Genomic DNA, 57,671 nt, shown 5'->3' on the forward strand with positions numbered 1-57,671 from the left:
CTTACTGGCACGCGAGATCGTGCTGGATCAAGCGGTGATCACCTCCCATAACCTGAGTGTACTGTTCTGATGAGCCGTGTATTTGCCTGCTCCGCCACGGAGCTGCCGGATGGTGAAGCCCTCCGGCTGGAAACCTCGCCCGTCATCGCCCTGTTCAACGTTGGCGGCGAGTTTTATGCCATTAACGATCGCTGTAGCCACGGTAACGCCTCGATGTCCGAAGGTTATCTGGAAGACGATGCCACGGTGGAATGCCCGCTGCACGCGGCCAGCTTCTGCCTGAAAACCGGTAAAGCGCTGTGCTTACCTGCCACCGATCCGCTGACCACCTACGCGGTTTACGTGGAAGGTAGCGATGTATTTGTTGATATTCCAGAGGACGCCCGATGAGCGATTTACACGACAACGTGGTTTTCATTACCGGCGGCGGCTCCGGCCTCGGTCTGGCGCTGGTCGAGCGCTTTATTGAAGAAGGCGCGAAGGTCGCCACGCTCGAACTGTCACCAGCCAAAGTCGCCAGCCTGCGCCAGCGTTTTGGCGAACATGTACTGGCGGTGGAAGGCAACGTCACCTGCTACGCCGACTATCAGCGCGCGGTCGATCAAATCCTCACCGCGTTTGGCAAACTGGACTGTTTTATTGGCAATGCGGGCATCTGGGATCATAACGCAACGCTGGTGAACACCTCTGCTGAGGCGCTGGAGAGCGGCTTTCACGAACTGTTTAACGTTAACGTGCTGGGCTATCTGCTGGGTGCGAAAGCCTGCGCCCCGGCGCTTATCGCCAGCGAAGGCAGCATCATCTTTACCCTGTCCAACGCCGCGTGGTATCCGGGCGGCGGCGGGCCGCTGTATACCGCCTCGAAACATGCCGCCACCGGGCTGATTCGCCAGTTAGCCTACGAGCTGGCGCCGAAGGTGCGGGTGAACGGTGTCGGTCCGTGCGGTATGGCGACCGATCTGCGCGGCCCACAGGCGCTGGGGCAAAGCGATACCTCGATTATGCAATCGCTGACGCCGGAGAAAATCGCCGCCATTCTGCCGCTCCAGTTCTTCCCCGACCCAGCCGACTTTACCGGGCCATACGTGATGCTGGCATCGCGTCGTAACAACCGCACCTTAAGCGGCGTGATGATCAACGCCGACGCCGGGCTGGGGATCCGTGGGATCCGCCACGTCGCCGCTGGTCTGGATCTGTAAGGAGTCGTTATGAGTGAACACATTATTGCCATCATTGGCGGCGGTCAGGCGGGGGCTATGGCCGCTGCCGCGCTGCGCCAGCAAGGGTTTAACGGGCCGTTACACCTCTTTTCTGACGAGGCGCATCTGCCCTACGAGCGCCCGCCGCTGTCGAAAGCCATGCTGCTGGACGAAAATCCGCAGCTTCAGCCGGTGCTGCCCGCCAGTTGGTGGCAGGAACATAACGTGCAGCTGCATCTGGGCGTGACGCTTCGCGAGATTGATCGCGCCTCGCGTACGCTAACGCTCACCGATGGGCAAACCTACCGCTGGTCGCAGCTGCTGCTGGCTACCGGTGCAGCGGCCAGGCCTTTGCCGCTGCTGGATAAGCTGGGCGAGCGTTGCTTTACGCTGCGCCACGCTGGCGATGCCGAACGCCTGCGCGACGTACTACAGCCGGGTAAGGCAATCGCGATCGTCGGTGCGGGCACGATTGGCCTGGAGCTGGCGGCGAGCGCCACCCAGCGCGGCTGCCAGGTGGCTGTGGTCGAGATGGCGTCGTCGGTAATGGGCCGCAACGCCCCTGCTCCGGTGCGCGATTACCTGCTTGCCCGCCACCAGCAGGCGGGCGTGCGGGTGTTACTCAACAGCAGCATTGAACACGCCGAAGCGGGAGAGTTTCTCTCGCTGACGCTGCAAAACGGCGAGACGCTGCTGGCCGATGCGGTGATTTACGGTATCGGTATCGTGGCGAATGATGCGCTGGCCCGCGATGCCGGTCTGGAGGCAGCTAACGGCATTATCGTTGATACCGCCTGCTCCACCGCCGATCCGGCGATTTTCGCCGCCGGTGACGTGGCGCTAACGCGCCAGCCCGACGGTTCGCTGCGCCGCATCGAGAGCTGGGAAAATGCAAACCTTCAGGCGCAGACGGCAGCGGCAGCGATGCTCAACCTGCCTCCGCCCGCCGCCGGGCCGAGCTGGTTCTGGACCGATCAGTACAGCGATAACCTGCAGTTTATCGGCGACATGCACGGCGACAGCTGGCTGTGTCGTGGCGATCCGAATGCGCATCAAGCCATCTGGTTCCAGCTGCGCGAAGGCGTACTGGTCGGTGCCGTCGCGCTGAATAACGGGCGCGACGTACGCGTACTGCGCAAGCTTATCCAATCGGGACGATCGGTCAGTGAAACCGCGCTGTGTGATGAAAGCGTTGCATTGAAGTCGCTTTAACACGTTCAGACCTCCTTTCCCTACGGAAAGGAGGTCTATCGACGTTGTTGACTCAACCAACAGCCAAATGACTGATTTCTCGTTCCTGTGTGGCAAGTCACAAAATTATGTATTACGTTTAAAACATACATACTTACACTAAGGAACGGCCATGAACTCGCTTCGCTATCTCGACTTTGGCGCCTCACGCGATTTGCTGCTGCTAATCGCCCGTATCGCCATTGTGCTGCTGTTTATTCTCTCCGGTTACCCCAAAATGCTTCACTACGACGGCACGGTGCAGTACATGGCGTCAATCGGTACGCCGATGCCCGCGCTGGCGGCGATTATCGCGATTGTGATGGAAGTTCCGGCCGTTATTCTGATCATTCTTGGCTTCTTCACTCGTCCTTTGGCGATTATCTTTCTGTTCTATACGCTAGGGACGGCGGTGATAGGCCACCATTACTGGGATATGACCGGCGATGCGGTGATGGCGAATATGATTAACTTCTATAAGAACATCAGTATCGCGGGGGCGTTCCTGCTGCTGGCCATTGTCGGGCCGGGGAAAATTTCGCTGGATCGGCGCTAGCTTTTTTCCTGGTGGCGGCTTCGCCTTATCAGGCCTGCGCAGCATGTCGGCTCGATAAGCGTAGCGCCATCGGGCATAAAAAAAGGCCGCATTCGCGGCCTTTTTTACATCTGACGAGCAGCGCTTATGCGTAAACCGGGAAGCGAGCGCAGATATCCAGCACTTTTGCTTTCACGCGTTCGATGGTGGCTTCATCATTGATGTTATCCAGCACGTCACACATCCAGCCAGCCAGCTCCTTCGCTTCCGCTTCTTTGAAGCCGCGGCGAGTGATAGCCGGAGAACCGATGCGGATACCGGAAGTCACAAACGGGCTCTTCGGATCGTTCGGCACGCTGTTTTTGTTCACGGTGATGTTAGCGCGACCCAGGGCAGCGTCAGCTTCTTTACCGGTCAGGTTTTTATCCACCAGGTCCAGCAGGAACAGGTGGTTTTCAGTCCCGCCAGACACCACTTTGTAACCGCGGTTCAGGAACACTTCCACCATCGCTTTGGCGTTTTTCGCAACCTGCTGCTGGTAGACTTTGAACTCCGGCTCCATCGCTTCTTTCAGCGCTACCGCTTTACCGGCAATCACGTGCATCAGCGGGCCGCCCTGCGCGCTTGGGAACACGGCAGAGTTCAGTTTTTTGTACAGCTCTTCATCCCCACCTTTCGCCAGGATCAGGCCGCCGCGCGGACCCGCCAGGGTTTTGTGGGTCGTGGTGGTCACAACGTGAGCATGCGGAACCGGGTTCGGGTAAACGCCTGCGGCAATCAGACCCGCAACGTGCGCCATGTCAACGAACAGGTAAGCGCCGATGCTGTCGGCGATTTCACGCATTTTTGCCCAATCGACTACGCCGGAGTAAGCAGAGAAGCCGCCGATGATCATCTTCGGTTTGTGGGTCTGCGCCAGCTTGGCCATTTCTTCGTAGTCAATTTTGCCGGACTCGTCGATACCATAAGGCACGATGTTGTACAGTTTGCCGGAGAAGTTAACCGGAGAGCCGTGAGTCAGGTGGCCGCCCTGCGCCAGGTTCATACCCAGCACGGTATCGCCCGGCTGCAGCAGCGCGGTGTAGACAGCAAAGTTAGCCTGAGAACCCGAGTGCGGCTGAACGTTAGCATAGTCGGCGCCGAACAGTTCTTTCGCGCGGTCGATAGCCAGCTGTTCAACGATATCGACGTATTCACAGCCGCCGTAGTAGCGCTTACCCGGATAACCTTCAGCATATTTGTTGGTCAGCTGAGAGCCCTGCGCCTGCATAACGCGTGGGCTGGTGTAGTTTTCGGAGGCGATCAGTTCAATGTGCTCTTCCTGACGTACTTTTTCTTGCTCCATAGCCTGCCACAGTTCGGCATCATAATCGGCAATGTTCATTTCACGCTTTAACATCCGCATCTCCTGACTCAGCTAACAATAAAATTTTGGCCTGAAAAAGGCAGTCCTGTTGGACAACGGCCCACAGTATAACTGATTAGTTCTGTGATAACAGGTCTTGACAAACGAAATTACGCAAACGTTTACCTTCAGGCTGCACAAGGGCTTGAGGAATAAAGCACTTGATAAGGTAAACGGATTTCTTTTCAGGATTGTGATGCGAATAATTCATGTTGTAACCGCGATGATGCATTGTCACAAAGAACCATTTACAAAGAAGGGTTATTTTTATAAGATGCATTTAACATGCAACAATAGATAACACGTAAGGAAAACCTGCCATGCTAGATGCTCAAACCATCGCGACCGTGAAAGCCACCATTCCGCTGCTGGTTGAAACCGGCCCGAAGCTCACCGCCCACTTTTATGACCGGATGTTTACCCATAATCCGGAGCTGAAAGAGATTTTCAATATGAGCAACCAGCGCAACGGCGATCAGCGTGAAGCGCTGTTCAACGCGATTGCCGCCTATGCCAGTAATATTGAAAATCTGCCGGCTCTGCTGCCAGCGGTGGAGAAAATTGCGCAGAAGCACACCAGCTTCCAGATTAAGCCAGAGCAGTACAACATTGTCGGTGCTCATCTGTTAGCGACGCTGGATGAGATGTTCAGCCCGGGTCAGGAAGTGCTGGACGCATGGGGTAAAGCCTACGGCGTGCTGGCCGGCGTGTTTATCCAGCGTGAAGCGGAGATCTATCAGGACAACGCCAACAAAACCGGCGGCTGGGAAGGCACTCGTGCTTTCCGCATCGTCAAAAAAATCCCGCAAAGCGCGCTGATCGCCAGCTTCGAAATGGAACCGGTAGACGGTGAGCCCGTCGCGGATTATCAGCCGGGGCAGTATCTGGCGGTCTGGCTGAAGCCGGAAGATTTTGCATTCCAGGAAATTCGTCAGTATTCACTGACGCGCAGCCCGAACGGTAAGGGTTACCGCATTGCGGTAAAACGCGAAAACGGCGGCCAGGTTTCAAACTGGCTGCATAACGCGGCAAAAGAAGGCGATGTTATCCATCTGGCTGCACCTGCTGGCGATTTCTTCCTGAATGTTTCCGCGCAGACGCCGGTTACCTTGATTTCCGGCGGCGTCGGCCAGACGCCGATGCTGGCGATGCTGGATAGTCTGGCCAAACGCCACCATCCGGCGCAGGTAAACTGGTTCCACGCGGCGGAAAACGGTGAAGTTCACGCCTTTGCGGATGAAGTGAAGGCCCACGGCGCAGCGCTGCCGCACTTCCGCTCGCATGTGTGGTATCGCACGCCAACCGACGCCGATCGCGAGGCAGGTGCCTTTGATAGCGAAGGCCTGATGACGCTGGCCCCGCTGGCAGAAAGTCTGCAGGACCCGCAGATGCAGTTCTATCTCTGTGGCCCGGTAGCCTTTATGCAACACGCCGCGAAACAGCTGGTGGCACAGGGCATCAACGCCGAACGCATTCATTACGAATGCTTCGGTCCGCACAAAGTTCTGTAATTATTTCTTTCCAGGCGGGCATGATTGCCCGCCTGCCTCTCCCTGCCAACGCTCGCTGAGGTCAAAAAAACGGGTAGTTAATTGTGTTATGATTAGGCCTCTATCCTATTTTTTATCCTTTGGCGATTCATTTATATGCAACAACCGGTCGTACGCGTTGGGGAATGGCTGATCGCACCCTCTATTAATCAAATCAGCCGCCCCGGACAACAGCTCACCCTGGAACCTCGATTAATCGATTTGCTGATGTACTTTGCCCAGCATCCGGGTGAAGTGCTGAGCCGTGATGAACTGATCGATAATATCTGGATGCGCAACATGGTGACCAGCCACGTGGTCACCCAGAGCATTTCTGAACTACGCAAGTCGCTTCGCAGCGGCGATGATGGTCACGCTGAATACATTATAACCGTCCCGAAACGCGGCTATCAGCTGACGGCAGAAGTGACCTGGCTCGATGAAACCGACACGGGTGCCGATATCCCGCCGCCGGCAACATCCCCTACCGCAACAGCAACCGTACCCACAGCGCAGCCCCTTCCCGCCCCAGAAAATACGCCCGCTGCTGTGACGCCGCCAGGAGCCCAGCGTCGCTGGTTTTCCAGCTTCTGGACCCAGTGCGCCTTTTTACTGTCGCTGGGCGTGCTGATTGCCATGGTGCTGCTGACCGTCGTTCGTCCGCATCCACAGATTACGCGCTCGCACCTGCTGCTCAACCCGCGCGATATTGATGTGCGCTTCGAGCCAGGGGTGTCATGCAATAACTGGGCATCACAGCAGGCCTACGCTATTGGGCTGGGAACGCTGATCACCACATCGCTGAACACTTACTCCACCTTTATGGTGCACGACAAAACCAACTATAACGTTAACGAGCCCAGCAGTTCGGGGAAAACGCTGACCATTAGCTTTGTGAACCAGCGCCATTACCGCGCGCAGCAGTGCTTTATGTCGGTGCTGCTGGTCGATAACGCCGACGGCTCGACCATGCTTGATAAGCGCTATTTCGTCACCGACAGCAACCTGGTCTCCATTCAACGCGATCTGTTCGATAGCCTTTCCACCGCGCTAACCCAGCCGTGGCCAGAGCAAGTACAGGAGCAACTGGCGCATCTGGATCTCACACGGCCGCTGTCGCTGGCGCAGTTTTATCAGGCGCTGCTGCTGATTTCTGACGGCGATGCGCCATCATTAACCAAAGCCAGCTCATTGCTGGATAGCATTATTAAGCAGTCACCAGATTTTGCCTACGGCTACGCGCAGAAGGCAATGGTTGATGTATTACGCCATTCTCAGCAGCCTTTTGATAGCCAACAGCTGCTGGCGCTCAGTAAAGAATTAGACAAAGTCGAAAAAATGCCGGAAATGCAAAATAGCGGCATCCTGTTCCGTATTCAGGCAATTAATGCACTGGGGACAGGGAACATCGATAGCGCCTATGAAGCGATTAATAAAAGTATCGATCTGGAAATGTCATGGCTGAACTACGTGATATTAGGAAAGGTATACGAAATGAAAGGCGAGAATCGTCTTGCAGCCGATGCTTATATTACCGCGTTTAATTTACGCCCCGGCGACAATACGCTGTACTGGATTGAAAATGGCGTATTCCAAACATCGATAGAAAAAATTGTTCCGTATCTGCAAACTTTCCTACCTAAAGAATCATAGCGAACGACATTGGGTTATTTTCACGGTTAAAGAAAGCAATCAAAAATGTAATACTGATGTTGTCACAAGGTATTTATTGTTACCGGATGGCAACATCTCCCTCCAAAAATAAAATCGCATACCTACTTGTAATTACTCATAATTTATCTTTTCGTGATATAAAGTTTTTATCCTGACATGTTAATGTCAAAAGCTAAAAACCTTATCTTTTTCAAGTTTGTGTTTATTTCACCTTTACTTTAGGACTTCCCTTATTCCGCTCAGTAACATGGTCGCCAGTTGGTCGGATCGCTCGCCATAGCTCACCTCGCGATCCGATCTTAAAAATACTGTTCAGGAGAAAAGAACATGAGTTCTGCCAAAAAGATCGGGCTATTCGCCTGTACCGGCGTCGTCGCCGGGAATATGATGGGGAGCGGTATTGCGTTATTACCAGCGAACCTCGCCAGCATTGGCGGTATTGCTATTTGGGGTTGGGTAATTTCTATTATCGGGGCAATGTCCCTGGCTTATGTTTATGCGCGACTGGCAACAAAAAATCCTCAACAGGGTGGGCCAATTGCCTACGCGGGTGAATTATCACCGGCATTTGGTTTCCAGACTGGTGTCCTTTATTATCACGCCAACTGGATTGGTAACCTGGCTATCGGGATTACCGCCGTCTCTTATTTATCCACGTTCTTCCCGGTATTAAACGATCCTATTCCGGCAGGCATTGCCTGTATCGCTATCGTGTGGGTCTTTACCTTTGTCAACATGCTGGGGGGAGCCTGGGTTAGCCGTTTGACCACTATTGGCCTTTTCCTGGTGCTGATCCCGGTAGTTCTGACCGCCGTGGTGGGCTGGCACTGGTTTGATATGGCCACCTACCATGCAAACTGGAACACCTCTACCAGCACCGATCCACACGCGGTGATTAAAAGTATTCTGCTGTGCCTGTGGGCGTTTGTCGGCGTGGAATCTGCCGCCGTCAGCACCGGTATGGTGAAAAACCCGAAACGTACCGTGCCGCTGGCCACTATGCTGGGAACCGCAATCGCCGGTGTTATCTATATTGCGGCAACGCAGGTTATCTCTGGTATGTACCCGGCTTCCGTCATGGCAGCGTCCGGTGCGCCGTTCGCCATCAGCGCCTCCACCATTCTGGGCGGCTGGGCCGCGCCGCTGGTTTCTGCCTTCACCGCCTTTGCGTGCCTGACTTCGCTGGGCTCCTGGATGATGCTGGTTGGTCAGGCCGGGGTGCGCGCGGCCAACGATGGCAACTTCCCGAAAGTGTACGGTGAAGTTGATAGCAACGGTATTCCGAAAAAAGGTCTGCTGCTGGCCGCCGTTAAAATGACCGCGCTGATGGTTATCATCACCATCATGAACTCCAGCGGGGGTAAAGCCTCCGACCTGTTCGGTGAGCTGACCGGTATCGCCGTTCTGTTGACCATGCTGCCGTACTTCTACTCTTGCGTTGACCTGATTCGCTTCGAAGGCTTCAACATCCGTAACTCAGCAAGCCTGGTGTGCTCTGTGCTCGGCTGCGCATTCTGCTTCATCGCGCTGATGGGCGCCAACTCCTTCGAGCTGTCCGGCACCTTTATCGTCAGCCTGGTCATCCTGATGTTCTACGGCCGCAAAATGCACCAGCGTCAGCACAATGACAACGAAAACAATCCGGCTGAAGCGCACTAACCGCTAGCCCCTCCTATTTCTACAGGCCCTTCCTCCCCTGCCGCTAACGCGGTGGGAAGGGCCTCCTTTACCTGGAAACATGACTATGACTATGAATGTTATTGCTATCATGAACCACATGGGCGTCTATTTTAAAGAAGAGCCTATTCGTGAACTTCATCGCGCCCTGGAAGGCCTGAACTTCCAGATTGTCTACCCGAATGACCGTGAAGACCTGCTGAAGCTGATTGAAAATAACGCCCGCCTGTGCGGCGTGATCTTCGACTGGGATAAATACAATCTCGAACTGTGCGAAGAAATCAGCGCGATGAACGAGTACATGCCGGTATACGCTTTTGCTAATAGCTACTCCACTCTCGACGTGAGTCTGAACGATCTGCGCATGCAGGTTCGCTTCTTCGAGTATGCGCTGGGCGCCGCCGACGATATCGCCGCGAAAATCCGCCAGAACACCGATGAGTACATCGATACCATCATGCCGCCGCTGACCAAAGCGCTGTTCAAATACGTTCGCGAAGGCAAATACACCTTCTGTACGCCAGGTCATATGGGCGGTACCGCTTTCCAGAAAAGCCCGGTCGGCAGCATTTTCTACGACTTCTTTGGCCCGAACACCATGAAGTCCGATATCTCCATTTCCGTTTCCGAGCTGGGTTCACTGCTGGACCACTCCGGCCCACACAAAGAAGCGGAAGAGTATATTGCCCGCGTCTTTAATGCCGAACGCAGCTATATGGTCACCAACGGCACCTCCACGGCCAACAAAATCGTTGGTATGTACTCCGCGCCGGCGGGCAGCACCGTACTGATTGACCGTAACTGCCATAAATCGCTGACCCATCTGATGATGATGAGCGATATTACGCCGATCTACTTCCGTCCAACCCGTAACGCCTACGGCATTCTGGGCGGTATTCCGCAGAGCGAGTTCCAGCGCGCCACGATTGAAAAACGCGTAAAAGCCACGCCGAATGCCAGCTGGCCGGTGCATGCCGTTATCACCAACTCCACTTACGACGGTCTGCTCTACAACACCGATTTCATCAAGAAAACGCTGGACGTGAAGTCCATCCACTTCGACTCCGCCTGGGTGCCTTACACCAACTTCTCGCCGATTTATGAAGGGAAATGCGGGATGAGCGGCGGCCGTGTGGAAGGTAAAGTGATCTACGAAACGCAGTCTACGCACAAGCTGCTGGCGGCGTTCTCCCAGGCTTCCATGATTCATGTGAAAGGTGACGTGAACGAAGAAACCTTCAACGAAGCCTACATGATGCACACCACCACCTCTCCGCACTACGGTATCGTGGCCTCCACCGAAACCGCCGCGGCGATGATGAAAGGCAACGCCGGTAAACGCCTGATTAACGGTTCTATCGAACGTGCGATTAAGTTCCGTAAAGAGATTAAGCGTCTGAAAGGCGAGTCTGAAGGCTGGTTCTTCGATGTCTGGCAGCCAGAACATATCGATGGCCCTGAATGCTGGCCGCTGCGCTCTGACAGCGCATGGCACGGCTTCAAAAATATCGATAACGAGCACATGTACCTCGACCCGATAAAAGTCACCATTTTGACACCGGGGATGAAGAAAGACGGCACCATGGACGAGTTCGGTATCCCGGCAAGCCTGGTCGCGAAATACCTCGACGAACGCGGCATCATCGTTGAGAAAACCGGTCCGTACAACCTTCTGTTCCTGTTCAGCATCGGTATCGATAAAACCAAAGCGCTGAGTCTGCTGCGTGCGCTGACCGAGTTTAAACGCGCGTTCGACCTGAACCTGCGCGTGAAAAACATCCTGCCAGCGCTGTACCGCGAAGCGCCGGAGTTTTATGAAAACATGCGTATCCAGGAGCTGGCGCAGAACATTCATAAACTGGTTGAGCATCACAACCTGCCGGACCTGATGTTCCGCGCGTTTGAAGTGCTGCCGGAAATGGAAATGACCCCATACGCCGCCTTCCAGAAAGAGCTGCACGGTGAAACCGAAGAGATCTATCTGGAAGAGATGGTGGGCCGCGTTAACGCCAACATGATCCTGCCGTATCCTCCGGGCGTACCGCTGGTGATGCCGGGTGAGAAAATCACCGAGCAGAGCCGTCCGGTGCTCGAGTTCCTGCAGATGCTGTGTGAAATCGGCGCACATTATCCGGGCTTCGAAACCGACATCCACGGCGCCTATCGCCAGGCTGACGGTCGCTATACCGTAAAAGTGCTGAAAGAAAACAACACGAAATAATAAAAGCAGTAAGGGAAGCGGCTTGCCGCTTCCCTTTTTTCACGCCGCAAGGAGTTCACATGAAAACACCCTCACAACCGCGCGCGATCTACTACATCGTGGCGATTCAAATCTGGGAATACTTCAGCTTTTACGGCATGCGTGCCCTCCTCATCCTTTATCTCACCCACCAGCTCGGCTTTAACGACAGCCACGCCATCAATCTTTTCAGCGCTTACGCCTCTTTGGTCTATGTAACCCCTATTCTGGGTGGCTGGCTCGCCGACCGCCTGCTCGGTAACCGAACGGCAGTGATTGCCGGTGCGATACTGATGACGCTCGGCCACGTGGTGCTCGGCATCGAGTCTGACGCAATCTGGAGTCTGTATCTGGCGCTGGCGATTATTATCTGCGGCTACGGCCTGTTTAAGTCCAATATCAGCTGTCTGCTCGGCGAGCTGTATGCGCCCGACGACCAGCGTCGCGACGGTGGTTTCTCGCTGCTGTACGCGGCGGGTAATATCGGCTCCATCGCCGCGCCCATCGCCTGCGGTCTGGCGGCGCAGTGGTACGGCTGGCACGTCGGTTTTGCACTGGCGGGCGTGGGCATGTTTGTTGGCCTGCTGGTCTTTTTAAGCGGTCACCGCCACTTCCGTCATACCCAAGGAGTAAACCGCCCGGCGCTGCGTGAGGTAAAGTTTGCCCTGCCAGCCTGGGGCTGGCTGCTGTTAATGCTGTGCCTTGCGCCTGTGTGCTTCACGCTGCTGCTGGAGAATGACGCGGCGGGTTATTTACTGGGCATCGTCTGCGCCGCCGCGGCGGTAATTGTCGCCCGCATCATGCTGCGCTTCCCGCAGCAGCGCCGCGCGCTGTGGCAAATCGTTTTGCTGATGCTAACCGGTACGCTGTTCTGGGTGCTGGCCCAGCAGGGTGGCAGCTCTATCAGCCTGTTTATCGATCGCTTCGTCAACCGCCGCTGGTTGAATATTGAGGTGCCTACCGCCCTCTTCCAGTCGGTTAACGCCATTGCGGTGATGTCCGCCGGTGTGGCATTGGCCTGGCTGGCTCGTCCGGAAGGCGGCATCAGTTCGACGCTGCGGGTATGGTTGAAGTTTGCCTTTGGTCTGGCATTGATGGCCGCAGGCTTTATGCTGCTAGCCCTGAACGCGCGTGGCGCACAGCTACACGGCCAGGCGTCGATGGGGATGATGATTGCCGGTCTGGCGATGATGGGCTTTGCTGAACTGTTTATCGACCCGGTGGCGATGGCGCAAATTACCCGCCTCAATCTGCCCGGCGTCACCGGCGTGTTGACCGGCATCTACATGTTAGCTACCGGCTCGGTAGCCAACTGGCTGGCAGGCGTAGTGGCGCAGAAAACGACCGAGTCGCAGATTAGCGAAACGGCTATCGACGCCTACGGGCATTTTTTCTCGCAAATGGGGGAATGGACGCTGGGCTGCGTGGCGCTAATCGTGGTGGCGGTTGCGTTGAAACGTCTGATGCGTTCGTCCAGCATACCTTTAGCACAGACCGACGAGTGATTAAGACAGTAGGCCGGATAAGGCATTGATGCCGCCATCCGGCAAGCTGCGCAGGTTACGCCGGATGGCGCTGCGGTATGAACCGGAAACATGGGTAACACTTTAGACCGGATACATGGGTAACAGTTATAACTGGCATAGAAGAGGAGACTCGCTATGCCCTGGACTGAGACCCGACCTATGCAACGCCTTGATTTTATCCGTGCCTGCCATGCAGGTACGGACTCCTTTTCAGCCCTTTGCCGCCTTTCTGGCATCAGCCGGAAAACCGGCTACAAATGGCTTGAACGCTTTGATCCTTCTGACTTGTCATCCCTCCAGGACCGCTCGCGAGCGCCACATTCCCATTCGCGAACGGTTCCGGACGTCATTGTTGGTCATCTGACCGCATTACGGCAAAAACATCCTGACTGGGGACCCAAAAAGCTCCGGATGTGGCTCCTCAATCATCATGCTGACTTTACCGTGCCGGCTGCCAGCACCATCGGCGATATCCTCAAGCGTGAAGGCCTGGTCCCGGATAAAAAGAGAAAACGCAGAACACCCGGTAACCGCCAGCCACTGACCACCATCAGTGAGAACAATCAGGTCTGGAGCGCTGATTTCAAAGGTAAGTTCAGGCTGCTGAGCAGAGAGTACTGCCATCCTTTCACACTGACCGATAACCACAGCCGGTATCTTCTGAGCTGCCAGGCGACGGACCGGGAGAGCGAGCCCTTCGTCAGGCAGTGCCTGACGAAGGCATTCCTGGAGTACGGTCTGCCGGAAGTGCTCAGGACTGACAATGGTCAGCCCTTTGCCGGAACAGGTGTCGCCGGGTTGAGCCGTCTTGCGGTCTGGCTGATAAAGCTGGGTATCCGGCCAGAGCGTATACGGCTAGGACATCCGGAGGAAAATGGCCGACATGAGCGAATGCACCGTTCACTGAAAAGTGCGCTGAAACATGGCAACACGTTCATGACGATGGAAGAGCAGCAGCAATGGTTCAGTGACTACAGGGAGGAGTTCAATCATGAAAGACCGCATGAAGCGCTGAATGGCGCAACCCCGGGCATGCTATGGCAGCCCTCAGAACGGTGCTGGGACGGCCGGGTTCCGGAATATGATTATCCGGCGGATGCCCGGCTACATAAAGTGATGTCGAAGGGAACGCTCTACATGGGTAAAAAGGGCAAAGTGTTCCTGAGTGAAGCGCTGACAGGGGAATACATCATGCTGGAAGAAAGAGATGATGGCCTTGAGGCCATCATCTTTAATAGAATAACGCTTGCGTACTACGACCGAAAATCACAGAGTGTGCTCCGGATAGACTAGAAAAGTGTTACCTATGTTCCCGGTCTGATCTGTCACCTATGTATCCGGTCATACACTGCGCTTATCCGGCCTACATCCCAGGATGAGCTTTGCGGATTAGATTGCCGCGTCATCCTCTTCACCGGTACGGATACGAATAACGCGCGCTACGTCAAAGACGAAGATTTTACCGTCGCCGATTTTGCCGGTTTGCGCGGTACGAATAATGGTATCGACGCAGGTATCAACAATATCGTCAGTCACCACGATTTCAATTTTCACCTTCGGCAGAAAGTCCACCATGTACTCCGCGCCGCGGTACAGTTCGGTGTGGCCCTTCTGGCGACCAAAGCCTTTCACTTCCGTTACCGTCATACCGGTGATGCCAACTTCCGCCAGCGCTTCACGTACGTCATCCAGTTTGAAGGGTTTAATAATCGCATCAATCTTTTTCATGGTGTTCCTGTCGTTTTTATCGCGTAACCGGTTGCTCACCGTATCATAAATCACTCGTATGTACGGTGCTACTCTTTAAAGTCGTTGGCATCCAGTTCATGACGCGACAGCAGCTTGTAAAATTCGGTACGGTTGCGGCCCGCCATTCTCGCGGCGTGAGTGACGTTGCCCTTGGTGATTTGCAGCAGCTTACGCAGGTAGTTGAGTTCAAACTGATTGCGCGCCTCAACGAAGGTCGGCAACGCCGTGTTTTCACCTTCCAGCGCCTGCTCCACCAGCGCATCGCTGATGACCGGCGAAGAGGTGAGCGCCACGCACTGCTCAATCACATTGACCAGCTGGCGCACGTTGCCCGGCCAATTGGCCGCCATCAACCGCTTCATGGCATCGGTGGAAAAGGCGCGGACAAACGGCTTATGCCGATCGGCCGCCTGGCGCAGCAGGTAGTTGGCCAGCAGCGGAATGTCCTCGGTACGCTCGGCAAGCGTCGGGAGCTTGAGATTGACCACGTTCAGGCGGTAGAACAGATCTTCGCGAAACTCGCCGCGCGCCATCGCCTTCGGCAGATCCCGGTGGGTCGCGGAGATAATCCGCACGTTAATGTCCAGATCGCGGTTGCTGCCTAACGGGCGGACTTTGCGCTCCTGCAGCACGCGCAGCAGCTTCACCTGCAGCGGTGCGGGCATGTCGCCAATTTCATCCAGAAACAGCGTGCCGCCTTCGGCCGCCTGGAACAGCCCTTCGCGGTTGCTGACCGCGCCGGTAAACGCCCCGCGCGCATGGCCGAACAGTTCAGACTCCAGCAGTTGCTCCGGTAGCGCGCCGCAGTTAATTGCCACGAACGGCTTGGCTCGGCGCGGGCTGGCGTTGTGAATCGCCTGCGCCAGAATCTCTTTCCCGGTACCGCTCTGGCCGTTAATCAGCACGCTCACGTCCGACTGCGCCACCATCTGTGCCTGCTCGAGCAGACGCAGCATCAGCGGGCTGCGGGTCACAATCGCTTCTCGCCATTGCTCATCGTTCGCCGGCGACGTGCGCTCCAGCGCTTCGTCGATGGCCTTATAGAGCGCGTCTTTATCTACCGGCTTGGTTAAGAAGCTGAACACCCCCTGCTGGGTGGCAGAGACCGCGTCCGGAATCGAACCGTGGGCGGTAAGGATGATCACCGGCATCCCCGGCTGCACTTTCTGAATTTCGCTGAACAGCTGCATGCCGTCCATTTCGTCCATGCGCAGATCGCTGATCACCAGGTCGATGCGCTCTTTTGCCTGCACGCGCAGCCCCTGCTGGCCGCTTTCTGCGGTATCCACCCGATAACCTTCGCTGGTCAGACGCATGCCCAGCAGCTTCAACAGGCCGGGATCGTCGTCGACCAACAGCAGGTGCGCGGGTTTACGGTTACTCATTTTTATCCTCATCAGATGCCGCTGGGTGCGAGATATCCGCCCCCGGCTTGCGGCTGGAGAGCTGACGCTCAATATCCGTCAGATTTTGCAGTTTACGGGTAGTGAGCTCCAGTTCGGCCTGAAGCTGCTGCTGCTGCTGACGCAGCGCATCGAGCTGGCCGTCGCTGGTTTCCTGCAGTTTGCTGTAGCGCAAACGCTCTTCAGAGAGCGACAGCTGTAGCGCCTGCCCATCTCGCCATACCTGGTAAAGCGGACGAATACGCGAAGGAATTTGCGAGCTTAACGCATCGATGTCGCCCACCAGCTGGCGGCGTTCTGCCGGGGTGATTTTCGCGTTCGCCAACAGGATGCCGCGCTTGAGCGCTCCCTGCCAGCGATCGGCAGCCTGCGCGCTGGCCTCGGCGCGCGCGCGCGTCGCCGACAGACGATCGGCGCAATCCATGCCGCGCAGCCAGTAAAGCGGGTTATTTTCAGCGGTGTCGCCGTTTAGCGACCAGATATCATCGCAGTCGGTCGACTGGTAATCCGCCACCTGCTGGCGCGGCTCGCTGCCCTCGCCGCTGCCGCCGTTATGATGCGGCAGCAGCGTGGCGTTGCAGCCCGACAGCATCAGGCAGGCAACGCCAATCAGGCCGCTACGCCACCGGCGGAGCCGTCGACCGGTACGTGCTAATAGTTGGGGCATAGTCACTCGATATCGATTTATGTGGTTGTTTTTTCGAGCCCTGGTGCCGGAAGCTCAATGCGAAAACAGACGTTACCCTCACGGGAGTCGAGAAGATGCAGCTCGCCGTGCATTTTCCGCACCGAGTCGCGCGCCAGGCTTAATCCCAGGCCGCTTCCTTTCACCGCACCTTTGCGCTGATGGCTGCCCTGGAAGAAGGGCTCAAAAATCATTAATTTTTCTGCGTCCGGGATTGGCGTGCCCGTATTGATGACATCAATAGAGACACGCGAACCTTCCCGGCGGCTACGGAGATAAATGTTACCGGATTCAGTGCCATAGTGCACCGCATTCGAGTACAGATTATCCAGCGCATTCATTAATAGCGTGGGCTCTGCCAGGCAGCCTGCCGCCTGTAAATCGACCTGCGTGTGCATCATTTTAGCGCGTGCCGGCAGGCTGTGCGCGGAAACCACCATCTCCACCAGCGGCGCCAGCGCGACATACTCCATGCGAACGGCCGTCTCACTCAGCTTGCGGTTGTAGTCCAGCAGCTGTTCAATCAGCGTTTGCAGGTTGCGGCTGCTGCTATCCAGGATAGCGACCACCTCTTTTTGTTCGGCGCTGAGCGGCCCTACCACCTGGTCCGCCAGTAGCTCGGTGCCTTCACGCATGCTGGCCAGCGGTGTTTTCAGTTCGTGGGAAAGATGACGCAGAAACTGATGGCGCTGTGACTCCAGCCACGACAGGCGCTCGCTAAGCCAGATAATACGCTGGCCAACAGAACGCAGCTCACGTGGCCCACGGAACATCACCTCGCCGTCCAGCGACTGTCCCTCGCCCAGACGGTTGATCATACTCTCAATGCCCTTCACCGGGCCGATAATCATTCGGGTGAACAGCAGCACCATCGCCAGGCTCACCAGAAACAGCACCAGCGCCTGCCAGCCGAAGAACTGGCCGCGTTCAGCGATCGCCTGCTGTAGCTGCTGCCCACGGGAGAAAACCACGGTGCGGGTGGCCTGCACCAGCTCACCGTTGGCGCTGGAGAACGCTTCAAGTTTCGCCACCGCCGGCTTTTCCGGGCCGCTGTTGGTGCATTGTAGGGTTGTCAGATCGTGAAGATTTTGCCGTAGCCGCTGGTAGAGCGTGTCGTCGGGCAGCACGCCCGCGTGCGCCTCCAGCATGTCGCTATAGCGTTTACGCTGATTCTGATACACCTTCGCCAGCGTCGGATCGTCGAGCACGCAGTACTGGCGATAGCTGCGCTCCATATCCAGCGCCACGTTGGCCATCGCTTCGCTGCGGCGGGCATCAATCAGCGTCGTGCGGTTGGTTTGTTCGGCCTGCGCGCTGAGCATATTCAGGCTTTGCCAGGCCTGCCATGCCAGCACCAGCAGCGGCAGCAGAATCAGCAGGAAAGCGAGCGTCACCAGTTGGCGAAGCGAGCGTGGAGAAAGTGAGGGGCGTTTCAAAAGAGGTATCTCAGTGAATCAACTTACTGGAATGCTAACTGAGGATATCGACGAGGGAAAGGCCAGAAATAACAAAGCCGGGCATAAGCCCGGCTTTGTTATGGAATAAGGCGGTGCCTAACTCAACGTTTCGCCCGATGGTTGATAAAGCAGCGCTATTATCATTTGCTGGACGGCAGGCACCTTGTTGTGCGTCATTCTAAGTTTATGTAGCACGTCCCGAAGGGGCTGACATAAGAAGGTGAATGAGCCACTGGTTATTATTATGCACGATGCGTGCCACATTTCAAAACAATATATTAACATACTGATAAATATGAAAAATACACCAATCACCCTGGAAAGTTCACTGGGCGGGTTTTGGTAATACTGTCGCCAATTAACAACACTTAAAATCAACCACAAAAAAGTACATATAAATCATTGAATTAAATGTCTCCTTTTGGCGACACCATAACATCACCAATGTCGGGGTTTGCCGACACTCTTGATCGGGCGGAACGACGCACATTGCCGGATGGCGGCGTAAATGTCTTTATCCGGCCTGCAGATAAAAAAGCCCCTCACAAGGAGGGGCTTGATTCGTTAAACGTGAGTCTTAGCCGAGCTGCTTACGCGCATTGCGGAAAATACGCATCCACGGGCTGTCCTCGCCCCAGTTTTCCGGGTGCCAGGAGTTAGCCACGGTGCGGAACACGCGCTCCGGGTGCGGCATCATTATGGTCACGCGGCCGCTCTCGTTGGTGACCGACGTAATACCGTTCGGGGAACCGTTCGGGTTCGCCGGGTAGGCTTCGGTCACCTTGCCGAAGTTGTCGACGAAGCGCAGCGCGACCAGACCTTTACTCTCAAGCTGAGCAAGGTGTGCACCATCGCGAACCTCCACGTGGCCTTCACCGTGAGAAACGGCGATCGGCATCCGTGAGCCTTCCATCCCGGCGAGCAGCAGCGACGGGCTGCTGGCCACTTCGACCAGGCTGAAGCGCGCTTCAAAACGGTCAGAATGGTTACGTACAAAGCGCGGCCACAGGTCGCTGCCCGGGATCAGTTCACGCAGGTTAGACATCATCTGACAGCCGTTACACACGCCCAACGCCAGCGTCTGAGGGCGATGGAAGAAAGTGGCGAACTCATCGCGCACGCGGTTGTTGAACAGAATGGATTTCGCCCAGCCCTCGCCCGCACCGAGCACGTCACCGTAGGAGAAACCGCCGCAGGCCACCAGCGCCTGGAAGTCAGCCAGACCGGTACGGCCGGCCAGCAGGTCGCTCATATGGACGTCAATGGCATCAAAGCCCGCACGGTGGAAGGCGGCCGCCATCTCCACGTGCGAGTTGACGCCCTGTTCACGCAGCACGGCCACTTTCGGGCGCGCACCGGTCGCAATGTAAGGCGCCGCCACGTCAGTTGCGATATCAAAGGTGAGCTTCACGTTGAGGCCCGGGTCGTTATCGTTCGCTTTCGCGTCGTGTTCCTGATCGGCACACTCTGGGTTATCGCGCAGACGCTGCATCTGCCAGGTGGTTTCAGCCCACCACATACGCAGCGTAGTGCGGCTTTCGCTGAATACTGGCTGACCGTTGGCAGTCAGGGTGAAGCGGTCACCTTCAACGGCTTTACCGAGGAAGTGTACACAGTCTGCCAGGCCGTTGGCCGCCAGAATCGCTTCTACCGCTTCACGGTCAGCGGCACGAACCTGAATCACCGCGCCCAGCTCTTCGTTGAACAGCGCCGCCAGACGATCGTCGCCAAGCGTTGCCACGTCAGCTTCCACGCCGCAATGACCGGCAAAGGCCATCTCCGCCAGCGTCACCAGCAGGCCGCCGTCGGAACGGTCGTGATAGGCCAGCAGCTTACGCTGCGCAACCAGCGCCTGAATCGCCTCGTAGAAGCCTTTCAGCTGCGCAACGTCGCGCACGTCGGCCGGTTTATCGCCCAGTTGACGGTAGACCTGCGCCAGCGCGGTCGCACCCAGCGCGTTATGGCCCTTACCAAGGTCAATCAGCAGCAGGGCGTTATCTTCGGTGACCAGCTGCGGCGTGATGGTGTGACGCACGTCTTCCACGCGGGCAAAGGCGGAAATGACCAGCGACAGCGGCGAGGTCATTTCGCGCTGCTCGTTGCCTTCCTGCCAGCGGGTTTTCATCGACATGGAGTCTTTGCCCACCGGAATAGTCAGACCCAACTGCGGACACATCTCTTCGCCGATCGCTTTCACCGCTTCGTACAGCCCCGCGTCTTCGCCAGGGTGACCTGCCGCCGACATCCAGTTTGCCGAGAGTTTAATGTGTTTGATGTTGCCAATCTGGGTCGCGGCGATGTTAGTCAGCGCTTCGCCTACCGCCAGACGGGCGGAAGCCGCGAAGTCCAGCAGCGCAACGGGCGCACGCTCACCGATAGACATCGCTTCGCCGTAGTAGCTGTCGAGGCTGGCGGTGGTCACCGCGCAGTTGGCTACCGGGATCTGCCACGGGCCGACCATCTGGTCGCGCGCGACCATGCCGGTGACGGTACGGTCGCCAATGGTCACAAGGAAGGTTTTCTCTGCCACGGTTGGCAGGTGCAGCACGCGGTTCACCGCATCGGCAATCGTAATGTGTTCACGGGCAAGCGCTTCGCCTTTCGCTTTCAGCGTCTGCACATCGCGAGTCATCTTCGGCGTTTTGCCGAGCAGAACGTCGAGCGGCATGTCGATTGGCTGATTGTCGAAGTGGCTGTCGCTGAGCGTCAGGTGCTTCTCTTCGGTGGCTTCACCGATGACCGCGTACGGCGCGCGTTCACGCTTACACAGCTCATCGAACAGCGGAAGCTGGTCAGCGGCTACCGCCAGCACGTAGCGTTCCTGGGATTCATTACACCAGATTTCCAGCGGGCTCATGCCCGGCTCATCGCTCAGGATGTCGCGCAGCTGGAATTTCCCGCCGCGTCCACCGTCGCTCACCAGTTCCGGCATGGCGTTAGACAGACCGCCTGCGCCCACGTCGTGAATAAACAGAATCGGGTTGGCATCGCCCAGCTGCCAGCAGCGGTCGATCACTTCCTGACAGCGGCGTTCCATTTCCGGGTTGTCGCGCTGTACGGACGCGAAATCGAGGTCGGCGTCAGACTGGCCGGAAGCCATTGAAGAGGCCGCACCGCCGCCAAGGCCGATATTCATCGCCGGGCCACCGAGCACGATCAGCTTCGCACCTACCACGATCTCGCCTTTCTGGACGTGATCGGCGCGGATGTTGCCGATCCCGCCCGCCAGCATGATCGGCTTGTGATAACCACGCAGCTCTTCGCCGTTGTGGCTGTTCACTTTTTCTTCGTAGGTACGGAAGTAACCGGTCAGCGCCGGACGACCGAATTCGTTGTTGAACGCTGCGCCGCCCAGCGGGCCGTCGGTCATGATATCCAGCGCGGTCACGATACGGTCCGGTTTGCCGAAATCTTCCTCCCACGGCTGTTCAAAGCCAGGGATACGCAGGTTAGAAACGGAGAACCCCACCAGCCCCGCTTTTGGCTTCGCGCCGCGGCCGGTAGCGCCTTCATCGCGAATTTCCCCGCCGGAGCCGGTTGCCGCGCCCGGCCATGGAGAGATAGCCGTCGGGTGGTTATGGGTTTCTACCTTCATCAGGATGTGCGCGGGCTCCTGATGGAAATCGTAGCGTCCGGTTTTGTGGTCGGCAAAGTAGCGGCCGACTTCAGAGCCTTCCATCACCGCGGCGTTGTCTTTATAGGCAGACAGCACGTGATCCGGCGTGGTTTCAAAGGTGTTTTTGATCATCTTAAACAGCGACTTCGGCTGCTGTTTACCGTCGATAATCCAATCGGCGTTAAAAATCTTGTGACGACAGTGCTCGGAGTTCGCCTGGGCGAACATGTACAGCTCGATGTCGTTCGGGTTGCGACCCAGCTTGGTGAACGCATCCTGCAGGTAGTCAATTTCGTCGTCCGCCAGCGCCAGGCCAAGACGAATGTTGGCATCAATCAGCGCCTGACGGCCCTGCCCCAGCAGATCCACGCTGGCAACCGGTGCAGGCTGGTGATGAGCAAACAGTTTTTCGGCATCCTGCAGCGAGTCAAATACGCTCTCCATCATGCGATCGTGCAGTTCTGCCGCCACCGCGCCGAGTTGCTCAGCGGTCAGACTCGCGGCATCAACATAGTAGGCGACGCCGCGTTCCAGCCGCAGCACCTGATTCAGGCCGCAGTTATGTGCGATGTCGGTAGCTTTGGAAGACCAGGGAGAGATAGTGCCAGGGCGGGGAGTGACGAGCAGCAGTTTACCGGTAGGGGTATGGCTGTTCAGGCTTGGGCCATACTGCAACAATCGCTCAAGTCGGGCCCGCTCATCTTCGGTCAGCGGCGCGTCCAGGTCGGCAAAATGGACATACTCGGCGTATATATTGCTTACCGGGAGGTTGGCTGCCTGAAACCGCGTCAGCAGTTTGTTAATACGAAATGCAGACAGTGCAGGCGAACCACGCAGAATTTCCATCATAAGTCTCTCGTCTTCTCAGCTTTCAGTGTGCGCAATGGGGGAGAACGGCGGCTATTATAGAGAATCCTGCGGCCTGACGAAACCGTTTGCGTGGAAATAAAATCATCGTCCATCTTTAACATTCGGTGTGACGCGACTCGCGAATCAGTTGCCAACTGGCGCAATCTTAAGCAAAATGCCGCTCATTCTATAGCAACCCGCATCGTTATCAGGGAAACAAACTGGTATCAAAGCGAATTAACTATTTGAAAAAACTAAAGATTAATTATCTGCTGATCGGCGTTGTAACGCTGTTGTTGGCAGCGGCCCTTTGGCCCTCAATCCCCTGGTTTGGCAAACCAGAGAATCGCATCGCCGCCATTCAGGAGCGGGGGGAACTGCACGTCAGTACCATACTGTCGCCGCTGACCTACACCACGGTCAACGGCAAAGACTACGGCCTCGATTATGAGCTGGCCCAGCAGTTCGCCGACTACCTTGGCGTTAAGCTGAAAATCACCGTTCGCCAGAACATTAGCCAGCTCTTTGACGATCTGGACCACGGCGACGCCGATATGCTGGCCGCGGGGCTGGTTTACAACAGCGAGCGCGTGCAGAACTACCAGGCCGGCCCCACCTACTATTCCGTGTCGCAGCAGTTGGTTTATCGCGTCGGCAGCCCGCGTCCCCGCAGCCTGGGTACCCTCACCGCCGGGCAGCTTACCGTCGCGCCGGGCCAGGTCGTCATCAACGATCTGCAAAGCTTAAAAGAGAAGACGTTTCCTGAGCTCAGCTGGAACGTAGACGAAAAGCGCGGCTCGGTAGATTTGATGCAGGCGGTCATCGATGGCAAGCTCAGCTACACCATCGCCGATTCTGTCGCTATCGGTCTGTTCCAGCGCGTCCATCCAGAGCTGGCGGTTGCCCTCGACGTCACTGACGAACAGCCCGTCACCTGGTTTAGTCTGAAAGACAACGACAACACGCTCTCCGCGGCCATGCTCGACTTCTTCAATAATATGAATGAAGACGGGGCGCTGGCTCGCCTTGAAGAGAAGTATCTCGGCCACGGTGATGATTTCGACTATGTGGATACCCGCTCATTCCTGCGCGCGGTGGATAACGTGCTGCCAGACCTGCGGCCGCTGTTTGAGAAGCATGCCAGCGAAATCGACTGGAAGCTGCTGGCGGCCATTTCCTACCAGGAGTCGCACTGGGACCCGCAGGCCACCTCCCCCACCGGGGTGCGTGGGTTGATGATGCTGACGAAAAATACCGCGCAAAGTTTAGGCCTGAGCGACCGTACCGACGCGGAACAGAGTATCAGCGGCGGCATGCGTTATTTACAGGATATGATGACCAAAGTGCCGGACAGCGTGCCGCAGGAAGAAAAAATCTGGTTTGCGCTGGCGGCCTACAACATGGGCTATGCCCACATGCTCGATGCCCGTGCGCTAACGGCGAAACAGAAGGGGAATCCGGATAGCTGGGCTGATGTCAAACAACGCCTGCCGTTGCTGAGCCAGAAACCCTGGTACAGCAAGCTGACCTACGGCTACGCGCGCGGCCACGAGGCCTACGCCTACGTCGAGAATATCCGTAAATATCAGATAAGCCTGGTAGGCTATTTGCAGGAAAAAGAGAAGAAGGCCACAGAACAGATGGCGATTGCCGAGGCCTATCCGGCGGTCTCGCCGGATGAGCTAAACCGTAATCACTACGGCCTGTTTTCCTTTATGCCGACGCCGAACCACAGCGACGCGCTGTCATTCTTAATGTCGAAGCATAAATAAGTTATTCCGCCGGCAGATTTGCCGCTTTCGCCGCCTGCTTCAGTGCCTTCTGCTGCTGGCGGCGGTGGCGGAAGAAATCGCTTAGCATCGCCGAGCATTCATCGGCCAGCACCCCTTCCGTCATCTCAACGCGGTGATTCATTCCCGGGTGATGCAGCACGTCAATCAGCGACCCAGCCGCGCCGGTTTTAGCGTCGCGGGCACCGAACACCAGACTGCCGATTCGGCCGTGGACCATTGCGCCTGCACACATCACGCAGGGCTCCAGCGTGACGTACAGCGTCGTGTCAATCAAACGGTAGTTCTGCAATACCAGCCCCCCCTGCCGCAGCGCCATAATCTCCGCGTGCGCGGTAGGATCGTGACGGCCGATCGGGCGGTTCCAGCCTTCACCAATCACCTGATTGTTATGCACCAGCACCGCGCCAACCGGCACCTCGCCTTCTTCCCAGGCGCGTTTAGCCAGCACCAGCGCATGGCGCATCCAGTATTCATGGTTCTGTTCAATGTCAGACAACGTCGGGACTCCAGGTGATAAAACGCGGCGCATTATACACAATATCCATCAAAGCGCAGCGCCGCTATTCCAGCTGCTCCAGCTCGCCGTGCGGGGTTACGCGCCAGCGATGCTCACAGAAAAAGAGTAGCGGGTTATCCTGTTTACTGTCGCTGTATCCGCTGTATAAGCGCAGCGGTGCGCCCAGACGCAGCTCTAACTGCGCCACCTTCTCATGCCCCAGGCAGCGTACCGACAGCACGCGTCCACCACAAGCGCGCCGCATCTGACTGCCGATAAGATTCACCCGAGCCAGCCAGGGAGCGTCAGCGTAGACCCGCTCCACCAGCGTTTGTGGCGACCCGGTAATCAGCCAGACGTCAGCATCCTGATGCTGGAGATAGCTATCCAAACGCGCCTGTACCCTCGGGAACGGCGTGACCGTGGCACGAAACCAGATAATAAAGCTCGCTTCCAGCGCGTTGAGCGTCGCTTCGCGCCGCCCGAAGGTGCAGCCCCACAGCAGAACGCTCATCGGCCAGCGGGCCGCGCGGCCTTTGATCAGCATTGCGATGCCGATAAACGGCAGCAGCGGCAGCACCAGCAGCGCATTAAGCGGCAGACGGCGCAGCAGATAGTGGATGAACGCGCCAAACAGATCCTGCTGATGCAGCGTGCCGTCGAGATCGAAAAACACCACGCGGCGAGAATTGCGTGTCAAAGAAGCCTCCTGTATTCCTCACTGAGCAAGCCCACAGACTAGCAGATTGCCCGCCCGCTTTCGCCAAACGGCGGCTCAACGACGCTGGTGCACGAAAAGAGTTGCGTTTTTACCGACACATGGAATATTTAATTCGGTATATTCCGTTATAATAGAATACATAATTCTTTCCGACGAGCAGATTGCTGCTCTGGCGCAGCAGAGTTATCGCGTCCATGAGGTTGTTATGAATTGTTTAATCAGTATCCGTCAGCGTTACCCCCAGTTGGCGCAAAGCGACCGTAAGCTGGCGGATTTTATTCTGGTGCAGCCGGATCTGGCGCGTCACTTAAGCTCACAGCAGCTGGCAAGCCAGGCGGGTGTCAGCCAGTCCAGCGTCGTGAAGTTCGCCCAGAAGCTGGGTTTTAAAGGCTTCCCCGCGCTGAAGCTGGCGCTGAGCGAAGCGCTGGCCAGCAACGCGAATCCCCACTCGGTCGCGGTACATAACCAGATTTGCGGCGACGATCCGCTGCGCCTGGTGGGTGAGAAGCTGATTAAGGACAACGTGGCGGCGATGCACGCCTCTTTGGACGTCAACAGCGAAGACAAGCTGCTGGAGACCGTTAACCTGCTGCGTAACGCGCGACGTATCGTCCTGACCGGCATTGGCGCATCGGGGCTGGTGGCGCGTAACTTTAGCTGGAAGTTGATGAAAATTGGCTTTAACGCCGTGGCGGAGCTGGACATGCACGCCCTACTGGCCACCGTCCAGGCGATGACCCAGGACGATCTGCTGCTCGCAGTGTCCTACTCCGGCGCCCGACGCGAAATCAATCTCGCCGCCGATGAAACGCTGCGGGTGGGTGGCAAGGTGCTGGCCATTACCGGCTTTTCACCAAATACCTTACAACAGCGCGCAACCCACTGCCTGTATACCATTGCCGAAGAGCAGGCAACGCGCAGCGCTGCCATCTCTTCCACCAGCGCGCAGATGATGCTAACCGACCTGCTGTTTATGGGGCTGGTTCAGCAGGATCTGGAAAATGCACCGGAGCGTATTCGCCACAGCGAAGCGCTAGTGAAAAAGCTGGTTTGATCGGCGGTGCGATTACCACAGAAAAGGTATGGCCTGAGTGGAAAATGAGCGTATAATGCGCGCCCTGTTTATTTTGTTTCTGAGAAATTCCTGATGGCGCTGTTAATCACCAAAAAATGTATCAACTGCGATATGTGCGAACCGGAATGCCCAAATCAGGCCATTTCGATGGGTGATAGCATCTATGAGATCAACAGCGATCGCTGCACCGAGTGCGTCGGCCATTACGATACGCCAACCTGTCAGAAAGTGTGCCCGATCCCGAATACAATCCTGAAGGATCCGGCACATCCTGAGACGGAAGAACAGCTGTGGGACAAGTTCGTCGTGCTGCACCACGCGGATAAAATTTAGCTTTCGACGATCACCGTCGCGCAGGCGTAGTGGCGCTCATCGGCGAGCGTCACATGCATATGCGCCACGCCCATTCGCTCTGCCAGCAGCTTTGCCTCACCCCATAACCTCAGCTTCGGTTTTCCCATCTCATCGTTGTAAACTTCAAACTGGTTAAACGCCAAGCCGTTACGAATACCGGTACCCAGCGCTTTTGAGGCCGCTTCTTTGACCGCAAAGCGCTTAGCCAGAAAACGCACCGGCTGCTGGTGCGTCTCCCAGATGGCCCATTCGTTATCGCTGAGCACCCGGCGTGCAAGGCGATCGCCGCTACGGGCAATGACCCCTTCAATACGGGCGATTTCGACGATATCGGTTCCGAGCCCCAGAATCGCCATTACGCGCGCGCTTCCAGCATCAGGCGTTTCATCTCGGCAACCGCTTCTTTCAGGCCGGTCATGACCGCGCGGCCAATGATCGCGTGACCAATGTTCAGCTCGTGCATCTCCGGTAGCGCCGCGACGGCTTTGACGTTGTGATAGGTCAGGCCATGGCCGGCGTTCACTTTCAGCCCCAGGCTGGCGGCATAGGTCGCCGCTTTCGCGATGCGCTCAAGCTCTTTTGCCTGTTCCGCATCGGTGGTGGCATCGGCATAGCAGCCGGTGTGAATTTCGATATACGGCGCGCCAACGTCGGCAGCGGCTTTAATCTGTGCGTTATCGGCATCGATAAACAGCGACACCAGAATACCGGCGTCGGCCAGGCGTTTGCAGGCATCGCGCATTTTGTCGAGCTGACCGGCAACGTCCAGACCGCCTTCGGTGGTCACTTCCTGACGCTTTTCCGGCACCAGGCAGCAGAAATGCGGTTTGGTTTCACAGGCGATGGTCAGCATCTCTTCGGTAACCGCCATCTCCAGGTTCATGCGAGTGTCCAGCGTCTGGCGCAGAATGCGCACGTCGCGGTCGGTGATGTGGCGGCGATCTTCACGTAAATGCACGGTGATGCCATCCGCACCGGCCTGCTCGGCGATAAATGCCGCCTGAACCGGATCGGGATAGGCGGTGCCGCGCGCGTTACGCAGGGTGGCAATGTGGTCAATATTGACGCCTAACAGTAATTCAGCCATGACAATCCTCGTGTTTTTATTTTTGCGATCTTTCCCCTCACGCAGCCCTCTCTCTACAGAAGCAAAGCGCATGAGGCAATATAAGTTAACGCTTAGGCATAAACTGCCGGAATAATTCTCGGCTCTTCAACGGCTTCCCCCCAAGATACGGCTTTAGTGCCATACGGGTAAAGCGTTTCGCGGCGCGCAGCGAGTCCACGTCGGGAAATTCACGACTGGCCAGCGCTTTTAGCTGATGCCCGGTAAAGGTATTGTGATCGATCACGACGCTGGCAATAAAGCCTTTCTCTTCACGGTAGCGATAGGTCATGGTGTCTTCGACCTCATCCCCGCTGCCAGCGCAGTGGAGGAAGTCAACGCCGTAGCCCAAATGCCCCAGCAGCGCCAGCTCGAAGCGGCGCAGCGCCGGTTCAGGCGAACCCGTGGCGCCAGCCAGCGCCTGGATGCAGTGCAGGTAGTCAAAAAACAGCTCGGAAAAGCGGGTTTCGTGCTCAAGCACGCGCGACACCAGTTCATTGATGTACAGACCGCTGTATAGCGTGATGCCGCTAAGGGGAAGCGCCAGCGAAACGGCTTCGGCGCTGCGCAGCGTTTTCACTTCGCCACGACCGCCAAAACGGACTAACAGGGGGGTAAAGGGCTGAAGCGCACCTTTAAGGTTGGAGCGTTTGGAACGTGCGCCTTTCGCCACAAGGCGCACGCGGCCCGACTCTTCCGTGAAGACGTCCAGCATCAGGCTGGTTTCGCTCCAGGGGCGACTATGCAGAACAAAAGCGCGCTGCCAGCCCTCCATCGGGGTTATTCTCAGAGATCGTCGACGTAACCGAGACTGCGCAGCGCGCGCTCGTCATCCGCCCAGCCTGATTTCACTTTCACCCACAGCTCCAGGTGAACAGGCGCTTCGAACATCTCCTGCATGTCTTTACGGGCTTCAATACCGATGGTTTTGATTTTGGCGCCTTTATTGCCAATCACCATCTTTTTCTGCCCTTCGCGCTCAACCAGGATCAGGCCGTTGATGTCATAACCCCCCCGCTCGTTAGAGACGAAGCGTTCGATTTCAACGGTCACCGAGTACGGCAGCTCTGCGCCAAGGAAACGCATCAGTTTTTCACGGATGATTTCAGAGGCCATAAAGCGCTGGGAACGGTCGGTGATGTAATCTTCCGGGAAGTGATGGGTCGCTTCCGGCAGATGCTTGCGCACGATTCCGGCCACTGTGTCCACGTTCAGGCCGCTCTCCGCAGAGATAGGCACGATATCCAGGAAGTTCATCTGGCTGCCGAGGAACTGCAGGTGCGGTAACAGATCCGCTTTTTCCTGTACGTTATCGACCTTATTCACCGCCAGAATCACCGGCGCTTTGCCTTCGCGCAGCTTGTTCAGCACCATTTCGTCATCCGGCGTCCAACGGGTGCCTTCCACGACGAAAATCACCAGCTCAACGTCACCGATGGAGCTGCTGGCAGCTTTGTTCATCAGACGGTTGATCGCGCGTTTCTCTTCCATGTGCAGACCCGGGGTATCAACGTAGATAGCCTGGTACGCGCCTTCGGTATGAATACCGACAATACGGTGACGCGTCGTCTGCGCTTTACGGGAGGTGATAGAGATCTTCTGCCCGAGCAGCTTGTTCAGCAGTGTGGATTTGCCCACGTTCGGACGTCCGACGATGGCAATAAATCCGCAGTAAGTTTTTTCTTCGCTCATTCCAGCTCCAGCTTTTTCAGCGCCTGTTCGGCGGCAGCCTGTTCCGCCTTGCGACGACTGGAACCTGTGCCGACCACCGGTTCACTCAGGCCGCTAACCTGGCAGTGGATAGTAAATTCCTGATCGTGTGCTTCCCCACGCACCTGAACCACCAGATAGGACGGCAGCGGCAGATGGCGGCCTTGCAGATACTCCTGCAAGCGTGTTTTTGGATCTTTTTGCTTATCGCCCGGACTGATTTCGTCCAGACGCGTCTGGTACCAGGAGAGGATTAGCTTCTCGACAGTTTGAATATCGCTGTCGAGGAACACCCCGCCGATTAACGCTTCAACCGTATCCGCCAGAATGGATTCCCGACGGAAGCCACCGCTTTTCAGCTCGCCCGGCCCCAAGCGCAGGCATTCGCCCAGCTCGAACTCACGGGCAATTTCAGCCAGCGTGTTACCGCGAACCAGCGTCGCGCGCATACGGCTCATATCGCCTTCATCCACGCGCGGGAAGCGGTGGTAGAGCGCGTTCGCGATCACGTAACTCAAAATGGAATCGCCCAGGAACTCTAAGCGTTCGTTATGTTTGCTGCTGGCACTGCGGTGCGTTAACGCCTGTTGCAACAGCTCCTGATGAAGAAAAGTGTAGCCCAGCTTCCGTTGAAGCCGATTAATTACGATGGGGTTCATGCGATACCAAAATAAATAAATGCGTCAAAAATGCAGCACACGAAACAGACCTGAGGAAAACCAACGCGGTTTCGTGTGCCGTGTCTCCCATAAGAGACATCCGAAACTTCGGGGGGATATTCTATACGCAACGACAAGGGATGTCGTTAGTTTGAATAGATTAAAACTAAATAATTCACGCAGCGCACACCAGGCCGCTGCGTGAAGACGAACAGAGGATTAGTGAATGCCACCGATGCGGCTCAAACGCACGCCGGTCGGCCACTGGCCCTCTTGTTTTTCGAAGCTCATCCAGATAGCGGTCGCTTTACCCACCAGGTTCGCTTCCGGCACAAAGCCCCAATAACGGCTGTCCGCGCTGTTATCGCGGTTATCACCCATCATGAAGTATTGCCCCGGCGGGACGATCCAGGTTGCCAGCGGCAGACCGGACTGGTGGTAGTACATCCCAACCTGGTCCTGAGCGATAGGCACGGTCAGGATCCGGTGGTTAACGTCACCCAGCGTTTCCTGACGTTGATCCAGACGCACGCCATCGGCTTTACGCTCACCCTGCGGCATTTCGAAGAAGCCGCTGGTGGCTTCTCCGCCGTTGCTGCGGGAGAAGGTCTGTACAAAATCACTCGGCTCAACGTTGGAATAGGTCACCGGCAGCGCATTACCGCACGCCTGGCCGGAGCTGCAGCCTGGCTGAATGGTGACCTGCTTGGCGATCGGATCGTAGGTGACCTTATCTCCCGGCAGGCCCACGGTGCGCTTGATGTAGTCAAGGCGAGGATCTTCCGGGTATTTAAACACGACGATGTCGCCGCGCTTCGGATGGCCCGTTTCAATAATCGTCTTCTGGTAGATCGGATCTTTAATTCCATAGGCGAATTTTTCCACCAGAATAAAGTCGCCGATCAGCAGCGTTGGCATCATCGAACCGGAAGGGATCTGGAACGGCTCATAAATGAATGAACGGACGATCAGCACGATAGCCAGTACCGGGAAGACCGACGCGCCGGTTTCCAGCCAGCCCGGTTTCGGGCCGACTTTTTTCAGCGTCTTTTTATCCAGCGCTTCGCCGGTGGCAACCTGCGCCGCCGCCTGACGTTCCCGCCGTTTAGGGGCGAAGATAAATTTATCTACGCACCACAGGACGCCCGTCACCAGTGTGGCAATCACCAGAATCAGGGCAAACATGTTCGCCATGCCAACTCCTTAGAGATTATTTGTTGTCTTTACCAACATGCAGAATGGCAAGGAACGCTTCCTGCGGCAGCTCGACGTTACCGATCTGCTTCATGCGCTTTTTACCCTCTTTCTGTTTTTGCAGCAGCTTTTTCTTACGGCTGATATCGCCACCGTAGCATTTCGCCAGAACGTTTTTACGCAGCTGCTTCACCGTTGAACGCGCGATGATGTGCGTGCCAATGGCCGCCTGGATCGCGATATCAAACTGCTGGCGAGGGATCAGATCTTTCATCTTCTCGACCAGTTCACGCCCGCGGCTCTGGGAGTTGTCGCGGTGGGTAATCAGCGCCAGCGCATCGACACGTTCGTTGTTGATGAGGACATCAACGCGCACCATGTCAGAGGCCTGGAAGCGTTTGAAGTTATAGTCCAGCGACGCATAGCCGCGAGAAGTCGACTTCAGACGGTCGAAGAAGTCGAGTACCACTTCCGCCATCGGGATTTCATAGGTCAGCGCCACCTGGTTACCGTGGTAAACCATGTTGGTCTGTACGCCGCGCTTCTCGATACACAGGGTAATCACGTTACCGAGGTACGCCTGCGGCAGCAGCATGTGACACTCAGCGATTGGCTCACGCAGTTCGTAGATGTTGTTCAGCGGCGGCAGTTTGGACGGGCTATCAACGTAGATAGTTTCTTTCGCCGTGGTTTCAACTTCGTAGACGACGGTCGGCGCGGTGGTGATCAGATCCAGGTCGTATTCACGTTCCAGACGTTCCTGAATGATCTCCATGTGCAGCAGACCGAGGAAGCCACAGCGGAAGCCGAAGCCCAGCGCGGTTGAGCTTTCCGGTTCATAGAACAAGGAGGCATCGTTGAGGCTCAGCTTACCGAGCGCATCGCGGAAGTTTTCGTAGTCGTCAGAGCTGACCGGGAACAGACCGGCGTAAACCTGCGGCTTCACTTTTTTAAAGCCTGGCAGCGGTTTGTCTGCCGGGTTACGCGCCTGGGTCAGGGTATCGCCAACCGGTGCGCCAAGGATGTCTTTAATCGCACACACCAGCCAACCTACCTCGCCGCATTTCAGCTCGGTACGGTCAACCTGTTTTGGCGTGAAGATGCCCAGACGGTCGGCGTTATAGACCTGACCGGTGCTCATCACTTTGATTTTGTCGCCTTTACGCATGGTGCCGTTTTTAATACGCACCAGCGAAACCACGCCCAGGTAGTTATCGAACCAGGAGTCGATAATCAGCGCCTGCAGCGGGCCTTCCGCATCGCCTTCCGGCGGCGGAATGTCGCGTACCAGGCGTTCCAGCACGTCGGTCACGCCGACGCCGGTTTTCGCCGAGCAGCGAACGGCATCGGTCGCGTCGATGCCAACGATGTCTTCAATCTCTTCCGCTACGCGCTCAGGATCGGCGGCCGGCAGGTCGATTTTGTTCAGAACCGGCACGACTTCCAGATCCATTTCCATAGCGGTATAGCAGTTCGCCAGGGTCTGCGCTTCTACGCCCTGCCCGGCGTCAACCACCAGCAGTGCGCCTTCACAGGCCGCGAGGGAACGGGAAACCTCATAGGAGAAGTCGACGTGGCCCGGGGTGTCGATAAAGTTCAGCTGATAGGTTTCCCCGTCGGCTGATTTAAAGTCCAGCGTCACGCTTTGCGCTTTGATGGTAATGCCACGTTCGCGTTCCAGATCCATTGAGTCCAGAACCTGGGCTTCCATTTCGCGGTCAGAAAGGCCGCCACAAATCTGAATAATGCGGTCAGACAGCGTCGATTTACCGTGGTCGATATGTGCAATGATGGAGAAGTTACGTATATTCTTCATATATTAAAATATTTATGCCTTACGAATACTTTGAGGCCGCGGTACGGAGCCTGACATTATTGTCGTTCGAAAACGCCGCATTCTACACTACAACCGCGTAACCAGGAAATGCTCTTCCCGCAAGCATAGCGCTTCCTGCGAGCAGCGTTCCAAAAAAATAAAGCCAGTGTAATCACTGGCTCATTTCGGATGGCGATACCGTGCGGACCAGGTCGGGCGGGAGCCCCACGCTGATAATCACCGGCTGCCAGGTTTCCCGGGCGGCCAGCCGCGGCGAGAAGCCTTTGGCAACCAAAAAACCGCCCACACCGCCAAGCACCGCGCCGCACAGCGCGGCGATATCGCTACCGAACAGCACCTGAAACAGCGCCGCGACCACAAACAGCCCAAGCAGCGGTGACATATATACCAGCATGGCGGAACCGAGCAGGCTGCTTTCGCTGATACCCAGTTCAACCTTTTGCCCGGCCACCAGCGGCTGCGCGCTGGGTACAGAGATGGTGTGGCTGGTTTGCGGCCCGAGCTTGTTCAGCACCCGGCTGCCGCAACCCGCACGCGAGGCGCAGGTGTTGCAGGAAGCTTTGACATCACAGCTCACCTGCGCCACGCCGTTGTCCCACGCGATGACGGTGGCCCATTCTTTAATCATTGCGGCGCACCCTTGAATTGAATGCCGTCCGCCACGCGCTTCGCCGTTTGCGGCGGCAGTTCGCCAACGATGGTAATTTCGGCCTGGTTGCGAACCGTTGTGCTGACCGTGCGACGCCCGGTACGCAGCATTTGATCGCTGCTATTGGCCGCCGCGCGGTTGATATTAATGGAGAAGCTAAACAGGCCATCTGAGTAGAGACGAGACTCTACCGGGCTATCGACGCTCGGCAACGTGCGGCGGCTGCTGGAAACCTCTTTAAAGCCCTGTGGTACCCAGCTCGCGGACCAGTTCAGCGCGACGTTGTTGCTGGTTGGCACCGACAGCTGCGGCGGCAGGCTCGCTTTCGCCAGCCCCTGCATAATACCGCTAACCTGTTCGCCGGTGATAACCGCAATCACCCGGAACTGCTCCAGCGTTTCGCCATCGCGATCCAGCAGATCGACCCGCATTGGCAGCTTACTTTCGCTGTCGATCCAGACGATGTAGCTGTAACGCGTCCCGTCACGCGCCACGACGCGAATGACGTCACACATGCGATCGGCAATGCGCGTGCGCCCGACGGAGATAAAGTCGTAGTACGGCGCCAGACGTTTGAAGTCGGTATACACCAGAGAAGGCAAGGAATCGACAATATAGTCGCCGTTCAGCGTGAAGGGATCGAGGCCCGGCTCAAAGTAGCTGATTTCGTTGCCGCGCTGGACCACTGCCCGACGCGGGCCGTCCATTTGCAACAGCTCAGCCAGCGGCTGACCGTTCAGACGCACGTGCCGATAGCGTAACGATTCAACGCCGGATTTATTAATGCTGACGAACGACAGCTCGTAGTTGAGTGACTGACTGGCCAGATTCATTTCCTGCAACAACGCCCCGGACGATACATCAGCCGAGGCGTTTGCGGAGAAGAACAGGCTACCAGCCACAAGTGACATGGCACACCAAAGTTGCTTCATTACTGCGATTGCGTTCCTAGAGTTTGATAGCCTGGCACCTGAACAGCCGCTTGCTGAGTTTGTGCCTGCTCAAACTGAAGCTGTTCTGAATGCAAGCGACGCTGCAATTCATAATCCTGCAGCATAGCATTAATACGACGGCGCTGTTCCTGAACCTGCTGCTGACCGTTACCTGCGGATGCCTCCGAAGGAACGCCCAGGCTGACCGGGCTGGCTTTGCCCATCATCGGCAGCGTATTAAACACCGGTGACTCAGGCTGAGAGGAGTCCGGTTGCCCATTATAGTGCTGAACGCCGACAATAACAGCCAGCGAAACGCACGCGGCCACGCCCATTTGGGTGAGCGAACTGGCCCAGGGACGAACTTTGTTCCAGAACGGCATTTTTTGCCATTGATGAGGTGCTGGCTGGGCTTCAGGGATGAGCGGCGCGGTCGGTTGCCGAACGGGCTCATTTTCGATGGCGGCCATCACGCGAGAAGAGATATCAAAGTGAAGCACTTCACTCGTATCGCCACGCAGCGAGTCACGAATGAGGTGATAGCTCTCCCAGGTTTCCTGCAGCTCTGCCGAGCGTGTTAACTCAGTCAACAGCTCGTTATCCAGCGTTTCACCATCCATTAAGGCGGAAAGTTGTTCTTTCTGCATGCCTAATACCTTTTCCAGTATCCCGCTTCCGTCAACGCCTGATAAGCGGTTGAACTTTGTTATCGATAGCTTCTCGCGCTCGGAAGATACGTGAACGAACCGTACCGACCGGGCAATCCATAATAGCCGCTATCTCTTCATAGCTTAGGCCATCGAGCTCCCGCAAGGTAATTGCCATGCGTAAATCTTCCGGAAGCGCTTCAATGGTGCGAAAAACTATCTGTCTCAGTTCTTCTGACAACATTAAGTTCTCAGGGTTCGAAATTTCTTTCAAAGCGCCGCCGCTTTCAAAGTTTTCGGCCTCGTTCGCGTCTACATCGCTGGACGGCGGACGACGCCCCTGAGCAACCAGGTAATTTTTAGCTGTGTTCACCGCAATGCGGTACAGCCACGTATAGAAAGCACTATCTCCCCGGAACGAATCCAGCGCACGATAGGCCTTAATAAAAGACTCTTGTACGACATCCGGCACGTCGCCGGATGGCACATAGCGGGAAACCAGGCTCGCAACCTTATGCTGGTAGCGGACGACCAGGAGGTTAAAAGCCTTTTGATCTCCTTTCTGGACCCGTTCAACAAGAACCTGATCCGTTAACTGCTCACTCATCCGAGGTAATGTCTCCCCAAACCCTATTCCCATGCGTAATCAGAATGCCACTCCAACACTGCATTATGAGCAAGCATAAGCTTAGAGCGTTCGATTTTCGTAAAGTTCCGTTACGCTTTGTTTTTTGTTTCGCAGCAGACCGTTCATTGTCTGTCATTATAAGTCTGCCGATGTTAACAGATGTGTAAGTTGCGAAATAAAAACGCAAATCGACTGAAGAGTAACGTAACCCGGGCTTTTTTTCATCATAAATAGCGGTGATAGTCCCTGCGTTTATTCAGATTTTTTATCCCCTTGAGCCGCGCGCCCCCTCACAAGATGTTTAGTCATTACAACATAAGATCAAAAAAAACCCTGCCCATGTCGCTTTTATGGTGCTAATCTGCCCACACCGTGTTTAGTAAATTAAACAATCATGATGAACTCACTCCCAGAACACTCCTGTGATGTATTGATTATCGGTAGCGGGGCTGCCGGTCTTTCACTGGCGCTGCGTCTTGCTGAGCACAGCCAGGTGATCGTCCTGAGCAAAGGCCCGATAAGCGAAGGCTCAACCTTTTACGCACAAGGGGGCATTGCCGCCGTTTTCGATGAAACCGACAGCGTGGACTCGCACGTTGAGGATACGCTGATTGCCGGCGCGGGCATCTGCGATCGCCAGGCTGTCTCGTTTGTGGCCAGTAACGCCAGACACTGCGTGCAGTGGCTTATCGACCAGGGCGTGCTGTTTGACACCCAGGTTCAGGCGAACGGCGAAGAGAGCTACCATCTGACCCGCGAAGGCGGTCATAGCCATCGCCGGATTCTGCACGCCGCCGACGCTACCGGGCGCGAAGTCGAAAATACGCTGGTCGGTAAGGCAATGAATCATCCGAACATTCGCGTGCTGGAACGCTGCAACGCCGTCGACCTGATTGTTTCAGATAAAATCGGCCTGCCGGGAACCCGTCGCGTTGTTGGCGCGTGGATCTGGGACCGCAATAAAGAGAAAGTAGAAACCTGCTCGGCAAAATCGGTGGTACTGGCAACGGGCGGCGCGTCAAAGGTGTATCAGTACACCACCAATCCGGATATCTCATCCGGCGACGGTATCGCCATGGCCTGGCGCGCAGGCTGCCGCGTGGCCAACCTCGAGTTTAACCAGTTCCACCCCACCGCGCTGTATCACCCGCAGGCGCGCAATTTTTTGCTCACCGAAGCCCTGCGAGGCGAAGGTGCGCACCTTAAGCGCCCGGATGGCAGCCGCTTTATGCCGGACTTCGACGAACGCGCTGAGCTTGCGCCGCGCGATATCGTCGCCCGCGCTATCGACCATGAGATGAAGCGTCTGGGCGTTGATTGTATGTATCTGGACATCAGTCATAAACCGGAAGCCTTTGTGCGCCAGCACTTCCCGATGATTTATGAGAAGCTGCTGGGGCTGGGCATCGATTTGACTCAGGAAGCGGTGCCGATTGTCCCGGCCGCGCACTACACCTGCGGCGGGGTGATGGTCGATGACTATGGTCGTACCGATGTCGACGGCCTGTACGCCATCGGAGAGGTAAGCTACACCGGCCTGCACGGTGCCAACCGTATGGCCTCTAACTCACTGCTGGAGTGTCTGGTATACGGCTGGTCTGCGGCAGAAGATATTCTCAAACGCATGCCGTATGCCCGTCAGATTGACACGCTGCCTGCCTGGGATGAAAGCCGCGTGGAAAACTCCGATGAACTGGTTGTGATTCAGCACAACTGGCACGAGCTACGGCTGTTTATGTGGGACTACGTCGGCATCGTTCGCACCACCAAGCGGCTGGAGCGTGCTCTGCGCCGCATCACCATGCTTCAGCAGGAGCTGGACGAGTATTATTCACGTTTCCGCGTCTCCAATAATTTGCTGGAGCTGCGCAACCTGGTGCAGGTCGCAGAACTGATCGTGCGCTGCGCGATGATGCGTAAAGAGAGCCGTGGGCTGCATTATACGCTCGACTACCCGGAGCTGCTTGCGGACTCCGGGCCGTCAATTCTCTCACCGCTGGTTCACATAAATAAATAGAACGCCTGGGTCAGTGCGGCGTAGCCTTCTGAGTACTGCTGCTCTGGCCCACGGATCGTTAGCCTGTCGCTATAGCACTCCCCGCCTTGCGGCGAGAACGCCAGCAGAACGCGATGCGGTAAACGGACTTCGGTTTCCGCGACGTCGGTGCGCAGGCGCAAATGCCAGCCCATCGACAGGGCCTGCTGTGTAAAGGTCTGGCCGATATTTTCCGGCAGCACAACGCAGAAGAAGCCGTCTTCGGTGATGGCATCCGTCGCACAGGCCAGCAGAGCCTGATGATCGAGCGTGGTAGTATAACGCGCCTGCTCGCGCTGCGGCGTAGCGCATTCAACGCCCTGCTCGTAGTAAGGCGGATTACTGACGATCAGGTCATAGCGCGTCGTCAACCCGGCCACCCACTGCTGAATATCGGCCGTATGCACCGAAATACGGTCGGCCCACGGTGATTCAGCCACGTTTTCCCGCGCCTGTGCAGCAGCATCCTCGTCCAGCTCTACGGCATCCACAGTGACATTCTCATCGGTGCGCTGCGCTAGCATTAACGCCAGCAGCCCGCTACCCGCGCCGATATCCAGAACCCGGCTGACGCGGGCGATCGGCGCCCAGGCACCGAGTAAAATGCCGTCAGTACCGACCTTCATGGCGCAGCGGTCGTGGGCGACAAAAAACTTTTTAAAGGTAAATCCGTTGCGACGCAGCGCGGATTTAGAATCAGACGTCATAAGTAACCTTGCGGGCCAAACCAGATAACTATTCGGCTATGAACAATACCCGAGAACAGATAGCCGCACAAACAGATGAAGATTAGAGCCGTAACGTCTATAATCAGCGCCTCACACAGAGGTAATCATGACTGTAACGACTTTTTCCGAACTTGAACTTGACGAAAGCCTGCTGGATGCCCTCCAGAGCAAAGGCTTTACACGCCCGACTGCCATTCAGGCTGCCGCCATTCCGCCTGCGCTCGATGGACGTGATGTTCTCGGTTCTGCGCCAACCGGCACCGGTAAAACAGCGGCGTATTTGCTGCCTGCGTTGCAGCACCTGCTCGACTTTCCGCGTAAAAAATCCGGACCGCCGCGTATTCTGATCCTCACGCCGACGCGTGAACTGGCAATGCAGGTCGCCGATCATGCCCGCGAACTGGCCAAAAATACCCATCTGGACATCGCCACCATCACCGGCGGCGTGGCCTATATGAACCATGCCGAAGTGTTCAGCGAAAACCAGGACATCGTGGTCGCCACCACCGGTCGTCTGCTGCAGTACATCAAAGAAGAAAACTTCGACTGCCGGGCCGTTGAGACGCTGATCCTCGATGAAGCAGACCGCATGCTGGACATGGGTTTTGCCCAGGATATCGAACACATCGCTGGCGAAACTCGCTGGCGCAAACAGACGCTGCTCTTCTCCGCCACGCTGGAAGGCGAAGCGATCAAGGACTTTGCCGAGCGTCTGCTGGAAGATCCGGTTGAAGTATCCGCCACGCCGTCAACCCGCGAACGTAAGAAGATTCACCAGTGGTACTATCGTGCCGATAACTTCGAGCATAAAGTTGAGCTGTTGAAGCACCTGCTGAAGCAGGAAGACGCCACCCGCACCATCGTGTTTGTGCGTAAGCGTGAGCGCGTGCATGAACTGGCTGAAATTCTGCGTCAGGCTGGAATTAACAACTGTTATCTCGAAGGCGAAATGCCGCAGATTAAGCGTAACGAAGGCATCAAACGTCTGACCGACGGCCGCGTAAACGTTCTGGTTGCCACCGACGTTGCCGCACGCGGGATTGATATCCCCGACGTCAGCCATGTGATTAACTTCGATATGCCGCGCGGCGCCGATACCTATCTGCACCGTATCGGTCGTACCGGCCGCGCGGGTCGGAAAGGCACGGCGATTTCACTGGTGGAAACGCACGATCACCTGCTGATGCTGAAAATTGGCCGCTACATCGAAGAGCCGCTGAAGTCTCGCGTTATCGATGGGCTGCGCCCGACCACTCGAGCGCCAAGCGAGAAGATGACCGGCAAGCCGTCGAAGAAAGTGCTGGCGAAGCGCGCCGAGCAGAAAAAAGCGAAAGACAAAGATAAACCGCGCGTGAAAGTGCGTCACCGCGATGCCAAAAACGTCGGTAAGCGCCGCAAGCCTAGCGGCAGCGGGACCGGTGAGCAAAGCACCGAAGAGTAAAACTAACGCCGGGACCTATTCCCGGCGTTTTTATATCGACGGGTAAGGGATAGCGGCCATGAAGAAAAAAGAGTTCGTGACTCAGGACCTCCTCAGCAAAATTTACCAGCAGCCGGGTGATGGGCCGCGTAAGCTACCGCCGGAGCGTCAGTTGGCCGAAGAGTACGGCGTATCGCGATTCACCATCCGCCAGGCGCTGGAAAAACTCGCCAGCATTGGTGTAGTGCGCATTGTGCAGGGCTCTGGCATCTGGATTAACGAGCAGACGCGCGGCAATCCACTGGTCTATAACTCGATCACCGAAAAACGCTTCGACCAGATGCGTTACCGGATGATCAGCCTGCACAAGAAGCGCCCCGAGCGAGAAGACCGGCAGATTTTCGGCCTGACCGACGACGATTTTATCTGGCAGTTCTGCCGCCTGCGCTTTGTCGATAACGTCGCCACGCAAATTGAAGTCTCGCGGATGCCCGCGACGATGTTCAGCGACCTGAACCAGGAGGTCATTGAACGCTCGCTACAGCAGTATGTACTGGAGAAGGGTTACCCGATTTCCCACCTGCTGACCAGCTACCGGGCGATTAGCGTCAGCCGTGAGCAGGCCGCCCTTCTTGGCTGTAAAAAAGGCAGCCCGGCCATGCACATCAATAACCGGGGGATCCTCGACGGCGGGCAGGTGTATGAGATCAGCGACATCGTCGATATCAACTACTCCTGCACCTACGTTATCCCCCATAACCGCGACAACCTCGCTTTTCGCCAGCAGCCGCAGGCTTAGTTACGGTGTATGCATCGTTCCGTCCGGCAGACGGCTTTGCGTCCACTCGTGCGGGCGATAGACCACTGGATGCGCCAGCGCCTGCGCTTCATCAAAACCGACGCCAATACCCGGTTCCATTGGTGGATAGATAAAGCCGTTGTTCACCACCGGCCCGCCAGGGAAGACCGCATCCGTGGCGATGGCGCGCGGAATAAATTCCTGAATCGCGGCGTTGTGCAGATGAATATTCAGATGCGTATTCACCGCCACGCCGATAGGCGTCATGTCGCCAGGGCCATGCCATGCCAGACGTACGCCAAAGGCCTGACACAGTACCGCCAGCTTCAATGCCGGGGTGATGCCGCCAATCTGCGAAATATGGCAGCGAATAAAATCAATCTGCCGGTTAACGATAAGGTCATGCCATTCCGCCGGATTATTAAATAGCTCCCCCATCGCCAGCGGCACGCAGGTTTGCTGGCGAATCTGCGCCAGCCACGCGCTCTGCTGCGGCGGTAAAATGTCCTCGATAAACCACGGCTGATAAGGTTCCAGCAGCTTCGCCAGTTGGAGCGCCTGCTGCGGGAAGAGGCGCTCGTGGACATCGTGCAGAATATGAAAGCGGTGGCCATAGCGCGCACGCAGCAGGCGGAACATCTCTACCGTGTTGCGGATGTACTCATCCTGATCGAACCAGGCGCCCGGCGTTGGATTTTCTGGCGTCTGCATTTCACGCGGCGTACCGCCGTAAAAGCCGAGCTGGCAGCGGATGTAGCGATAACCCTGCTCCAGCAGCTTATCCACCGAGATAAACAGTTCATCCGGCGTTTCGCCGCTGGCGTGCGTGTAGGCCGAGATGGCATCGCGTGATTTTCCACCCAGCAATTGGTACAGCGGCATGCCGGCCAGCTTGGCCTTGATGTCCCATAACGCCATATCCACGCCGGAGATGGCGTTGTTCATTACCGGACCGTTGCGCCAGTAGGCGTTGACGTTCATCATCTGCCAGAGATCTTCGATATTATTCGCATCGCGCCCCACCAGCAGCGGCTGTAGATATTCATCGACCATGGTTTTCACCGCCAGCGGGCGCTGCTGGAAGGTGGCGCAGCCGTAGCCGACGGTGCCGCTGTCGGTCGTCACCCGTACCGTCACCAGATTGTGACGGTCAGGGCGTGTGATAAAACAGTCAATCGCAGTAATCAGCGTGGGTTTCACTGAAGGCTCCCTGGGAAAATAATAATAAGACTGGCATTATCTTCACTCTATTTTTGCGGTTCGGTAAACCTTTTTATTAAATATATTTTTTGGTTTAAAAAGGGGGTTATTTCCAATAAAAAAACGAACCAATTTAATCACAAGTAGCGATATAAGAGCCTTATAAAGGCAAATTGTGATTGAAATCATATTTTATTGGTTTGTTTTTATTGATGCGCTTACTTACCATTCAGCGAGACAAACAAAACAACAAACTTACCGCAGGAGCCATTATGGGGACGCAAGAGGCTATCAGCAGGATTATTCGACTGGTAGGTGGGCAGGAGAATATCAATAAAGTCTGGCACTGTATGACCCGGCTGCGCTTTGATTTAATTGATGATAATAAAGTGGCGCAGGATGAAATTAAGCAGTTGCCCGGCGTACTCGGCGCTCAGTTGCAAAGCGATCAGTTTCAGATCATTATCGGCCCGAAGGTGAACAGCTGGTATGAAGCGCTGCAGGAAGCCCTCGGCGCTAACAACCAGGCAGCCACCAGCGGGAAAAGCAAAGAACGCAAAAGCCTGGTTTCGCTGTTTATGGATACCGTCTCCGGCGTATTCGGCCCGATAGTCCCCGCCATCGCTGGCGCCGGGATGATCAAAGGTCTGCTTGCCGGGCTGATTGCGCTAAAAGTGGTGTCGACCAAAAGCGATACGGTAATGATCATCGATCTCATTGCCAGCGGCGTATTTTATTTCCTGCCGTTTTTCCTTGCCGTCTCGGCGGCGAAGATCTTTAAAACCAACGAATATCTGGCCGCCGCCGTCGCCGCCTGCTTGATGTACCCTACGCTTATCGACGCCGCGAAAGCGCTGGCTGCACATCAGGCCGATGCCGCCTCCGCGTTGTGGTTGTTTAACGCCATTCCGGTATCGGTGTTCAACTACGCCTCCAGCGTTATCCCGGTGATTTTCTCCATCCTGGCGCTGAAATACATTCACCAGGCGGTCGACAGGATCATGCCCGACGTATTGAAAACCGTCTTTACCCCCACGCTGACGCTGTTTCTCGCCGCGCTGGCCGCGCTGGTGGTAATTGGGCCTATTGGAATCTGGCTGGGTAAAATGCTGGCGTGGTTTATCGAAGGGCTGTTTGGCGTGTCGGCAAGCTTTGCCGGGCTGGTGGTGGGCGCTATTCGTCCGGTGGCGATCCTCACCGGGATGCATCATGCGATGACCCCCATCGCGCTGCAAAACTTCAGCGACCGCGGCTATGACATGCTGATGCCAATGATGTTCATGGCCAACATGGCCATTGCCGGGGCGACCTTCGCCATCTGGCGTCTGAATAAAGACAACCGCACGGTCACGCTCTCCGCTGCTATCTCCGCACTGCTGGGCATTACGGAACCGGCGCTGTTTGGCGTACTCACCCGCTACAAGAAAGCGTTTATCGCCGCTACGGTAGCAAGTTCGTTGGCTTCCGCGTTTATTGCTTTCTTCGGCGTGCGGCTGTATGGCTATATTTTGTCGAGCATTTTCAGCCTGCCCGCCTATATTGGCCCGTACTTTATCTTTGCGATTTCCGGCGTTGCCATCGCGCTAGTGCTTTCCTTCACCCTCACCACTCTTCTGGTGGGACGCGAGCAGTCCAGATAAAAAAATCCCCCGCAGGCACCCTGCGGGGGATTTGTCATGAGTACTGGGTTACCCCAACGCCACGTTTTCCCACCCCTGAGAAATTACAGGCTTTCAGTGAAAGTACGCGCGATAACGTCGCGCTGCTGTTCCGGAGTCAGAGAGTTGAAGCGTACCGCATAGCCAGACACACGGATGGTCAGCTGCGGGTATTTTTCCGGGTGCTCAACGGCGTCCATCAGCGTTTCACGACGCAGAACGTTCACGTTCAGGTGCTGACCACCTTCTACGCGGACTTCTGGTTTTGCTTCAACCGGAATTTCGCGGTATTCGATGTCGCCCAGCGCACTCACGGCAACCACGTCATCTTCTTTGAAACCGCCTTTTGCACACAGGCAGCGTGCTTCACCTTTCTCGCTGTCGAGCAGCCAGAATGAGTTCAGCAGGTCGTCGTTTGCAGCTTTAGTAATCTGGATACCTGTAATCATTTGATGCCTCCCTAGGCTCTTTATATTCGTTTCTAACCAGCCACTTTCCGGCCAATTGGTAAAACCATTGTTGCTTGAGTGTATATATACCCCTCGAACACCCTTGATTCTTTGATTTAAATCAATAAAAACCACACCACAAAAGTGGTCATAGGGGAAAATACTTGTTTTGCATCAAGTTACGCACCTCGCAACAACCAAAAATCTTTGTAAATCTTCAACTTTTTTTATCACTCTCAACGCCATTCCACTATCCGATTTTGTGATGGGGAAAGAAGCAGTTAAGCTATGGCGAGAGAAATTCGCAGGAGAGCGAGATGACAACCCCATTAACCTGGCACGACGTGCTGGCCGCTGAAAAAGAGCAGCCCTATTTTGTGAATACGCTGGCAACCGTGGCCAGCGAACGCCAGTCAGGCGTAACCATTTATCCGCCGCAGAAAGATGTGTTTAACGCTTTCCGCTATACCGAACTGCGCGATGTCAAAGTGGTGATCCTCGGGCAGGACCCTTACCACGGCCCAAACCAGGCGCACGGGCTGGCGTTTTCCGTTCAGCCAGGTATTGCCACGCCGCCGTCCTTACTGAATATGTATAAAGAGCTGGAAGGCACGATCCCCGGCTTTACCCGCCCGAACCATGGTTATCTGGAAAGCTGGGCGCGCCAGGGTGTTCTCCTGCTCAACACCGTGCTGACCGTACGCGCCGGCCAGGCACACTCGCACGCCAGCCTCGGCTGGGAAACCTTCACCGATAAAGTGATTTCATTAATTAATGAGCATCGCGAAGGCGTCGTCTTTTTACTGTGGGGATCGCACGCGCAGAAAAAAGGAGCCATTATTGACACCCAGCGTCATTGCGTGCTGAAAGCGCCACATCCCTCGCCGCTCTCCGCACACCGTGGATTCTTTGGCAGTAATCACTTTGTGAAAGCGAATCAGTGGCTGGAACAACGCGGCGAAGCGCCGATTGACTGGATGCCGGTGCTGCCGGAGTAACCGGAACACCCTCCAAATAGTGCGCTGTAGGTGAGTACTCAAAGCATAAAAAAACCGGTGGAGTCTCCTCTACCGGTTTTTTTTCAGCTCACGCTTTTACGCTTTATGCTGACGCCACCATTCGGCCAGCAGCACGCCCGTTGCCACGGAGACGTTCAGGCCTTCGACGGCACGGGTACCGTCAATAGAGACGCTCAGATCGGCAAGCGACGCCGCGCTATCGGATACACCCTCGTGATCCTGCCCCAGCACCAGCACCATTTTCTTCGGCAGCTCGGCTTTAAACAGCGGCATACCGTTGCCGGTGCTGCTGGTGGTGACAATGCTGTAACCCGCGTCGCGGAACTGCGCCAGCGCGTCAATAAAGCTATCGCCAGTGATCGGCTGCACGTGCTCTGCGCCACCTTCAGCAGTACGGATAGCCGCGCCGGACTCCAGCAAGGCCGCGTCCTGCAACACCACGCCCTTCACGCCAAAGTGCGCACAGCTGCGGATCATCGCACCAAGGTTGTGCGGGTTGCCCACATCTTCCAACGCCAGTACGCAGTCGTCAGCGCCGCTATTAGCAACCCACTGCTGTACGGAAGTTCCGTTACGTTTTTTGATCAGGAAGCACACGCCACCATGGTGCTCGGTACCGGAAGCTTTCGCCAGTTCGGCCTCATCGACGACGTGATAGGCTTTGCGGTTTGCCGCCATCCAGCGCAGCGCTTCTTTGAAACGCGGCGTGACGCTTTGCAAGAACCACGCACGGACAATCGCGTCCGGACGGCTCTGGAACAGCGCCTGGCAGGCATTTTCGCCGTATACGCGGGTCTCTTCCGCGCGCTGACGACGCAGCACTTCCGGATCGATAAAGCTTTTACCGCTGATGCCGCCATGATCGGCTTTGGCCGGCGCGTCATCGCCCGGCGCGCGGGAAACCGTACGCCACGGAGAGCCTTCGCGATCGCGTTCTACATCGCGGTCACGGCCACGTTCGCGGCCGCGTTCACTGTTCGGCCCCTTTCGCTCATCACGAGATGGACGACGACCGCCTTCGGCTCGGGAGGTTCCGGGGCGTCCGCCGCCTTTACCAGTACGTGGATTTTGGGTGCGTTTGTCCGAGTCATCGTCACTGCGGACGTACATCACTTTGACCTTGCCGTTTTTGTTCTTCAGTTCGTCGCTCATGTTTTTCTCCACCTGCGCTGCGCGAAGCGCGCAGATTACCTGATGTGATAGCGCTTAGCTATGACTTCATACAAAAGACCACAACTATTATACCCATTGGATAAAACGCATTGTCGATTCATTCGCGCTCGACGATAATGTGTAACATTATAGAAACATCCGGCAACATTGCCGTTCTGCAACAAGACGACCCAGAGGTGAGTTATGAATACCGTTTGTGCCCACTGCCAGGCGCTTAATCGCATTCCAGAAGCGCGTATTAACGAAGCGGCAAAATGTGGACGCTGTGGTGAAGATCTGTTTGATGGCGATGTCATTAACGCTACGGACAGCACGCTGGATAAACTGCTGAAGGACGATCTTCCTGTTGTCGTGGATTTCTGGGCGCCATGGTGCGGCCCGTGTCGCAGCTTTGCGCCTATTTTTGAAGATGTCGCCGAAGAGCGCAGCGGCAAGATGCGCTTTGTGAAAGTCAACACCGAAGCCGAGCGTGAACTCAGCGCCCGCTTCCGCATTCGCAGCATTCCCACCATTATGATTTTTAAAAATGGTGAAATTGTCGATATGCTTAACGGCGCGGTGCCTAAAGCGCCGTTCGAAAGCTGGCTGAACGAGGCTCTGCAAGCCTGATTGCCGACGGGGCACATCTTGTGCCCCGTATTCACCTCTGCGACAATAGCCTTTTTGCCGTACAACTCCCATGATTGATAACGCCGTTCTTCGGTTGCGCGCCGAGCGTCTTGCCCGCGCGACTCGTCCTTTTCTTGCCCGTGGTAACCGGGTGCGTCGCTGCCAGCGCTGTCTGCTGGTACAGCGCTATTGCCTGTGCGAGACCATCACGCCACACCCGACGAAAAGCCGTTTTTGCCTCGTGATGTTCGATACGGAACCCATGAAGCCCAGCAACACCGGTCGCCTGATAGCCGATATTTTACCGCAGACCGAGGCTTTTCAGTGGTCGCGCACCGAGCCGCCACAGGCGCTGCTCGATCTGGTCAAAAACCCTGACTATCAGCCGATGGTGGTGTTTCCTGCGTCTTACGCCGATGCGGATCGCCAGGTACTGAGCGCGCCGCCGACCGGTAAACCGCCGCTGTTTATTATGTTAGACGGTACCTGGCCGGAAGCGCGTAAGATGTTCCGTAAAAGCCCGTGGCTGGATAATTTGCCGCTGATCTCAGTCGACCTCTCCCGCGTGTCGGCCTACAGCCTGCGTGAAGTGCATGCGGAAGGGCAGTACTGCACCGCCGAGGTGGCTATCGCGCTACTCGATTTAGCCAACGATACCGGTGCTGCATCGGCGCTCAGCCAGCACTTCACCCGTTTTCGCAATCGCTATCTGGCAGGAAAATCCCAGCATCAGGGCAGCGTCACAGCAGTTGAGACGGAAAACGGTTAAACTCCTTACAACATTGTCGCGTAAGGAAGACCGGTATGAGCCAACGTGGGCTGGAAGCGCTGCTGAGACCCAAATCGATTGCAGTGATTGGCGCCTCAATGAAACCCCGGCGCGCCGGTTTTTTGATGATGCAAAACCTGCTGGCCGGTGGCTTTGCGGGGCCGGTTTTGCCCGTCACGCCCGCCTGGAAAGCGGTACTTGGCGTACTTGCCTGGCCTACCATCGACAGCCTTCCCTTCTCTCCCGATCTCGCCGTACTGTGCACTCACGCGCGGCGCAATCTTGAGCTGCTGGAGTCGTTGGGCGAAAAAGGCTGCAAGACCTGCATTATTCTCTCTTCCACTCCCGATCAGTTCGGCGCGCTGAAAGCATGTGCGGCACGTTATCAAATGCGCCTGCTGGGGCCAAACAGTCTCGGTCTGCTGGCCCCCTGGCAGGGGTTGAACGCCAGCTTCTCACCGGTACCGATTCGTAAGGGTAAACTGGCGTTTATCTCGCAGTCTGCCGCCGTCTCCAATACCATTCTTGACTGGGCGCAGCAGCGTGAAATGGGCTTTTCCTATTTTATCGCGCTGGGCGACAGCCTGGATATCGACGTCGATGACCTGCTCGATTATCTGGCGCGCGACGGTAAAACCAGCGCCATTCTGCTGTATCTGGAGCAGTTAAGCGACGCACGGCGCTTTGTGTCGGCTGCCCGCAGCGCGTCACGTAATAAGCCCATCCTGGTGATTAAAAGCGGTCGTAGCCCGGAAGCACAGCGTTTGCTGCACGTTAACTCAGGAATGGACCCCGCCTGGGATGCTGCCATTCAGCGCGCCGGCCTGCTGCGCGTGCAGGATACCCACGAACTTTTCTCCGCCGTTGAAACCCTCAGCCATATGCGCCCGCTGCGCGGCGAACGGCTGATGATTATCAGCAACGGTGCAGCCCCGGCCGCACTGGCGTTAGATGAACACTGGGCGCGCAACGGCAAACTGGCGACCCTGAGCGAGGAGACGCGCCAGCAGCTTCAGCAGTTGCTGCCAGCGGCTATCGATGCCAACAATCCATTAGATTTGCGGGATGATGCCAGTATTGAGCATTACCTGGCGGCGGTGAATGTCCTGCTCAATAGCCCAGACCTGGATGCGTTAATGGTTATCCACTCGCCGAGCGCCACGGCACCGGGCAGCGAAAGCGCCTCAGCGCTGATTAACCTCATTAAGCAGCACCCTCGCGGCAACTACATCAGCGTACTAACCAACTGGTGCGGCGAATATTCCTCTATTGAGGCTCGTCGTATGTTTAGCGATGCCGGGATCCCAACCTATCGCACGCCAGAAGGGACGATTACCGCCTTTATGCACATGGTTGAGTATCGACGCAACCAGAAGCAGCTGCGAGAAACCCCAGCGCTACCGCACAGCCTGACCGCCAACACCGCCCATGCACATACGCTGCTGCAAGAGGCTATTGATAGCGGTATTCGCGCGCTAGACACCCATGAAGTCCGCCCAATCCTCGATGCCTATGGCCTCAATACATTGCCGACATGGATCGCCGCAGACAGCGCCGAAGCGGTGCATATTGCCGAGCAGATTGGCTACCCCGTCGCGCTCAAGCTGCGCTCGCCGGATATTCCGCATAAATCTGAGGTCCAGGGGGTCATGCTGTATCTGCGCACCGCCAGCGAAGTACAGCAGGCGGCCGATGCCATTCTCGATCGCGTCAAAATGGCGTGGCCGCAGGCGCGTATTCACGGTCTGCTGGTGCAAAGTATGGCCAACCGCGCCGGGGCGCAGGAGCTGCGCGTGGTGGTTGAGCACGATCCGGTGTTTGGCCCGCTGATTATGCTGGGCGAAGGCGGCGTTGAATGGCGTGCGGAAGATCAGGCCGCCGTTGCTCTGCCACCGCTGAATATGACGCTGGCACGCTATCTGGTCATTCAGGCGATTAAAAGCAAAAAGATCCGTGGGCGCAGCGCGCTACGGCCCCTAGATATCCCCGGACTGAGCCAACTGCTGGTACAGGTATCAAACCTGATAGTCGACTGCCCGGAGATTCAGCGTCTCGATATCCATCCATTGCTCGCCTCCGGTAACGAATTTACTGCACTGGACGTCACGCTGGATATTGCGCCGTTCAGCGGCCTCAGCGAAAGCCGTCTGGCGGTACGCCCTTACCCGCAGCACCTTGAAGAGTGGGTGACAATGAAAAACGGCGAACGCTGCCTGTTCCGCCCGATTCTGCCCGAAGACGAACCGCTGCTGCAGCAGTTTATTGCCCGTGTCACAAAAGAAGATCTTTACTATCGTTATTTCAGTGAGATCAACGAATTTACCCACGACGACTTAGCCAATATGACGCAGATCGACTACGATCGTGAAATGGCTTTCGTCGCGGTTCATACGGCAGACGATCGCGCTGAGATCCTCGGCGTGACGCGCGCAATTTCCGACCCCGACAATATTGATGCGGAATTTGCCGTGCTGGTGCGCTCCGATTTAAAAGGTCTGGGGCTCGGCGGGCGACTGCTGGATAAGCTGATAGGCTATACCCGCGCCCACGGTCTGCAGCGCCTGAACGGTATTACCATGCCCAACAACCGCGGGATGATAGCATTAGCGAGAAAGCTTGGTTTTAACGTTGATATTCAGCTGGAAGATGGCATTGTCGGATTGTCACTAAGGCTAAGTAATGACTAAGTTGCTGGAAATGCTGCCCTTACCCGACAGAGGTGGTATCATTGACCGCTTACGTCGTCTGCCAGGTACAGAAGACCCTTCACTAAACCAGAGAAGAAACGCACTGTGATGTTGTCAAAATTTAAGCGTAATAAACATCAACAACACCTTGCCCAACTACCCAAGCTTTCACAGTCTGTTGATGATATTGAGTTTTTTTATGCGCCAGCGGATTTTCGTGAAGCGTTGCTCGCCAAAATCGCCAGCGCCACGCACCGAATCTGCATCGTCGCGTTGTACCTGGAACAGGACGACGCCGGAAAGACTATTCTGCAAGCTTTGTATGATGCCAAACGCCAGCGCCCGGAACTTGATGTCCGCGTATTGGTTGACTGGCATCGCGCACAGCGTGGGCGCATTGGTGCCGCAGCTTCCAATACTAATGCCGACTGGTACTGCCGTACCGCCAAAGAGAACCCGGGCGTAGACGTGCCTGTGTATGGTGTGCCGGTGAACACCCGTGAGGCTCTCGGCGTCCTGCACTTTAAAGGCTTTATCATTGATGACTGCGTGCTGTACAGCGGCGCCAGTATCAACGATGTCTATCTGCACCAGCACGATAAATATCGTTATGACCGCTATCAGTGCATCCGTAACCCACAGATGGCCGATATCATGTTTAACTGGGTATCGGAAAATCTGGTTGATGGTCGCGGGGTTAACCGCCTCGATAATACCGAGCGACCGAAAAGCCCGGAAATTAAAAACGATATTCGCCAGTACCGCCAGGAGTTACGCGATACCCGCTATCATTTTACCGGCAACGCCAGCGATGATGAGCTGACGGTCACTCCGCTGGTCGGGCTGGGTAAAACCAGCGAGCTGAATAAAACCATTTTCCACCTGATGCCGTGCACCGAAGAGAAGCTGACTATCTGCACACCTTACTTCAACCTGCCGGCGCTGCTGGTGCGCAGTATTATTCGTCTACTGCGCGAGGGGAAAAAGGTGGAAATTATCGTTGGCGATAAGACGGCAAACGACTTCTATATCCCAGAGAATGAACCGTTCAAGATTATCGGCGCGCTGCCCTATCTGTACGAGATTAACCTACGTCGCTTCCTGAGCCGTCTGCAGTACTACATCAATACTGACCAACTGACGGTACGTCTATGGAAAGACGACGATAACACCTACCACCTGAAAGGAATGTGGGTTGATAACGAGTGGATTTTGCTTACCGGCAACAACCTCAACCCTCGTGCCTGGCGTCTGGACCTGGAAAATGCGGTCCTGATTCACGATCCGAAAAAGCAGCTGGCCTCAATGCGCCAGAAAGAGCTGGAGCTCATTCGCAAGCACACAACGGTGGTGAATCACTTCCGCGATCTGCAAAGCATCGCCGACTATCCGGTGAAGGTACGCAAGCTTATTCGCCGTCTGCGCCGTATTCGTATCGACAGGCTGATCAGCCGTATCCTTTAAATTGAAGCCCCGCACGCCGGGGCTTTTTTTCAGGAGCCCGCATGCTACGTTCACTTCTTGTTTGCTCAACTCTCGCCCTCAGCGGCTGTAGCCATATGGCAAATGACGCCTGGAGCGGGCAGGACAAAGCCCAGCACTTCATCGCCTCCGCCATGCTTGCCGCCGCCGGTAATGAATACGCTCAGCACCAGGGCATCAGCCACGACCGCAGCGCAGCCATTGGCTTTCTGTTTTCTGTCAGCCTTGGCGCGTCAAAAGAGCTGTGGGACAGCCGCCCGGCGGGAAGCGGCTGGAGCTGGAAGGATTTTGCCTGGGACGTGGCCGGTGCCACTACCGGTTACGCGGTGTGGCAACTTGCACAGCACTGATCTACAGGCGTAACCCTTTTCCTTTACGGTGCAGCTTAAGCGATACCAGGAAGGCAATTGCCGCCATCACGGTGACGTACCAGAAGAAGGCGTTCTCTACGCCCGCTGATTTCATCGACAGCGCGACATACTCAGCTGACCCACCAAACAGCGCATTCGCTACCGCATAAGACAGCCCGACTCCCAATGCGCGGACCTGCGCCGGGAACATTTCCGCCTTCAGAATACCGCTAATCGAGGTATAGAAGCTGGTAATCAACAGCGCACACATCACCAGCCCAAAAGCCATATAGGGAGAAGTGACATTTTGCAGCGCGGAAAGAATCGGTACCGTAAACAGCGTCGCCAGCGCACCAAAGCACAGCATCGACGTACGGCGTCCAACCTTATCTGACAGCAGACCAAAGAAGGGCTGTACCAGCATATAAACAAACAGCGCAGCCGTCATTATTACGCTTGCCAGATTAGCGCTCATTCCGGCCGTGTTTACCAGGTACTTCTGCATGTAGGTTGTAAAGGTATAGAAGCTCAGCGAGCCTGCTGCGGTAAAACCTAGCACCATCAGAAACGCTTTGCGGTTACGCCACAGGCCTTTGAACGAGCCCGCTTCCTTCAGCGTGCGGGTTTCTTTTTGCGAGGTTTCATCAAGCTGGCGGCGCAGCCACAACGCAACAATAGCCAGCACCGCGCCCATCGCAAACGGTATGCGCCATCCCCAGGCGTGAAGGTCTTCGCTGCTGAGAACGTTTTGCAATATCACGACCACCAGAACGGCAAGCAGTTGGCCGCCAATAAGAGTGACGTACTGGAATGATGCGTAGAATCCCTTGCGTCCTTCGACTGCGACCTCGCTCATATAGGTCGCGCTGGTGCCGTACTCCCCGCCCACGGAGAGCCCCTGGAACAGACGAGCGAGCAGCAGTAGCGCCGGAGCCCAGGTGCCGATAGCGCTGTAGCCGGGCAGGCAGGCAATCACCAGCGAGCCAAAGCACATCATGCACACGGAGATCAGCATCGAGACTTTACGGCCACGGCGATCGGCAATTCGCCCAAACAGCCATCCTCCGATAGGACGCATCAAAAAACCCGCGGCAAAGACACCTGCGGTTTGCAGTAGCTGAGTGGTGGTGTTACCGGACGGGAAAAAGATGTGAGCAAAATAGAGCGAGCAGAATGAGTAGACATAAAAATCAAACCATTCAACAAGATTCCCTGATGATGCTCCGACGATTGCCATGACGCGACGGCGAGTATCGCTATCGGTTAGCGTCCTTTCTGGGGTTACACTGGTTACGGCCATTTGTTAACTCCTGCCAAAAGCGCCCTCCTGCCTTACCGGGCGTACACGTCACACAGGCAGGTATTTTAGTAAATGAAATGTTATATAATTGTTATATTTAATTTAGTGACGAACATCACGTTTTTTATTAGCAGGATCACGATTTAGGAATAGGTGCAGGCAATGGGGGGCGGTTAACGTGAAAAAGTTTGAGTAGGCCGGATAAGGCGAAGCCGCCATCCGGCAATATCCACAATGCCGCATCCCACAAAACGCAGACGCAAAGAAGCCCATCCGTCAGGATGGGCTTCTTCACTCAATTGATGCCTGGCAGTTCCCTACTCTCGCATGGGGAGACCCCACACTACCATCGGCGCTACGGCGTTTCACTTCTGAGTTCGGCATGGGGTCAGGTGGGACCACCGCGCTACGGCCGCCAGGCAAATTCTGTTATTAACCCGCTTTTCGCCGGTTAATGTAATCTGTATCAATGCTGAAAATCGTCTCAATTTCGCCAAAACATCTTCGGCGTTGTAAGGTTAAGCCTCACGGTTCATTAGTATCGGTTAGCTCAACGTATCGCTACGCTTACACACCCGACCTATCAACGTCATCGTCTTTAACGTTCCTTCAGGACTCTCAAGGAGTCAGGGAGAACTCATCTCGGGGCAAGTTTCGTGCTTAGATGCTTTCAGCACTTATCTCTTCCGCATTTAGCTACCGGGCAATGCCATTGGCATGACAACCCGAACACCAGTGATGCGTCCACTCCGGTCCTCTCGTACTAGGAGCAGCCCCCCTCAATTCTCCAGCGCCCACGGCAGATAGGGACCGAACTGTCTCACGACGTTCTAAACCCAGCTCGCGTACCACTTTAAATGGCGAACAGCCATACCCTTGGGACCTACTTCAGCCCCAGGATGTGATGAGCCGACATCGAGGTGCCAAACACCGCCGTCGATATGAACTCTTGGGCGGTATCAGCCTGTTATCCCCGGAGTACCTTTTATCCGTTGAGCGATGGCCCTTCCATTCAGAACCACCGGATCACTAAGACCTGCTTTCGCACCTGCTCGAGCCGTCACTCTCGCAGTCAAGCTAGCTTATGCCTTTGCACTAACCTCCTGATGTCCGACCAGGATTAGCTAACCTTCGTGCTCCTCCGTTACTCTTTAGGAGGAGACCGCCCCAGTCAAACTACCCACCAGACACTGTCCGCAACCCGGATTACGGGTCTACGTTAGAACACCAGCCATTAAAGGGTGGTATTTCAAGGTTGGCTCCACACGAACTGGCGTCCGCGCTTCAAAGCCTCCCACCTATCCTACACATCAAGGACCAGTGTTCAGTGTCAAGCTATAGTAAAGGTTCACGGGGTCTTTCCGTCTTGCCGCGGGTACACTGCATCTTCACAGCGAGTTCAATTTCACTGAGTCTCGGGTGGAGACAGCCTGGCCATCATTACGCCATTCGTGCAGGTCGGAACTTACCCGACAAGGAATTTCGCTACCTTAGGACCGTTATAGTTACGGCCGCCGTTTACCGGGGCTTCGATCAAGAGCTTCGCGTTGTCGCTAACCCCATCAATTAACCTTCCGGCACCGGGCAGGCGTCACACCGTATACGTCCACTTTCGTGTTTGCACAGTGCTGTGTTTTTAATAAACAGTTGCAGCCAGCTGGTATCTTCGACTGATTTCAGCTCCATGAGTAAATCACTTCACCTACATATCAGCGTGCCTTCTCCCGAAGTTACGGCACCATTTTGCCTAGTTCCTTCACCCGAGTTCTCTCAAGCGCCTTGGTATTCTCTACCTGACCACCTGTGTCGGTTTGGGGTACGATTTGATGTTACCTGATGCTTAGAGGCTTTTCCTGGAAGCAGGGCATTTGTTACTTCAGCACCGTAGTGCCTCGTCATCACACCTCAGCGTTAAAAGAAGTCCGGATTTACCTAAACTTCCCGCCTACATGCTTAAACCGGGACAACCGTCGCCCGGCTAACATAGCCTTCTCCGTCCCCCCTTCGCAGTAACACCAAGTACAGGAATATTAACCTGTTTCCCATCGACTACGCCTTTCGGCCTCGCCTTAGGGGTCGACTCACCCTGCCCCGATTAACGTTGGACAGGAACCCTTGGTCTTCCGGCGTGCGGGTTTTTCACCCGCATTATCGTTACTTATGTCAGCATTCGCACTTCTGATACCTCCAGCACCCCTCACAGGACACCTTCAACGGCTTACAGAACGCTCCCCTACCCAACAACACATAGTGTCGCTGCCGCAGCTTCGGTGCACAGTTTAGCCCCGTTACATCTTCCGCGCAGGCCGACTCGACCAGTGAGCTATTACGCTTTCTTTAAATGATGGCTGCTTCTAAGCCAACATCCTGGCTGTCTGAGCCTTCCCACATCGTTTCCCACTTAACTGTGACTTTGGGACCTTAGCTGGCGGTCTGGGTTGTTTCCCTCTTCACGACGGACGTTAGCACCCGCCGTGTGTCTCCCGTGATAACATTCTTCGGTATTCGCAGTTTGCATCGGGTTGGTAAGTCGGGATGACCCCCTAGCCGAGACAGTGCTCTACCCCCGAAGATGAGTTCACGAGGCGCTACCTAAATAGCTTTCGGGGAGAACCAGCTATCTCCCGGTTTGATTGGCCTTTCACCCCCAGCCACAAGTCATCCGCTAATTTTTCAACATTAGTCGGTTCGGTCCTCCAGTTAGTGTTACCCAACCTTCAACCTGCCCATGGCTAGATCACCGGGTTTCGGGTCTATACCCTGCAACTTAACGCCCAGTTAAGACTCGGTTTCCCTTCGGCTCCCCTATTCGGTTAACCTTGCTACAGAATATAAGTCGCTGACCCATTATACAAAAGGTACGCAGTCACCCCATAAAGAGGCTCCCACTGCTTGTACGTACACGGTTTCAGGTTCTTTTTCACTCCCCTCGCCGGGGTTCTTTTCGCCTTTCCCTCACGGTACTGGTTCACTATCGGTCAGTCAGGAGTATTTAGCCTTGGAGGATGGTCCCCCCATATTCAGACAGGATACCACGTGTCCCGCCCTACTCTTCGAGTTCACAACCTGTGCATTTTGGTGTACGGGACTATCACCCTGTACCGTCGGACTTTCCAGACCGTTCCACTAACACACAAGCTGATTCAGACTCTGGGCTGCTCCCCGTTCGCTCGCCGCTACTGGGGGAATCTCGGTTGATTTCTTTTCCTCGGGGTACTTAGATGTTTCAGTTCCCCCGGTTCGCTTCATTACGCTATGTATTCACGTAATGATAGTGTGACGAATCACACTGGGTTTCCCCATTCGGAAATCGCCGGTTATAACGGTTCATATCACCTTACCGACGCTTATCGCAGATTAGCACGTCCTTCATCGCCTCTGACTGCCAGGGCATCCACCGTGTACGCTTAGTCGCTTAAC

General features: G+C 55.9%; 48 protein-coding genes and 2 rRNA genes (2 of these 50 running past the window's edge). 24 read left to right on the forward strand and 26 right to left on the reverse strand.

Annotation, left to right across the window (positions count from 1 at the left end):
* From hcaF to H7R58_RS16930, 5 genes are all read left to right on the forward strand, one after another.
* A protein-coding gene (gene hcaF, locus H7R58_RS16910) for a 3-phenylpropionate/cinnamic acid dioxygenase subunit beta (protein ID WP_106924076.1) crosses the window boundary here: on the forward strand, positions 1 to 70 show its 3' portion. The gene continues 449 nt to the left of window position 1, outside the view; only the last 70 of its 519 coding nucleotides appear in the window; its start codon lies beyond the left edge, outside the window; the stop codon is at positions 68 to 70.
* The gene (gene hcaC / locus H7R58_RS16915) at positions 70 to 390 is read left to right on the forward strand and encodes a 3-phenylpropionate/cinnamic acid dioxygenase ferredoxin subunit (protein ID WP_151217675.1); all 321 of its coding nucleotides are present in this window, start codon (positions 70 to 72) and stop codon (positions 388 to 390) included. The genes hcaF and hcaC overlap by 1 nt, the downstream gene beginning before the upstream one ends.
* Complete coding sequence (gene hcaB / locus H7R58_RS16920; protein WP_182930184.1) at positions 387 to 1,199, forward strand: 3-phenylpropionate-dihydrodiol/cinnamic acid-dihydrodiol dehydrogenase; 813 nt, start codon at positions 387 to 389, stop codon at positions 1,197 to 1,199. Before hcaC ends, hcaB begins: the two co-directional genes overlap by 4 nt.
* A 9-nt stretch (positions 1,200 to 1,208) precedes the next feature.
* Positions 1,209 to 2,411, forward strand: coding sequence for a phenylpropionate dioxygenase ferredoxin reductase subunit (gene hcaD / locus H7R58_RS16925; protein WP_182930183.1), 1,203 nt, complete (start codon positions 1,209 to 1,211; stop codon positions 2,409 to 2,411).
* Between the two features lie 151 nt (positions 2,412 to 2,562).
* Positions 2,563 to 2,985: a DoxX family protein gene (locus H7R58_RS16930; RefSeq protein WP_106924072.1), complete on the forward strand. Its 423-nt coding sequence runs from the start codon at positions 2,563 to 2,565 to the stop codon at positions 2,983 to 2,985.
* Between the two features lie 124 nt (positions 2,986 to 3,109).
* On the opposite strand, the gene glyA is transcribed toward H7R58_RS16930, so the two are convergent.
* The gene (gene glyA / locus H7R58_RS16935; protein WP_106924071.1) at positions 3,110 to 4,363 is read right to left on the reverse strand and encodes a serine hydroxymethyltransferase; all 1,254 of its coding nucleotides are present in this window, start codon (positions 4,361 to 4,363) and stop codon (positions 3,110 to 3,112) included.
* A 326-nt stretch (positions 4,364 to 4,689) separates the two neighbouring features.
* Here glyA and hmpA point away from each other — a divergent pair, with 326 nt between their 5' ends.
* The 6 genes from hmpA to H7R58_RS16965 all read left to right on the forward strand — a co-directional run bounded on the left by hmpA (position 4,690) and on the right by H7R58_RS16965 (position 14,307).
* Complete coding sequence (gene hmpA, locus H7R58_RS16940) at positions 4,690 to 5,880, forward strand: NO-inducible flavohemoprotein (protein ID WP_182930182.1); 1,191 nt, start codon at positions 4,690 to 4,692, stop codon at positions 5,878 to 5,880.
* Positions 5,881 to 6,015: 135 nt separating this feature from the next.
* Positions 6,016 to 7,551: a lysine decarboxylation/transport transcriptional activator CadC gene (gene cadC / locus H7R58_RS16945; protein ID WP_182930181.1), complete on the forward strand. Its 1,536-nt coding sequence runs from the start codon at positions 6,016 to 6,018 to the stop codon at positions 7,549 to 7,551.
* Positions 7,552 to 7,899: 348 nt separating this feature from the next.
* Complete coding sequence (gene cadB / locus H7R58_RS16950; protein WP_106924068.1) at positions 7,900 to 9,231, forward strand: cadaverine/lysine antiporter; 1,332 nt, start codon at positions 7,900 to 7,902, stop codon at positions 9,229 to 9,231.
* A gap of 91 nt (positions 9,232 to 9,322) precedes the next feature.
* Complete coding sequence (gene cadA, locus H7R58_RS16955; RefSeq protein WP_106924434.1) at positions 9,323 to 11,470, forward strand: lysine decarboxylase CadA; 2,148 nt, start codon at positions 9,323 to 9,325, stop codon at positions 11,468 to 11,470.
* Between the two features lie 59 nt (positions 11,471 to 11,529).
* Positions 11,530 to 12,993, forward strand: a complete 1,464-nt coding sequence (gene dtpD / locus H7R58_RS16960) for a dipeptide permease DtpD (protein WP_182930180.1) — start codon at positions 11,530 to 11,532, stop codon at positions 12,991 to 12,993.
* Between the two features lie 180 nt (positions 12,994 to 13,173).
* Positions 13,174 to 14,307 (forward strand): DDE-type integrase/transposase/recombinase, encoded by a 1,134-nt coding sequence (locus H7R58_RS16965; protein ID WP_227674177.1) that lies wholly within the window; start codon positions 13,174 to 13,176, stop codon positions 14,305 to 14,307.
* A gap of 96 nt (positions 14,308 to 14,403) precedes the next feature.
* Here the strand turns inward: H7R58_RS16965 and glnB are convergent, their stop codons facing one another.
* The 5 genes from glnB to purL all read right to left on the reverse strand — a co-directional run bounded on the left by glnB (position 14,404) and on the right by purL (position 22,773).
* Entirely contained in the window at positions 14,404 to 14,742 is a 339-nt protein-coding gene (gene glnB, locus H7R58_RS16970; RefSeq protein ID WP_002914032.1) for a nitrogen regulatory protein P-II, read from the reverse strand.
* A 68-nt stretch (positions 14,743 to 14,810) separates the two neighbouring features.
* Positions 14,811 to 16,148 carry a two-component system response regulator GlrR gene (glrR, locus tag H7R58_RS16975; protein WP_182934437.1) on the reverse strand — a complete coding sequence of 446 codons (1,338 nt, stop codon included), beginning with the start codon at positions 16,146 to 16,148 and terminating at the stop codon, positions 14,811 to 14,813.
* Complete coding sequence (gene qseG / locus H7R58_RS16980) at positions 16,141 to 16,833, reverse strand: two-component system QseEF-associated lipoprotein QseG (RefSeq protein WP_182930177.1); 693 nt, start codon at positions 16,831 to 16,833, stop codon at positions 16,141 to 16,143. Before qseG ends, glrR begins: the two co-directional genes overlap by 8 nt.
* Positions 16,834 to 16,850: 17 nt before the next feature.
* Positions 16,851 to 18,287 (reverse strand): two component system sensor histidine kinase QseE/GlrK, encoded by a 1,437-nt coding sequence (gene qseE / locus H7R58_RS16985; protein ID WP_182930176.1) that lies wholly within the window; start codon positions 18,285 to 18,287, stop codon positions 16,851 to 16,853.
* A gap of 598 nt (positions 18,288 to 18,885) precedes the next feature.
* Positions 18,886 to 22,773: a phosphoribosylformylglycinamidine synthase gene (gene purL / locus H7R58_RS16990; RefSeq protein ID WP_106924063.1), complete on the reverse strand. Its 3,888-nt coding sequence runs from the start codon at positions 22,771 to 22,773 to the stop codon at positions 18,886 to 18,888.
* Positions 22,774 to 23,018: 245 nt separating this feature from the next.
* Here purL and mltF point away from each other — a divergent pair, with 245 nt between their 5' ends.
* A complete protein-coding gene (gene mltF, locus H7R58_RS16995) occupies positions 23,019 to 24,545 on the forward strand; it encodes a membrane-bound lytic murein transglycosylase MltF (RefSeq protein ID WP_182930175.1) in 1,527 nt (508 codons plus the stop codon).
* A gap of 1 nt (position 24,546) precedes the next feature.
* On the opposite strand, the gene tadA is transcribed toward mltF, so the two are convergent.
* The gene (gene tadA / locus H7R58_RS17000; RefSeq protein ID WP_106924060.1) at positions 24,547 to 25,095 is read right to left on the reverse strand and encodes a tRNA adenosine(34) deaminase TadA; all 549 of its coding nucleotides are present in this window, start codon (positions 25,093 to 25,095) and stop codon (positions 24,547 to 24,549) included.
* A gap of 31 nt (positions 25,096 to 25,126) precedes the next feature.
* Positions 25,127 to 25,762, reverse strand: a complete 636-nt coding sequence (yfhb, locus tag H7R58_RS17005) for a phosphatidylglycerophosphatase C (RefSeq protein ID WP_182930174.1) — start codon at positions 25,760 to 25,762, stop codon at positions 25,127 to 25,129.
* 226 nt (positions 25,763 to 25,988) lie between these two features.
* Between yfhb and H7R58_RS17010 the strand changes: the two genes are divergently transcribed.
* Together H7R58_RS17010 and H7R58_RS17015 are read left to right on the forward strand one after the other, a co-directional pair.
* A complete protein-coding gene (locus tag H7R58_RS17010) occupies positions 25,989 to 26,837 on the forward strand; it encodes a MurR/RpiR family transcriptional regulator (RefSeq protein ID WP_106924058.1) in 849 nt (282 codons plus the stop codon).
* 93 nt (positions 26,838 to 26,930) lie between these two features.
* On the forward strand, positions 26,931 to 27,191 hold the full coding sequence (locus tag H7R58_RS17015) for a YfhL family 4Fe-4S dicluster ferredoxin (protein ID WP_106924057.1): 261 nt from the start codon (positions 26,931 to 26,933) through the stop codon (positions 27,189 to 27,191).
* Here H7R58_RS17015 and acpS read toward each other — a convergent pair.
* From acpS to rpoE, 11 genes are all read right to left on the reverse strand, one after another.
* On the reverse strand, positions 27,188 to 27,568 hold the full coding sequence (gene acpS / locus H7R58_RS17020) for a holo-ACP synthase (protein WP_106924056.1): 381 nt from the start codon (positions 27,566 to 27,568) through the stop codon (positions 27,188 to 27,190). The genes H7R58_RS17015 and acpS overlap by 4 nt on opposite strands.
* On the reverse strand, positions 27,568 to 28,299 hold the full coding sequence (pdxJ, locus tag H7R58_RS17025; RefSeq protein WP_035891302.1) for a pyridoxine 5'-phosphate synthase: 732 nt from the start codon (positions 28,297 to 28,299) through the stop codon (positions 27,568 to 27,570). The genes acpS and pdxJ overlap by 1 nt, the downstream gene beginning before the upstream one ends.
* A gap of 85 nt (positions 28,300 to 28,384) precedes the next feature.
* Positions 28,385 to 29,092 carry a DNA repair protein RecO gene (gene recO, locus H7R58_RS17030; RefSeq protein WP_106924055.1) on the reverse strand — a complete coding sequence of 236 codons (708 nt, stop codon included), beginning with the start codon at positions 29,090 to 29,092 and terminating at the stop codon, positions 28,385 to 28,387.
* A gap of 11 nt (positions 29,093 to 29,103) precedes the next feature.
* A complete protein-coding gene (gene era, locus H7R58_RS17035; RefSeq protein ID WP_106924054.1) occupies positions 29,104 to 30,009 on the reverse strand; it encodes a GTPase Era in 906 nt (301 codons plus the stop codon).
* A complete protein-coding gene (rnc, locus tag H7R58_RS17040; protein WP_064543445.1) occupies positions 30,006 to 30,686 on the reverse strand; it encodes a ribonuclease III in 681 nt (226 codons plus the stop codon). The genes era and rnc overlap by 4 nt, the downstream gene beginning before the upstream one ends.
* Before the next feature lie 219 nt (positions 30,687 to 30,905).
* Positions 30,906 to 31,880 carry a signal peptidase I gene (lepB, locus tag H7R58_RS17045; RefSeq protein WP_106924053.1) on the reverse strand — a complete coding sequence of 325 codons (975 nt, stop codon included), beginning with the start codon at positions 31,878 to 31,880 and terminating at the stop codon, positions 30,906 to 30,908.
* A gap of 16 nt (positions 31,881 to 31,896) precedes the next feature.
* Positions 31,897 to 33,696 (reverse strand): translation elongation factor 4, encoded by a 1,800-nt coding sequence (gene lepA / locus H7R58_RS17050; protein WP_106924052.1) that lies wholly within the window; start codon positions 33,694 to 33,696, stop codon positions 31,897 to 31,899.
* 172 nt (positions 33,697 to 33,868) lie between these two features.
* Positions 33,869 to 34,345, reverse strand: coding sequence for a SoxR-reducing system protein RseC (gene rseC / locus H7R58_RS17055; RefSeq protein WP_182930173.1), 477 nt, complete (start codon positions 34,343 to 34,345; stop codon positions 33,869 to 33,871).
* Complete coding sequence (gene rseB / locus H7R58_RS17060; RefSeq protein WP_106924050.1) at positions 34,342 to 35,298, reverse strand: sigma-E factor regulatory protein RseB; 957 nt, start codon at positions 35,296 to 35,298, stop codon at positions 34,342 to 34,344. Before rseB ends, rseC begins: the two co-directional genes overlap by 4 nt.
* On the reverse strand, positions 35,298 to 35,945 hold the full coding sequence (gene rseA, locus H7R58_RS17065; RefSeq protein WP_106924049.1) for an anti-sigma-E factor RseA: 648 nt from the start codon (positions 35,943 to 35,945) through the stop codon (positions 35,298 to 35,300). Before rseA ends, rseB begins: the two co-directional genes overlap by 1 nt.
* Before the next feature lie 31 nt (positions 35,946 to 35,976).
* Positions 35,977 to 36,552: an RNA polymerase sigma factor RpoE gene (gene rpoE / locus H7R58_RS17070; RefSeq protein WP_106924048.1), complete on the reverse strand. Its 576-nt coding sequence runs from the start codon at positions 36,550 to 36,552 to the stop codon at positions 35,977 to 35,979.
* 418 nt (positions 36,553 to 36,970) lie between these two features.
* Between rpoE and nadB the strand changes: the two genes are divergently transcribed.
* Entirely contained in the window at positions 36,971 to 38,590 is a 1,620-nt protein-coding gene (gene nadB, locus H7R58_RS17075) for an L-aspartate oxidase (RefSeq protein WP_106924433.1), read from the forward strand.
* On the opposite strand, the gene trmN is transcribed toward nadB, so the two are convergent.
* Positions 38,575 to 39,315: a tRNA(1)(Val) (adenine(37)-N(6))-methyltransferase TrmN gene (gene trmN, locus H7R58_RS17080; RefSeq protein ID WP_106924047.1), complete on the reverse strand. Its 741-nt coding sequence runs from the start codon at positions 39,313 to 39,315 to the stop codon at positions 38,575 to 38,577. The two genes, nadB and trmN, sit on opposite strands and share 16 nt — an antisense overlap.
* Positions 39,316 to 39,442: 127 nt before the next feature.
* On the opposite strand from trmN, the gene srmB reads away from it, so the two are divergent.
* Together srmB and H7R58_RS17090 are read left to right on the forward strand one after the other, a co-directional pair.
* The gene (srmB, locus tag H7R58_RS17085; protein WP_106924046.1) at positions 39,443 to 40,777 is read left to right on the forward strand and encodes an ATP-dependent RNA helicase SrmB; all 1,335 of its coding nucleotides are present in this window, start codon (positions 39,443 to 39,445) and stop codon (positions 40,775 to 40,777) included.
* Between the two features lie 58 nt (positions 40,778 to 40,835).
* On the forward strand, positions 40,836 to 41,555 hold the full coding sequence (locus H7R58_RS17090) for a GntR family transcriptional regulator (protein WP_182930172.1): 720 nt from the start codon (positions 40,836 to 40,838) through the stop codon (positions 41,553 to 41,555).
* Here the strand turns inward: H7R58_RS17090 and H7R58_RS17095 are convergent, their stop codons facing one another.
* Positions 41,556 to 42,755: an enolase C-terminal domain-like protein gene (locus H7R58_RS17095; protein WP_106924044.1), complete on the reverse strand. Its 1,200-nt coding sequence runs from the start codon at positions 42,753 to 42,755 to the stop codon at positions 41,556 to 41,558.
* 272 nt (positions 42,756 to 43,027) lie between these two features.
* Between H7R58_RS17095 and H7R58_RS17100 the strand changes: the two genes are divergently transcribed.
* On the forward strand, positions 43,028 to 44,395 hold the full coding sequence (locus H7R58_RS17100; protein WP_106924043.1) for a PTS transporter subunit EIIC: 1,368 nt from the start codon (positions 43,028 to 43,030) through the stop codon (positions 44,393 to 44,395).
* A gap of 83 nt (positions 44,396 to 44,478) precedes the next feature.
* Here H7R58_RS17100 and grcA read toward each other — a convergent pair whose 3' ends face one another.
* Positions 44,479 to 44,862, reverse strand: coding sequence for an autonomous glycyl radical cofactor GrcA (gene grcA, locus H7R58_RS17105; RefSeq protein ID WP_106924042.1), 384 nt, complete (start codon positions 44,860 to 44,862; stop codon positions 44,479 to 44,481).
* Between the two features lie 317 nt (positions 44,863 to 45,179).
* On the opposite strand from grcA, the gene ung reads away from it, so the two are divergent.
* A complete protein-coding gene (gene ung, locus H7R58_RS17110) occupies positions 45,180 to 45,860 on the forward strand; it encodes a uracil-DNA glycosylase (RefSeq protein WP_106924041.1) in 681 nt (226 codons plus the stop codon).
* A 96-nt stretch (positions 45,861 to 45,956) separates the two neighbouring features.
* Here ung and H7R58_RS17115 read toward each other — a convergent pair whose 3' ends face one another.
* Positions 45,957 to 47,033 (reverse strand): tRNA/rRNA methyltransferase, encoded by a 1,077-nt coding sequence (locus tag H7R58_RS17115; protein WP_182930171.1) that lies wholly within the window; start codon positions 47,031 to 47,033, stop codon positions 45,957 to 45,959.
* Positions 47,034 to 47,237: 204 nt separating this feature from the next.
* Here H7R58_RS17115 and trxC point away from each other — a divergent pair, with 204 nt between their 5' ends.
* The 5 genes from trxC (at position 47,238) to H7R58_RS17140 (ending at position 52,951) form a co-directional block, all read left to right on the forward strand.
* Positions 47,238 to 47,663 (forward strand): thioredoxin TrxC, encoded by a 426-nt coding sequence (gene trxC / locus H7R58_RS17120; protein WP_106924039.1) that lies wholly within the window; start codon positions 47,238 to 47,240, stop codon positions 47,661 to 47,663.
* A gap of 70 nt (positions 47,664 to 47,733) precedes the next feature.
* Positions 47,734 to 48,432, forward strand: coding sequence for a tRNA-uridine aminocarboxypropyltransferase (locus tag H7R58_RS17125; RefSeq protein WP_182930170.1), 699 nt, complete (start codon positions 47,734 to 47,736; stop codon positions 48,430 to 48,432).
* 35 nt (positions 48,433 to 48,467) lie between these two features.
* Positions 48,468 to 51,119, forward strand: coding sequence for a bifunctional acetate--CoA ligase family protein/GNAT family N-acetyltransferase (locus H7R58_RS17130; protein WP_106924037.1), 2,652 nt, complete (start codon positions 48,468 to 48,470; stop codon positions 51,117 to 51,119).
* Between the two features lie 108 nt (positions 51,120 to 51,227).
* Positions 51,228 to 52,583, forward strand: a complete 1,356-nt coding sequence (pssA, locus tag H7R58_RS17135; RefSeq protein ID WP_182930598.1) for a CDP-diacylglycerol--serine O-phosphatidyltransferase — start codon at positions 51,228 to 51,230, stop codon at positions 52,581 to 52,583.
* A 41-nt stretch (positions 52,584 to 52,624) separates the two neighbouring features.
* Positions 52,625 to 52,951 (forward strand): YfiM family lipoprotein, encoded by a 327-nt coding sequence (locus H7R58_RS17140; protein WP_182930168.1) that lies wholly within the window; start codon positions 52,625 to 52,627, stop codon positions 52,949 to 52,951.
* A gap of 1 nt (position 52,952) precedes the next feature.
* On the opposite strand, the gene H7R58_RS17145 is transcribed toward H7R58_RS17140, so the two are convergent.
* From H7R58_RS17145 to H7R58_RS17155, 3 genes are all read right to left on the reverse strand, one after another.
* Complete coding sequence (locus tag H7R58_RS17145) at positions 52,953 to 54,251, reverse strand: MFS family transporter (protein ID WP_182930167.1); 1,299 nt, start codon at positions 54,249 to 54,251, stop codon at positions 52,953 to 52,955.
* A 304-nt stretch (positions 54,252 to 54,555) separates the two neighbouring features.
* A 5S ribosomal RNA gene (rrf, locus tag H7R58_RS17150) occupies positions 54,556 to 54,671 on the reverse strand.
* A gap of 94 nt (positions 54,672 to 54,765) precedes the next feature.
* A 23S ribosomal RNA gene (locus H7R58_RS17155) occupies positions 54,766 to 57,671 on the reverse strand; it runs 1 nt beyond the window's last position.

This window comes from Klebsiella sp. WP4-W18-ESBL-05, assembly GCF_014169075.1.
Taxonomy (GTDB): domain Bacteria; phylum Pseudomonadota; class Gammaproteobacteria; order Enterobacterales; family Enterobacteriaceae; genus Kluyvera; species Kluyvera ascorbata_B.

Coding starts and splice junctions, on each gene's coding strand:
- hcaC (WP_151217675.1), top strand. CDS start 70: ATGAGCCGTGTATTTGCCTGCTCCGCCACGGAGCTGCCGGATGGTGAA.
- hcaB (WP_182930184.1), top strand. CDS start 387: ATGAGCGATTTACACGACAACGTGGTTTTCATTACCGGCGGCGGCTCC.
- hcaD (WP_182930183.1), top strand. CDS start 1,209: ATGAGTGAACACATTATTGCCATCATTGGCGGCGGTCAGGCGGGGGCT.
- H7R58_RS16930 (WP_106924072.1), top strand. CDS start 2,563: ATGAACTCGCTTCGCTATCTCGACTTTGGCGCCTCACGCGATTTGCTG.
- glyA (WP_106924071.1), bottom strand. CDS start 4,363: ATGTTAAAGCGTGAAATGAACATTGCCGATTATGATGCCGAACTGTGG.
- hmpA (WP_182930182.1), top strand. CDS start 4,690: ATGCTAGATGCTCAAACCATCGCGACCGTGAAAGCCACCATTCCGCTG.
- cadC (WP_182930181.1), top strand. CDS start 6,016: ATGCAACAACCGGTCGTACGCGTTGGGGAATGGCTGATCGCACCCTCT.
- cadB (WP_106924068.1), top strand. CDS start 7,900: ATGAGTTCTGCCAAAAAGATCGGGCTATTCGCCTGTACCGGCGTCGTC.
- cadA (WP_106924434.1), top strand. CDS start 9,323: ATGAATGTTATTGCTATCATGAACCACATGGGCGTCTATTTTAAAGAA.
- dtpD (WP_182930180.1), top strand. CDS start 11,530: ATGAAAACACCCTCACAACCGCGCGCGATCTACTACATCGTGGCGATT.
- H7R58_RS16965 (WP_227674177.1), top strand. CDS start 13,174: ATGCAACGCCTTGATTTTATCCGTGCCTGCCATGCAGGTACGGACTCC.
- glnB (WP_002914032.1), bottom strand. CDS start 14,742: ATGAAAAAGATTGATGCGATTATTAAACCCTTCAAACTGGATGACGTA.
- glrR (WP_182934437.1), bottom strand. CDS start 16,148: ATGAGTAACCGTAAACCCGCGCACCTGCTGTTGGTCGACGACGATCCC.
- qseG (WP_182930177.1), bottom strand. CDS start 16,833: ATGCCCCAACTATTAGCACGTACCGGTCGACGGCTCCGCCGGTGGCGT.
- purL (WP_106924063.1), bottom strand. CDS start 22,773: ATGATGGAAATTCTGCGTGGTTCGCCTGCACTGTCTGCATTTCGTATT.
- tadA (WP_106924060.1), bottom strand. CDS start 25,095: ATGCGCCGCGTTTTATCACCTGGAGTCCCGACGTTGTCTGACATTGAA.
- H7R58_RS17010 (WP_106924058.1), top strand. CDS start 25,989: ATGAATTGTTTAATCAGTATCCGTCAGCGTTACCCCCAGTTGGCGCAA.
- H7R58_RS17015 (WP_106924057.1), top strand. CDS start 26,931: ATGGCGCTGTTAATCACCAAAAAATGTATCAACTGCGATATGTGCGAA.
- acpS (WP_106924056.1), bottom strand. CDS start 27,568: ATGGCGATTCTGGGGCTCGGAACCGATATCGTCGAAATCGCCCGTATT.
- pdxJ (WP_035891302.1), bottom strand. CDS start 28,299: ATGGCTGAATTACTGTTAGGCGTCAATATTGACCACATTGCCACCCTG.
- recO (WP_106924055.1), bottom strand. CDS start 29,092: ATGGAGGGCTGGCAGCGCGCTTTTGTTCTGCATAGTCGCCCCTGGAGC.
- era (WP_106924054.1), bottom strand. CDS start 30,009: ATGAGCGAAGAAAAAACTTACTGCGGATTTATTGCCATCGTCGGACGT.
- rnc (WP_064543445.1), bottom strand. CDS start 30,686: ATGAACCCCATCGTAATTAATCGGCTTCAACGGAAGCTGGGCTACACT.
- lepB (WP_106924053.1), bottom strand. CDS start 31,880: ATGGCGAACATGTTTGCCCTGATTCTGGTGATTGCCACACTGGTGACG.
- lepA (WP_106924052.1), bottom strand. CDS start 33,696: ATGAAGAATATACGTAACTTCTCCATCATTGCACATATCGACCACGGT.
- rseC (WP_182930173.1), bottom strand. CDS start 34,345: ATGATTAAAGAATGGGCCACCGTCATCGCGTGGGACAACGGCGTGGCG.
- rseB (WP_106924050.1), bottom strand. CDS start 35,298: ATGAAGCAACTTTGGTGTGCCATGTCACTTGTGGCTGGTAGCCTGTTC.
- rseA (WP_106924049.1), bottom strand. CDS start 35,945: ATGCAGAAAGAACAACTTTCCGCCTTAATGGATGGTGAAACGCTGGAT.
- rpoE (WP_106924048.1), bottom strand. CDS start 36,552: ATGAGTGAGCAGTTAACGGATCAGGTTCTTGTTGAACGGGTCCAGAAA.
- nadB (WP_106924433.1), top strand. CDS start 36,971: ATGAACTCACTCCCAGAACACTCCTGTGATGTATTGATTATCGGTAGC.
- trmN (WP_106924047.1), bottom strand. CDS start 39,315: ATGACGTCTGATTCTAAATCCGCGCTGCGTCGCAACGGATTTACCTTT.
- srmB (WP_106924046.1), top strand. CDS start 39,443: ATGACTGTAACGACTTTTTCCGAACTTGAACTTGACGAAAGCCTGCTG.
- H7R58_RS17090 (WP_182930172.1), top strand. CDS start 40,836: ATGAAGAAAAAAGAGTTCGTGACTCAGGACCTCCTCAGCAAAATTTAC.
- H7R58_RS17100 (WP_106924043.1), top strand. CDS start 43,028: ATGGGGACGCAAGAGGCTATCAGCAGGATTATTCGACTGGTAGGTGGG.
- grcA (WP_106924042.1), bottom strand. CDS start 44,862: ATGATTACAGGTATCCAGATTACTAAAGCTGCAAACGACGACCTGCTG.
- ung (WP_106924041.1), top strand. CDS start 45,180: ATGACAACCCCATTAACCTGGCACGACGTGCTGGCCGCTGAAAAAGAG.
- H7R58_RS17115 (WP_182930171.1), bottom strand. CDS start 47,033: ATGAGCGACGAACTGAAGAACAAAAACGGCAAGGTCAAAGTGATGTAC.
- trxC (WP_106924039.1), top strand. CDS start 47,238: ATGAATACCGTTTGTGCCCACTGCCAGGCGCTTAATCGCATTCCAGAA.
- H7R58_RS17125 (WP_182930170.1), top strand. CDS start 47,734: ATGATTGATAACGCCGTTCTTCGGTTGCGCGCCGAGCGTCTTGCCCGC.
- H7R58_RS17130 (WP_106924037.1), top strand. CDS start 48,468: ATGAGCCAACGTGGGCTGGAAGCGCTGCTGAGACCCAAATCGATTGCA.
- pssA (WP_182930598.1), top strand. CDS start 51,228: ATGTTGTCAAAATTTAAGCGTAATAAACATCAACAACACCTTGCCCAA.
- H7R58_RS17140 (WP_182930168.1), top strand. CDS start 52,625: ATGCTACGTTCACTTCTTGTTTGCTCAACTCTCGCCCTCAGCGGCTGT.
- H7R58_RS17145 (WP_182930167.1), bottom strand. CDS start 54,251: ATGGCCGTAACCAGTGTAACCCCAGAAAGGACGCTAACCGATAGCGAT.